Annotated in this window: 42 protein-coding genes and 2 tRNA genes (2 of these 44 only partly in view); 21 read left to right on the top strand and 23 right to left on the bottom strand. The window is 57.9% G+C overall.

Going from position 1 to position 57,671, the window contains the following annotated elements; genetic code table 11:
- From MJQ68_RS07400 to MJQ68_RS07385, 4 genes are all read right to left on the bottom strand, one after another.
- A protein-coding gene (locus tag MJQ68_RS07400; protein WP_238750392.1) for an acetyl-CoA carboxylase biotin carboxyl carrier protein subunit crosses the window boundary here: on the bottom strand, positions 1–239 show its 5' portion. It extends 235 nt beyond the left edge of the window; only the first 239 of its 474 coding nucleotides appear in the window; its start codon is at positions 237–239; its stop codon lies off the left edge, out of view.
- Between the two features lie 42 nt (positions 240–281).
- Complete coding sequence (locus MJQ68_RS07395; RefSeq protein ID WP_238750391.1) at positions 282–1,055, bottom strand: SDR family NAD(P)-dependent oxidoreductase; 774 nt, start codon at positions 1,053–1,055, stop codon at positions 282–284.
- Positions 1,056–1,368: 313 nt separating this feature from the next.
- The gene (locus tag MJQ68_RS07390; RefSeq protein ID WP_238750390.1) at positions 1,369–2,193 is read right to left on the bottom strand and encodes a ZIP family metal transporter; all 825 of its coding nucleotides are present in this window, start codon (positions 2,191–2,193) and stop codon (positions 1,369–1,371) included.
- A 570-nt stretch (positions 2,194–2,763) separates the two neighbouring features.
- The gene (locus tag MJQ68_RS07385; protein ID WP_238750389.1) at positions 2,764–5,478 is read right to left on the bottom strand and encodes an ATP-binding protein; all 2,715 of its coding nucleotides are present in this window, start codon (positions 5,476–5,478) and stop codon (positions 2,764–2,766) included.
- An 80-nt stretch (positions 5,479–5,558) separates the two neighbouring features.
- Between MJQ68_RS07385 and MJQ68_RS07380 the strand changes: the two genes are divergently transcribed.
- The 8 genes from MJQ68_RS07380 to MJQ68_RS07345 all read left to right on the top strand — a co-directional run bounded on the left by MJQ68_RS07380 (position 5,559) and on the right by MJQ68_RS07345 (position 21,340).
- Positions 5,559–6,440, top strand: a complete 882-nt coding sequence (locus tag MJQ68_RS07380; protein WP_238750388.1) for a 3-keto-disaccharide hydrolase — start codon at positions 5,559–5,561, stop codon at positions 6,438–6,440.
- A 15-nt stretch (positions 6,441–6,455) separates the two neighbouring features.
- Entirely contained in the window at positions 6,456–7,952 is a 1,497-nt protein-coding gene (locus MJQ68_RS07375) for a M14 family zinc carboxypeptidase (RefSeq protein WP_238750387.1), read from the top strand.
- A gap of 150 nt (positions 7,953–8,102) precedes the next feature.
- The gene (locus tag MJQ68_RS07370) at positions 8,103–11,288 is read left to right on the top strand and encodes a SusC/RagA family TonB-linked outer membrane protein (RefSeq protein ID WP_238750386.1); all 3,186 of its coding nucleotides are present in this window, start codon (positions 8,103–8,105) and stop codon (positions 11,286–11,288) included.
- Positions 11,289–11,299: 11 nt separating this feature from the next.
- Positions 11,300–13,192 (top strand): RagB/SusD family nutrient uptake outer membrane protein, encoded by a 1,893-nt coding sequence (locus MJQ68_RS07365; protein WP_238750385.1) that lies wholly within the window; start codon positions 11,300–11,302, stop codon positions 13,190–13,192.
- Positions 13,193–13,224: 32 nt separating this feature from the next.
- On the top strand, positions 13,225–16,578 hold the full coding sequence (locus MJQ68_RS07360; RefSeq protein ID WP_238750384.1) for a VCBS repeat-containing protein: 3,354 nt from the start codon (positions 13,225–13,227) through the stop codon (positions 16,576–16,578).
- Entirely contained in the window at positions 16,568–17,929 is a 1,362-nt protein-coding gene (locus MJQ68_RS07355) for a vanadium-dependent haloperoxidase (protein WP_238750383.1), read from the top strand. The genes MJQ68_RS07360 and MJQ68_RS07355 overlap by 11 nt, the downstream gene beginning before the upstream one ends.
- Positions 17,929–19,599: a CRTAC1 family protein gene (locus tag MJQ68_RS07350; RefSeq protein WP_238750382.1), complete on the top strand. Its 1,671-nt coding sequence runs from the start codon at positions 17,929–17,931 to the stop codon at positions 19,597–19,599. Before MJQ68_RS07355 ends, MJQ68_RS07350 begins: the two co-directional genes overlap by 1 nt.
- A gap of 22 nt (positions 19,600–19,621) precedes the next feature.
- Positions 19,622–21,340 carry an RluA family pseudouridine synthase gene (locus tag MJQ68_RS07345; protein WP_238750381.1) on the top strand — a complete coding sequence of 573 codons (1,719 nt, stop codon included), beginning with the start codon at positions 19,622–19,624 and terminating at the stop codon, positions 21,338–21,340.
- 1 nt (position 21,341) lies between these two features.
- Here MJQ68_RS07345 and MJQ68_RS07340 read toward each other — a convergent pair whose 3' ends face one another.
- From MJQ68_RS07340 to MJQ68_RS07320, 5 genes are all read right to left on the bottom strand, one after another.
- Positions 21,342–22,391 (bottom strand): mandelate racemase/muconate lactonizing enzyme family protein, encoded by a 1,050-nt coding sequence (locus tag MJQ68_RS07340; RefSeq protein WP_238750380.1) that lies wholly within the window; start codon positions 22,389–22,391, stop codon positions 21,342–21,344.
- A gap of 27 nt (positions 22,392–22,418) precedes the next feature.
- Positions 22,419–23,477: a DUF1611 domain-containing protein gene (locus MJQ68_RS07335; RefSeq protein WP_238750379.1), complete on the bottom strand. Its 1,059-nt coding sequence runs from the start codon at positions 23,475–23,477 to the stop codon at positions 22,419–22,421.
- 3 nt (positions 23,478–23,480) lie between these two features.
- Positions 23,481–24,533 (bottom strand): pyridoxal-phosphate dependent enzyme, encoded by a 1,053-nt coding sequence (locus MJQ68_RS07330; RefSeq protein WP_238750378.1) that lies wholly within the window; start codon positions 24,531–24,533, stop codon positions 23,481–23,483.
- A gap of 49 nt (positions 24,534–24,582) precedes the next feature.
- Positions 24,583–25,374 (bottom strand): hypothetical protein, encoded by a 792-nt coding sequence (locus tag MJQ68_RS07325; protein ID WP_238750377.1) that lies wholly within the window; start codon positions 25,372–25,374, stop codon positions 24,583–24,585.
- Between the two features lie 101 nt (positions 25,375–25,475).
- Complete coding sequence (locus tag MJQ68_RS07320; protein WP_238750376.1) at positions 25,476–25,937, bottom strand: sporulation protein; 462 nt, start codon at positions 25,935–25,937, stop codon at positions 25,476–25,478.
- 76 nt (positions 25,938–26,013) lie between these two features.
- On the opposite strand from MJQ68_RS07320, the gene MJQ68_RS07315 reads away from it, so the two are divergent.
- Positions 26,014–26,943, top strand: coding sequence for a DUF58 domain-containing protein (locus MJQ68_RS07315; RefSeq protein WP_238750375.1), 930 nt, complete (start codon positions 26,014–26,016; stop codon positions 26,941–26,943).
- A gap of 1 nt (position 26,944) precedes the next feature.
- Here MJQ68_RS07315 and MJQ68_RS07310 read toward each other — a convergent pair whose 3' ends face one another.
- Positions 26,945–31,645, bottom strand: a complete 4,701-nt coding sequence (locus MJQ68_RS07310) for a hypothetical protein (protein WP_238750374.1) — start codon at positions 31,643–31,645, stop codon at positions 26,945–26,947.
- A 14-nt stretch (positions 31,646–31,659) separates the two neighbouring features.
- Positions 31,660–32,499, bottom strand: coding sequence for a 50S ribosomal protein L11 methyltransferase (gene prmA / locus MJQ68_RS07305; protein ID WP_238750373.1), 840 nt, complete (start codon positions 32,497–32,499; stop codon positions 31,660–31,662).
- A 76-nt stretch (positions 32,500–32,575) separates the two neighbouring features.
- On the opposite strand from prmA, the gene MJQ68_RS07300 reads away from it, so the two are divergent.
- Together MJQ68_RS07300 and tilS are read left to right on the top strand one after the other, a co-directional pair.
- Positions 32,576–33,049: a 23S rRNA (pseudouridine(1915)-N(3))-methyltransferase RlmH gene (locus MJQ68_RS07300; protein WP_238750372.1), complete on the top strand. Its 474-nt coding sequence runs from the start codon at positions 32,576–32,578 to the stop codon at positions 33,047–33,049.
- Entirely contained in the window at positions 33,046–34,395 is a 1,350-nt protein-coding gene (gene tilS, locus MJQ68_RS07295; RefSeq protein ID WP_238750371.1) for a tRNA lysidine(34) synthetase TilS, read from the top strand. The genes MJQ68_RS07300 and tilS overlap by 4 nt, the downstream gene beginning before the upstream one ends.
- 37 nt (positions 34,396–34,432) lie before the next feature.
- Here the strand turns inward: tilS and MJQ68_RS07290 are convergent, their stop codons facing one another.
- The 3 genes from MJQ68_RS07290 to MJQ68_RS07280 all read right to left on the bottom strand — a co-directional run bounded on the left by MJQ68_RS07290 (position 34,433) and on the right by MJQ68_RS07280 (position 38,167).
- Complete coding sequence (locus MJQ68_RS07290; protein ID WP_238750370.1) at positions 34,433–35,329, bottom strand: OmpA/MotB family protein; 897 nt, start codon at positions 35,327–35,329, stop codon at positions 34,433–34,435.
- A gap of 104 nt (positions 35,330–35,433) precedes the next feature.
- Positions 35,434–37,008 carry a S8 family serine peptidase gene (locus tag MJQ68_RS07285; RefSeq protein ID WP_238750369.1) on the bottom strand — a complete coding sequence of 525 codons (1,575 nt, stop codon included), beginning with the start codon at positions 37,006–37,008 and terminating at the stop codon, positions 35,434–35,436.
- A 1-nt stretch (position 37,009) separates the two neighbouring features.
- Positions 37,010–38,167, bottom strand: a complete 1,158-nt coding sequence (locus tag MJQ68_RS07280; protein WP_238750368.1) for a cytochrome c biogenesis protein — start codon at positions 38,165–38,167, stop codon at positions 37,010–37,012.
- 116 nt (positions 38,168–38,283) lie between these two features.
- Here MJQ68_RS07280 and MJQ68_RS07275 point away from each other — a divergent pair, with 116 nt between their 5' ends.
- The gene (locus tag MJQ68_RS07275) at positions 38,284–38,838 is read left to right on the top strand and encodes a YqgE/AlgH family protein (RefSeq protein ID WP_238750367.1); all 555 of its coding nucleotides are present in this window, start codon (positions 38,284–38,286) and stop codon (positions 38,836–38,838) included.
- Positions 38,839–38,868: 30 nt separating this feature from the next.
- Entirely contained in the window at positions 38,869–39,948 is a 1,080-nt protein-coding gene (locus tag MJQ68_RS07270) for an HU domain-containing protein (RefSeq protein ID WP_238750366.1), read from the top strand.
- A 53-nt stretch (positions 39,949–40,001) separates the two neighbouring features.
- On the opposite strand, the gene MJQ68_RS07265 is transcribed toward MJQ68_RS07270, so the two are convergent.
- The 5 genes from MJQ68_RS07265 to pncA form a co-directional block, all read right to left on the bottom strand.
- Positions 40,002–40,085: transfer RNA gene (locus MJQ68_RS07265), tRNA-Leu, on the bottom strand.
- A gap of 85 nt (positions 40,086–40,170) precedes the next feature.
- Positions 40,171–40,252 (bottom strand) — tRNA-Leu (locus MJQ68_RS07260).
- Positions 40,253–40,294: 42 nt separating this feature from the next.
- Positions 40,295–41,608, bottom strand: coding sequence for a 30S ribosomal protein S12 methylthiotransferase RimO (gene rimO, locus MJQ68_RS07255; protein ID WP_238750365.1), 1,314 nt, complete (start codon positions 41,606–41,608; stop codon positions 40,295–40,297).
- 56 nt (positions 41,609–41,664) lie between these two features.
- Positions 41,665–42,600, bottom strand: a complete 936-nt coding sequence (locus MJQ68_RS07250) for a sugar phosphate isomerase/epimerase family protein (protein ID WP_238750364.1) — start codon at positions 42,598–42,600, stop codon at positions 41,665–41,667.
- 5 nt (positions 42,601–42,605) lie between these two features.
- Positions 42,606–43,232, bottom strand: coding sequence for a bifunctional nicotinamidase/pyrazinamidase (gene pncA, locus MJQ68_RS07245; protein WP_238750363.1), 627 nt, complete (start codon positions 43,230–43,232; stop codon positions 42,606–42,608).
- 115 nt (positions 43,233–43,347) lie between these two features.
- Between pncA and MJQ68_RS07240 the strand changes: the two genes are divergently transcribed.
- Positions 43,348–44,592 (top strand): DEAD/DEAH box helicase, encoded by a 1,245-nt coding sequence (locus MJQ68_RS07240; RefSeq protein ID WP_238750362.1) that lies wholly within the window; start codon positions 43,348–43,350, stop codon positions 44,590–44,592.
- 206 nt (positions 44,593–44,798) lie between these two features.
- Positions 44,799–45,017, top strand: a complete 219-nt coding sequence (locus MJQ68_RS07235; RefSeq protein ID WP_238750361.1) for a hypothetical protein — start codon at positions 44,799–44,801, stop codon at positions 45,015–45,017.
- A gap of 56 nt (positions 45,018–45,073) precedes the next feature.
- Here MJQ68_RS07235 and MJQ68_RS07230 read toward each other — a convergent pair whose 3' ends face one another.
- From MJQ68_RS07230 to gltB, 3 genes are all read right to left on the bottom strand, one after another.
- Complete coding sequence (locus MJQ68_RS07230; protein WP_238750360.1) at positions 45,074–46,060, bottom strand: aldo/keto reductase; 987 nt, start codon at positions 46,058–46,060, stop codon at positions 45,074–45,076.
- A gap of 92 nt (positions 46,061–46,152) precedes the next feature.
- Positions 46,153–47,634: a glutamate synthase subunit beta gene (locus MJQ68_RS07225; RefSeq protein ID WP_238750359.1), complete on the bottom strand. Its 1,482-nt coding sequence runs from the start codon at positions 47,632–47,634 to the stop codon at positions 46,153–46,155.
- Between the two features lie 27 nt (positions 47,635–47,661).
- The gene (gene gltB / locus MJQ68_RS07220; RefSeq protein ID WP_238750358.1) at positions 47,662–52,215 is read right to left on the bottom strand and encodes a glutamate synthase large subunit; all 4,554 of its coding nucleotides are present in this window, start codon (positions 52,213–52,215) and stop codon (positions 47,662–47,664) included.
- 383 nt (positions 52,216–52,598) lie between these two features.
- Between gltB and MJQ68_RS07215 the strand changes: the two genes are divergently transcribed.
- Positions 52,599–53,081, top strand: coding sequence for a nucleoside triphosphate pyrophosphohydrolase family protein (locus tag MJQ68_RS07215; protein ID WP_238750357.1), 483 nt, complete (start codon positions 52,599–52,601; stop codon positions 53,079–53,081).
- Complete coding sequence (locus MJQ68_RS07210) at positions 53,082–53,732, top strand: protein-L-isoaspartate(D-aspartate) O-methyltransferase (protein ID WP_238750356.1); 651 nt, start codon at positions 53,082–53,084, stop codon at positions 53,730–53,732. It begins immediately after the preceding gene.
- 82 nt (positions 53,733–53,814) lie between these two features.
- On the opposite strand, the gene MJQ68_RS07205 is transcribed toward MJQ68_RS07210, so the two are convergent.
- Positions 53,815–54,375, bottom strand: coding sequence for a hypothetical protein (locus MJQ68_RS07205; RefSeq protein ID WP_238750355.1), 561 nt, complete (start codon positions 54,373–54,375; stop codon positions 53,815–53,817).
- 110 nt (positions 54,376–54,485) lie between these two features.
- On the opposite strand from MJQ68_RS07205, the gene rmuC reads away from it, so the two are divergent.
- The 4 genes in view from rmuC to kdsB are tightly spaced (at most 17 nt apart) and all read left to right on the top strand, a layout consistent with a single transcriptional unit that may run on beyond the window.
- Positions 54,486–55,958, top strand: a complete 1,473-nt coding sequence (rmuC, locus tag MJQ68_RS07200) for a DNA recombination protein RmuC (RefSeq protein WP_238750354.1) — start codon at positions 54,486–54,488, stop codon at positions 55,956–55,958.
- A gap of 17 nt (positions 55,959–55,975) precedes the next feature.
- Positions 55,976–56,677, top strand: a complete 702-nt coding sequence (locus tag MJQ68_RS07195; protein ID WP_238750353.1) for a CoA transferase subunit A — start codon at positions 55,976–55,978, stop codon at positions 56,675–56,677.
- A complete protein-coding gene (locus tag MJQ68_RS07190; protein WP_238750352.1) occupies positions 56,667–57,326 on the top strand; it encodes a 3-oxoacid CoA-transferase subunit B in 660 nt (219 codons plus the stop codon). Before MJQ68_RS07195 ends, MJQ68_RS07190 begins: the two co-directional genes overlap by 11 nt.
- Positions 57,326–57,671 carry the 5' end (the start) of a 3-deoxy-manno-octulosonate cytidylyltransferase gene (gene kdsB, locus MJQ68_RS07185; protein ID WP_238750351.1) on the top strand. Its footprint extends 389 nt past the window's final position, so only the first 346 of its 735 coding nucleotides appear in the window; the start codon lies at positions 57,326–57,328; its stop codon lies off the right edge, out of view. Before MJQ68_RS07190 ends, kdsB begins: the two co-directional genes overlap by 1 nt.

Genomic DNA, 57,671 nt, shown 5'->3' with positions numbered 1-57,671 from the left:
AACCCGAGTTGCTCGACCAGTTGCTGCAGGGGGCCATCAAGCTGCACACTGAACTGGCGCCCATTGATCCGGACATCGACCCGTCGGTTGCTGCGGTCCAGGTGCAGTAATTCGCAGCGGTAGCCGCGCCCGTGCTGGAGGAGGTGGTAGATGTTACTGGCCTGACTGACGTCCAGCTGGTCCAGCAGGGTAGGGGTTATCTCGTAGGCGGTCTGGCCGACCTTGGCCGTATAGTGCATGGGGGGTAAGCTAATTAGATAAAGCTATATGGTGGGGTCGCTCTAGCGGGCCTGCATTCGAATACCAGCGTCCATGCGTACGCATTCACCATTCATGTAAGTATTCTCGACGAGGTGCTGCGCCAGGTGGGCGACCTCAGCGGGCTGACCCAACCGAACGGGGAACAGTGGTTGCTTTGCTAGGGAGTCGTACACCTCCTGTGGGAAGGCATCGAACATTGGCGTGTGGATCAGTCCCGGTGCGATGGCGTTTACCCGAATACCATTGCGTGCCAAATCACGGGCCATAGTCAACGTTAGGCTCACAATTCCTCCCTTGGAGGCGCTGTAGGCGGCCTGACCGATCTGGCCTTCGTAGGCAGCGACCGAAGCGGTGTGAATGATGACACCGCGTTCACCATCTTCCGTTAACGTTTCATTTTTAGCCATAGCGAAGGCGGCGGTACGGGCTACGTTGAACGAGCCGATCAGGTTTACCTGGATGACCTTAGAGAACAACTCGAGGTCTCCCGGTCCATCGCGGCCGATGGTTTTTACCACGGGCGCGATTCCGGCGTAATTACAGCAAATGTGGAGGCTGCCAAAACGCTCGATCACCTTGGCTACTGCGGCTTCGACTGCGGGGCCGCTGGTGATATCAACTGCGTAAAAGGCCGCGCGGTCATCACCCAGTTCGGAAACTATTTGCTGGCCACGGTCCGCATTCAGATCGAAAATGGCCACCCGAGCGCCCAGCTGGTGGAAGTGTCGTACCGTGGCCTCGCCGAGACCGGACGCACCGCCGGTAATGAGCGCGGTTTTACCTGAAATTTTCATGCTGCAACCTAGTGCTTTTAGTTCGGACCGCTGCGCCGTTCGGGTACCGGATCGGCACGCGCTATGCCGCAAACCCCAGTGTTTACGCGCAATTGATCGATAATTCACATAAACTGAGCGGATTATACTACGGATGGCAGCGCAGAAGCCGCATCTTTGTAATCGATAGTTGTTGGGGCAATTGAGCTTACTACACGAATATACGAAAAGGTCCTTAACGGGATTGTATTTGTTAGATTGAGACGCTATTTACACACACTTCTGCGCGCAGCACGGACCTCCGTACTGCGCGCCTTTTTTGTGTGTAGGCCACCTAGCCCAGGCCAACGTCGAGCGTCATCATGACGATGAAGCCGAGGACGAAGCCGAGGGTGGCAATGTCGGTGTTACTTTCCAGTTGCGTTTCGGGCACTACCTCCTCGATAACGACAAAGATCATCGCTCCTGCTGCGAAGGCTAGCGCGTAGGGAAGCACGGGGGTGAAGAAGGTCACGGCTACCGCGCCGACTACGGCGGCAATTGGCTCCACGGCTGCGGAGAGCTGTCCGTACCACCAACTCTTAAACGGACTCACGCCGTGGCGGCGCAGCGGCATGGATACGGCCAGCCCCTCGGGGAAGTTTTGGATACCGATACCGATGGCTAGGGCCACTGCCGCACCGATCGAGGCGCCGGGCATTCCCGCGGCCACTCCACCGAACAACACGCCCACCGCCAGTCCCTCCGGAATATTGTGAAGGGTGATGGCGAGCACGAGTAGGGTAGTCCTGCGCCAGGGTGCGTCGATCCCTTCGCGCTCGCTCATATCGTGGTTGATGTGCAGGTGGGGGAGCACCTTATCCAGCGCAAAGATGAACAGCGCGCCACTACCAAAGCCGATGGCAGCCGGGATAACCTTTACGAAGCCTTCGCCCGGACTCATCTCGATCCCCGGCGCAAGCAAACTCCAAAAAGACGCCGCTACCATGACGCCGCCGGTGAAGCCTAGCGCGCCATCCAACAGCGTCCGGTTCATGTTCTTGAAGGGAAAGACCAGGGCAGCACCCAGTGCCGTCAGGATCCAGGTAAACAAAGACGCATAGAATGCAGCCAGGATGGGGTCGATAGACTCCAGATAGGTAATAATCGTATCAAGCATCGTCGGGGACTTAGGGCTGTAATACCCTCCGCGGACCGAATTGTTTGACGCGTCTAACTTTTGGTAAAGGCTGTGGTAAGTGTTGTAGGCTCGCTAGGGTAGGGGTATGAAACGAGCGTGGCTTCGCTACCCCGTGCGTAAAACTTATTCAAAGCAGGCGCAGGTGATGATACATCCCTACATCCAAGCAGATGTGTTTCCGGACTGAGAATCCGAGTAGAAGGTATCACGCCATCTGGTAGCACATGAGGAATCCCAAAGTAGTTTTCAACTCTACTTAACATAATATAAATTATAGGCAATTTTTATTCTATTCATCTATTGGTGAATCGAAAGTAAACCACTACCGAAAGGGTCACGATCTATTTGTTACTCAAGAAATGCTTCACCCTCCCATCGATAGTATAGATGTCGACCAGCGCACTAAGCCGTAAGGGTGAATACTACGGATGTAAGTATTCCTACAGCACCCATTCCCTACCCTGGAGTGATACAGACAAAACTCTACTTAACATAATAACTCCGTGTGCTAGCCTTCGCACCAGCGCTCGCGGCTGTAGGTGCTCCCCATTAAACCCGCAGTGCACTGCCAGGAGTGATGCCGAACTTTTCCCGGTAGGCCTTGACGAAGTATGAGGTGCTGCTGAACCCTGTAGCTGTACCTACTTCCGCTACCGTATATACTTGGGTGTTTAATAAGTCCTGAGCCCGTTGTAGCCGGACCGACTGGATAAACTGGTTCGTAGATACTTCAAGCAGGCTTCGCAGCTTGCGGTTCAGGCTGGCGGGACTCATACTAACTGCCCGTGCCAGGTCGCCTACGCGGAACCGTTCGTTCATCAACTCGCCCTCTACTACATCCAGGCAGCGCTGCAGAAATTCGGCATCTACGGGGGCTGCGGCGACCTCGGTGGGTTTAAGCTCAATGGAGGTCGCATACCGCTGTCGCAATAATTTCCTCGATTCAATCAAATTATGGACCCTAGCACGTAACTCATTGTGCTTAAATGGCTTAGTGATATAATCATCGCCGCCTATACTAAGTCCGGCGATCCGGTCTTCGCTGGCGGCGCGGGCGGTAAGTAGGATGACGGGTATGTGGCTGATCTCCAGGTCTGTTTTTACGGCTTCGGTAAGCGAGTACCCGTCCATGAAGGGCATCATCACATCGCTGATGATGAGACTTGGCTGCTGATCCCTGGCTATTTGTAGAGCCTTTTGACCGTCAGCAGCCTCGATGATTCGGTAATCGGCGTGTAGGGCGGCCGAAACGAGCAGTCGAATCGCTGCATTGTCATCTACGATCAGGACTGTTTGTGCCCCATCAGGAACTGCTGTGTAGCTAGCTTGCTCTACGGAGGATACAGTTTGCTCACCGTCCGTCGATACGGCTTCTGAGGCTATCGCATCCTGTGGTATCTGAACAGTGAACGTGGTCCCCTGCCCTAAGCTACTGCGCACGGCGACATTGCCCTTATGCAGTCGCACCAATTCTCTAACCAACGAAAGTCCCAGACCACTACCCTCCTGCTCGGTATAGGTACTTCCTTCGGCCTGAATGAAGCGGTCGAAGATGCCGGCCAACTGGGAAGCCGGTATTCCAGCACCCGTGTCCGATACCTCTACGACAACGCCATGCTCCCCCTCCCCTACCCCGATGGTGACCGTGCCGCCCCGGGGGGTGAATTTGAGCGCGTTACTCAGCAGATTATGCAGTACATCCTCCATCTTGCGTGCGTCCAACGTACACGGCAAGGCATGGGGACACTGAGCGTACACTATACTGATACCGCGCTGGACCGCCAGGTGGGTAAACGATGCGCCGGCGGAGTGCACTAGCTGCACGAGGTCGACTACGGAAGTATCTAGCTCCGTAGCATTAGCCTCCAGGCGGGATAGCTGCAGGATGCGATTGACCAGTTCAAGCTGTCGGTTGGCATTGGTGTAGGCTAGCGATAGCAGGGCATGCTCGTCATTGGATGATTCCGTCTGCGGGTGTCGGCTGAGAAGCTGCTCCAGCGGACCCATGATGAGCGTCAGGGGGGTACGGAACTCATGGGAGATATTGGCGAAGAAGCGTGACTTCAATTCCGTTTGTTCCGAGAGCCGCTTGGTGGTAGTCTTCATATCCTGGATCTGACGCGTGAGCGCCCGGATAAGGATAGCGGTGGACGATAAACTACCAATCTGCAGCCCGTACTGTAGCTGTCCACCGAGCGAATTGTACCAGATCAGATCTAGCAGATATACTACGCCGGGAGGTGCCAGCATGATGGCGGAAAGCAACAGCTGATGCGCCGCTGGGTTCTTTCGCCTACTCAGTGTAAGAATAGGCAAAGCGACAGTGACCACCCAGATGAGCAGAACGACGTTGGCGACCAGAAACACGGTCACCATCCGCCAGCCCAACTGATACGGTACCACCTGTGTCAGCACGGCCAGTACGGTCACACCCCAGTAGTAGCGACTATAGCGGGGATACGCACTAGCCAGGCGCAGAAATCGGGCAATGAAAAACGATAATGCCAGAACCAGAGACACGATCGAGACCTGCAGCGTGGTAATGCCCGCTAGGCGGGCCGGAGGCAAGCCCAGGATCGCCGTCATGGAGTTAAAGGATATGAAGTAGAGTCCAAAACTCATCGTCACCCAGGCGAATAGGAGCAGGGAGCGATCCTTGAACAGCAGATAGACGAACACACTCAGCAGACTGATCGATACCATGATGCCGGTATAGAAAAACTGCCAGGCGGTGTGGCCCACTTCGCGATTTACGGCCGCCCGTGCGTCAGTCTGTACGGCACGAGTCGCCGCCGCGAGCGGCCAGCCGTCGCGGAAGTACATCCGCGCATAAACCAGCACCGAATCCCGCGCCCGTAATTCTACGGAGTACGCTGCCGGGAAGACGCCTACTTGGGTCGCATCGCTACTGTTCAGGGTACGTAGTCCGCGGTAGGTGAGTACATTATCCTGCTCGGCGTATACCCAGATGGAATCCGCCTCGCGGCTTAGGGACAGCAGCGCGGGGTAGGTATCCGCCATATCGTTGTGCAGGACCAGGCGTGTCCAGAGGTAGCTGTTTGTCTCTACCAGTCCATCTTCAGCTCCGACTACGCGCCAGTCGGCTCCTTCGTCAAGGTCGTCGATCTGAAGTTCCCCCCGCTGATCCAGCAGGTAGCCGCCCCGTAGCACGACCATCTCCGCCGTTAGCGTGTCCTGTGCACATGCAGTTAGTCCCAACAGCACCAAAGAAAGCACGCTTGCACAACGAAAAAGTAACTTCATAAACCGGGGTGTAGCGAGCTAACGTAGTGGCAGCGGTGACAAATCACCTAATTTGGGCAACTGATCCGCCTACCTATACTATGTCAAACGCCCTCGTACCGATTCTCCGTACACTCTTAATATGCCTGTCAGGCTTGCTGTACAACGGCTGCCAGCTTGCTACTGCGCAGTCTGCTACCGATGCCACACCGGCGGAGGACGACCGGGCTAGCTGGCAAAGCTTGTTCAATGGCCGGGATCTGGAGGGCTGGACGCCTAATTTTGCCGGTCAGCCCGTCGGGGTGAATTTTCGCAACACCTTCCGGGTCGAGGACTCTGTGCTGCGCGTAAGCTATGCGGACTATACGTCCTTCGACGACGCCTACGGTCACCTTTACTACCGTAACCCTTATGCCCACTATAAGCTGCGGTTCGAGTACCGCTTCACCGGCGACCAGGTGCCGGGTGGCGCTAGCTGGAACGTACGCAATAGCGGCGTTATGCTGCACGCCCAGTCCGCGGAGAGTAACGAGATCGGTCAGACCTTCCCGGTCTCGATCGAGCTGCAACTCCTGGGCGGATTAAGTGACGGCAAGGAGCGGCCGACCGGCAACGTCTGTACGCCGGGTACCGCAGTGGTGCTGACCGATACCATAGATTACCGCCACTGTATTTCCTCCACCAGCAAAACCTACGACGGCGACAGCTGGATTCGTGCTGAGGCCATCGTACGGGGTGGCGGACAAATGGATTTTCTGATCGAGGGAGATACCGTACTACAATTCACCCGTCCGCAGATCGGTGGGGGCTTCATCTACCGCAGCAGGGAGCAGGCCGACTGGCAGGCCGCCGGGATCCATAGCAGTCGCCAGGAGTGGCTGGACCGGGACGGCGAACTACTCACCAGAGGCTACATTGCGTTGCAGGCCGAGAGTCACGGCATTGACTTTCGCCGCATCGAACTGCTTGACCTTAGTCAGTAAACAGGCACTTTTCCCATGACCTATACCCTACTCGCACTGCTCACCTGCGGCTACCTCATGGGGAGTTGCACCGCCCCGATTGATACCACCCCTGCACCCGCGACCGCGCCCACCCTGGCCTTTCCGGAAGCTGCGGTACGGACGTCTCTGGATACGTACCGGCAGGGCAGCATCACGAGCAGGAGGTTCAAGCAGTCTGATCTACAGCCGCTAGTGGATGCGCTGCCCCCGTCCTTCACGGTAGACACCGCGGGGCGATCGGTAGAGCAGCGCCCGCTGTGGCGCATTGGCTACGGCGAAGGGCCGATCGAAGTACTGCTGTGGTCACAGATGCACGGGGACGAGCCCACCGCCACGGCCGCCCTGATGGACCTGTTCGGCTGGTTGGAGGGCCAGGAACCCGCCCTGGACTCGCTACGCCTACTGCTCCGGCAACGGCTCCACCTCACAGTGCTGCCTATGCTTAATCCCGATGGCGCGCAGCGCTACGAGCGACGTAACGCGCTGGGTATTGACCTGAACCGGGATGCCCTGCACCTCACGACTCCGGAGGCGCGGCTGCTCAAGGCCGAGCGCGATCGGCTGGATGCAGACTGGGGGTTCAATCTGCACGACCAGGGAGTGTACTACGGTGCCGGCTTCCCGGCTGAACGGGGCTGCGCGCTCTCCATCCTGGCCCCTGCCTATGACTGGGACAAATCCATGAGTCCGAAACGGGAAGACGCCGCCCAGCTCATCGCCCTGATGAACGGCTACTGGCAGGATAGTCTGCCCGGGCAGGTAGGCCGCTACAACGACGACTTCGAGCCCCGAGCCTTCGGCGATAACCTGCAGAAGTGGGGTACGCGCACCATTCTGGTCGAGTCAGGCGGACTGCCTGGAGACCCGGAAAAGCAGCGCATTCGGCGGCAGAATCTACTGGGTCTGATCACCGGGCTCCACGGAATCGCTACAGGGGCCTACGAAAGTCATTCGGTAGATGAGTATTTGCAAATACCTGAAAACCAGTCTAATGGGATGCACGAGGTCATACTGGACAATATGGTGATCGAGCGGGAAGATTCGAGCTACTCCCTCTCACTAGGCTTGCGGGTGCGGGAGCAGACACTGGGCCCGGACTACCGGGAGTATACACGCTCGGCTTATATCAGCGACCTGGGTGATCTGCACACCTTTAATGCATTCGATCGCTACGATGCCAGTGGCCTGCGGGCAGAAGCAGGGCGTGTATATCCGGGTACGCTGACCGCACGGCAAGTGGATGTCCTATCGACGGTTGATCTGCTGCGACAGGGCTACACCGCCGTCCGTACAGCGGCTCCCCTACCCTGGCACGCCGGGCGGCAGTTACGGGTATTGGGCCCCAACGAGCGTCTGGCAAAAGAGGTGGGCCTGGGGTTACCCCTTGATCTATTGCTGTACGACAGTGAGGATTCTCTACGGGCCGCGATAGTCAATGGGCGCATCATTCGCATATCACCGGAGGGCGGGGCCGCGGGTGCAGAGAAATAATCGGGTGGTAAACATACCTTAACGATGTGTTAAGTATATTCACGACACCTTAATGGGCGGAATTGGCCTATCTACCCCCCAAATTAGGCCAATTGGGCCGCCGAGTGAAAGCATACGAGTTACGTCGATTAATTCTAACACTCCTAGATTATGCAACACGTTTATTTCCTATGGAAGACCGGCCTATGCGCCGTCTTTCTATTCCTGTCGACCAGCTTATTGGCACAGCAGCGTACTATAACGGGCACCCTGACGGATGAGGGCAGCGGGGAACCGCTCATTGGCGCCAGCATCGCGGTAAAGGGGACCACCCGGGGCACCGTCACCGACCTGGATGGTACGTATTCAATACAGGCTGCTCCCGAAGAAACGCTAGTGATCAGCTACACCGGCTACGCTACTCAGGAAGTTCCGGTGGGGGATAACGAGACTATTAGTCTGGGACTATCCAGCGGCGAAGTCCTCGACGAAGTCGTGGTGGTCGCCTACGGACAACAACGCAAAGCCACCGTAACCGGTGCCGTGGTGGGCGTCGAGGGCACCGAACTGCTGCAGTCGCCGTCGGTCAACCTGGGCGTTTCCCTGGCCGGTCGGCTACCGGGCGTGGTCATTATCCAGCCCAGTGGCGAGCCGGGTAACGACAACGTACAGATCAATATCCGGGGTACGAACACCCTGGGCAATAGCAGTCCGCTGGTCGTCATCGACGGAGTACCGGATCGCGAAGGGGGACTGGCCCGCCTCAGTCCACAGGATATCGCCTCGATCTCCGTGCTGAAGGATGCCTCGGCGGCCATCTACGGAGCCAGAGCGGCCAACGGCGCCCTGCTGGTGACCACCAAACGGGGTAAAACGGGAAAGCTCACGGTGGGCTATGACTTTAATCAGGGTTGGGCTCAGCCCACGGTGCTACCCAAAATGTCTAGCGCGGTAGAATACGCTAACATCATGAACGAGCTGCCGATCTACCAGTCCATCCCGGTGGATGAGTGGGACGAGGCATGGGATGCGATCCAGACTACGGGCACCTACGATTCCCCAACCGAGGACGTGGGTACCCTGAACGCGAACTACAGTCCGGAGGCAGTCCGGCTGCATGGCGAGGGATCCGACCCCTGGGGATACCCCGATACGGACTGGTTCGGCGATGCGTTCGAGACCTGGGCACCGCAGACGCGCCATGCGCTGCAAATTCAGGGGGGTAGCGAAACCTTCCGGTATTTCACCTCTCTGGGCTACCTCAACCAGGAGGCGTTCTATAAGAACACAGCCACGAAGTACAAGCAGTACAACTTCCGGGTAAATCTGGATGCTGACATCAGTCAGTATGTGACCACTTCGCTGGGTGTCTCGGTACGGCGGGAGGACCGCCGCTACCCTACTCAGGATGCCAGTGCGATCTTCCGGATGCTGATGCGGGGCCGGCCGACGGAACCCGAGGTCTGGCCGAACGGACTGCCGGGGCCGGACATCGAGAACGGACAGAACCCCTACGTCATTACAACCAACGCCACGGGCTACCAGGACGAGCCTACGGATTACTTTCAGTCCAACGGATCCATCCAGTTCACGAATCCCTGGGTAGATGGTCTGGCCCTCACGCTTTCCGGAGCGGTCGACTACACAAACAGCCAGATCAAGCGGTGGGAAACCCCCTGGCAGCTCTACTACTGGGATCGGGTATCGTACGAAGCGGACGGAGAGACGCCGCTGTTGGAGGCGGCTACCCGCAGCAACTTTACTGATCCACGGCTGCGTCAGACGACCAGTAACGTACTGAATACCAACCTGTCTGCCCGACTGAACTACGATACCGAGTTAGGTAGCGGACACAGCATCGGGCTGATGGCCGGCGTAACCCGGGAGACCTTTACGGGAGACAACTACTTTGCTTTCCGCCGCAACTACATTTCGCCGGCGGTTGATCAGTTGTTTGCCGGTGGCTCCCAGCAGCAAGAGACGGGTGGTTCGGGCTACGAGCGGGCCCGCCTGGGCTACTACGGACGGGTACAGTATGACTACCAGGACAAGTACCTGCTGGAGTTCATCTTTCGCTACGATGGCTCGTACATCTTTCCGGAGGATGACCGCTTCGGCTTCTTTCCCGGGGTACTGGCGGGTTGGAACATCGCCAACGAGGACTTCTTTGACGTAGGTGCGGTGGACTACCTGAAGTTACGGGCCAGCTACGGGCAGATGGGCAACGATCAGGTGTTCTTCAATAACCAGCTGCAGGAGTATGCCTTCCTATCCCTGTACAGCTTCGGTACCTACCCCATCAATAGCGTAGTACAGACCACCCTGGAGGAGCAGCTACTGGCTAACCCCAGCTTCACCTGGGAGCGGGCCAATAACCTGAACTTCGGTATCGATGCCATCCTGTTCAATAACCGGGTGGACCTGACGCTGGAGTACTTCCTGAATAAGCGTTCTCAGATTCTGATTCAGCAGACGGGGTCGACCCCAGCCAGCTCCGGTATCAATAGCCTGCTGCCTCCCGTCAATGCCGGTGAGGTAGAGAACAAGGGCTTCGAGTGGAACGTCGGCTATAATGGCGCGGCCGGTAAACCCTTCCAGTGGCGCTTCGGCGTCAACGGCGGCTACGCGAAGAACAAGGTGATCTTCATGGATGAAATTCCCGGCGCGCCAGATTACCAGCTTATGGAAGGAAGCCCCATCGGTGCGTACCTCGTGTACGAGTCCGACGGCGTATTTCGCGACCAGGCCGAGATCGACAACAACGAACTGGACTACAGCGCAGTCACCGGCCGTTTGATTCCCGGCGATATGAAGTTCCGCGACGTCAACGGAGATGGCGTGATCAACGGAGACGACCGTATTCGGATCGACGATAACGGTACCCCTACCCTCAACTTCGGCGCCAATCTTACGGCTAGCTACGGCGGCTTCGACCTGAGCGTGCTCTTTCAGGGGGCACGGGGAGCTTCGCTGCGGGTGCAGACCGAGTCGGGTGACATCGGTAACTACCTACAGTACAGCTACCAGAACCGCTGGAGCATCGACAACCCCAGCAGCGAACATCCCCGCCTGGCCAGTCGCGGTGACACCTACTATACGGGTGGTAACTACGGCAACAACACGTACTGGCTGTTCAGTAAGAACTACGTGCGCCTGAAGAATGCGGAGATCGGCTACACCCTGCCCGCCCGGCTCACCGACCGGTTCCGCATCGGTAACCTGCGTGCTTACGTCAACGGCCTCAACCTGATCACCTTCGACAAGCTGGACTTCTTCGACCCGGAGACCACCAGCGGCACCGGAGTCTATTACCCCCAGAGCCGTGTCATCAACATGGGCCTTAACCTGAATTTCTAATCCGCTCGATCATGAACTATCTACATCACCGTGCTTCGCGGGTCCTTTCCGGAATCGCCTTTCTTACGGTTCTGCTAATCTCTGCCTGCGACACCGACTTCCTGAATACGGAGCCGTTGGACAGCATTTCAAGCGAGGCTACCTGGGCGGATGCCGCCCTGTCCGAAGCCTTCATTTTCAATGTGTATTCCTTCCTGGGCTACGGTGGGTTCGAGGAGCAGATGCTGGCCTCCATCACGGACGAGGCGATGTTCACCCACGCCGGCCGTAACATCAATACCTTCACGGAAGGCACGGAGGACCCTACCAATACCGGCTGGATGAGTCCTACCTACCAGTGGGATAATATGTATCTGGCCATCCGGCAGGCGAACACTGCCCTACAGGAACTACCTGAATCCACCTTCGATAATCCCGAACTGCGGGACCGGCTGCTGGGGGAGGCACATTTCCTACGCGCCTACTATTACCACCAGCTCGCTCGCTTCTACGGTGGTGTACCCCTGGTGGACCGGCCGTACGGGCTGAACGAGGATTATTCCGTACCCCGCGCTACGTGGGAAGAGACGGTGAATTTCATCGTTGCGGATCTGGATGAGGCTACCCGCCTCCTGGAGGGTAAGGGGGAAACACCCGGGCGCGCCTCGCAGCTCAGTGCATTGGCCCTGAAGAGCCGTATCCTGCTGTACGCCGCCAGCGATCTACACCATGGCCCCACGGCCGCGGCGGCTTCGTCTACGCTGGCCAATTACCCCCACCTCGACGTTATTGCCTACCCCGGGGGCGATCGTACGGCCCGCTGGCAGGCTGCCCGGGATGCAGCTCGGGCCGGTCTGGACGCCGGCACCGGCTACAAAATGGGACTGACCGAACCCGTATCCGCGGAGCAGGGCAGACAGAACTACCTGTCCATTGCTATGGGAGGTGGAAGCAGTGTGGGGGATGCGGCCGCCGCGGTCGAACTGATCCTGCAGCGTACGGCTACACCCCTGTACACGGAAGAGAGCAACTGGCCCCTCGGGCCCATTCACTTCGGTATCAATAATGGTCCGAATGGCTACCATAACTGGGCGGGCAATACACCCATTCAGCAGTTAGTCGACGACTACGAAATGATGGACGGCTCTAGCTTCGACTGGAGTAATAATGAGTTGGCCGCCTCCCCCTACGAAGACCGCGATCCGCGCTTCTATGTCAGCGTCATGTACGATGGCTCCGGCTGGAAACCCCGGCCCAGCGATGTGGAGGGTATCGAACCCTACGACGAGATCCAGACCGGCTACTACGATGATGGCAGCGGCGGTACTATCCCCGGAGTCGATACGCGGGAGAGTCCCGTAGAGAACTGGAACGGCAGCCGTACGCACTACTACGTGCGTAAGTTTATCGATCCCGATCCTGCACTGAAGGACAATCAGTCCAGTGCCCAGGTCATTCCCTGGCCCTTCATTCGCTACACCGAGCTGGTACTGAACTATGTAGAAGCCAGTATCGAACTCGGCGAGGAAGAGGAGGCCCGCGCTTGGCTAAATCAGATCCGCTACCGGGTGGGTATGCCGGCGATCACCGATTCCGGTGATGCATTACGTGACCGCTACCGCAACGAGCGCCGGATCGAGATGGCCTACGAGGAGCAGCGCTACCACGACGTGCGCCGCTGGCTCATCGCCGAGGAAACACAGGGAGAGCTGATCGAGACCATCGATATTCGGGCTAACCTCAAGCCCGGTCAGCAACCCCACGTACCCTACAAATACGATCCCGCGGTATATGACTATACGTATACCGTAGCGGAGAACACCGAGAATGAAAGCCGCACCTGGGTAGATAAAATGTACTTCCGTGCAATCACCCGTGACGAGATCAACCGGAACGAAGCACTGGTACAAAATCCAGGCTTTTAATCGGCAGACGTAGGGGTAGCCACCGAGGGTATATGGGCAACTGGGGTATCGCAGCAGCAGTACTGATCGCGCTCACCGCGTGTGGATCGGAGCCACTGGACTCGAAGCGTCCGGGGCCCACCGCTACGTCAGAAGTTCAGCAGCTGCGGCAAGCACGCTTTGTGGAATTAGACGGTACCACCACGGGTATCGACTTCGCTAACGTGCTTACCGAAGGTCCAAACACCAATATCCTGGTGTACGAGTACTTCTACAACGGTGGTGGTGTAGCCACGGCTGACTTTAATGGGGACGGTCTGGCAGATCTGTACTTCACGGCGAATATGAGTGCAAACGCGCTCTACCTCAATCGTGGGGATTGGCGCTTCGAGGAGGTCACCGAGAGAAGTGGTGTTTCCGGTCGGCCGGGCCCCTGGCAGACCGGGGTGAGTATTGTCGACATCAATACGGACGGGCGGCCCGATATCTACCTGTCGTATTCCGGCATGCTGCCTCCCGACAAACGGCGTAACCAATTATTCATCAATGAGGGCTCGGACGCGGAAGGCGTACCTCACTTTAGCGAGCAGGCGGCTACTTACGGGCTCGACAGCCCGGCGTTCACCAACCAGGCGTACTTCTTTGATTTCGACGGTGATACGGACCTGGATGCGCTGTTACTTAACCATAACCCAAAGTCGCTCCCCATCCTCAACGTCGAGAAGACGCGGCAGTTACTGGCCCAGCCCGATGTCGATCGCGGACTACGACTCTACCGGAACGACGAGCAGGTTTTCACCGACGTGACGGAACAGACGGGCATCAATGGGTCCGCGCTCAGCTACGGACTTGGCATAGCCCTAGAGGATTTCAATCAGGACGGGCTTCCCGATATCTATGTGTCCAACGACTACGAAGTACCCGACTATCTGTACATCAACCAGGGGGACGGCACGTTCCGCGATGAACTGGTGGATCGCCTGGGCCAGAGCAGTCACTTCTCGATGGGTAGCGACGCCGCGGATATTAATAATGATGGGCTAGTCGATCTGTATACCCTGGATATGCTACCGGCTGACAACCAGCGACGCAAACTTCTGATGGCGGATGATAACAGGCCCCGTCACGCGCTCAATGCCGCCAGCGGCTTTGCTCCCCAGACGATGCGCAATATGCTACACCTCAATCGGGGGGAAGGCGCTTACGCAGAGATCGGTCAACACCTGGGGATTGCTACGACGGACTGGAGCTGGTCTGCTCTGCTGGCAGATTTCGACAACGACGGCTGGAAAGACCTACACGTAACCAACGGCTACCTGAGAGACTACACCAACCAGGACTTCATAAAGTACATGAACGATTTTGTCGCCGACAAGGGCCGTCTACAGCGCAGCGATGTACTCGAACTACTTCACGAAATGCCCTCGTCCGACCTCAGTAACCGGATGTATAAGAATCTGACCGGTAGCAAATTTGAGGATGTCACGGCGGAATGGGGACTGGACCGCCCCTCCAATAGCAATGGAGCCGTAGCGGTAGACCTGGATAACGATGGTGACCTCGACCTGGTGACTAACACTGTAAACGCCCCCGCCCTGCTGTATCGCAATACGAGTTCGGGTACGTCTTACGTACAGATCGACCTTGCCGGTCCACCCGCTAACCCTTCTAGTATCGGTACACATGTGACGGTGCTAACGGCTGATACACAACAGGTACAGGTCCTTTACCCTAACCGGGGGTACCTGTCTTCCGGTCCTACTACCCTACACTTTGGTCTGGGAACGGATGGTCAAACTAATGAGAACAGAATAGTGCAAAAGATCACGGTCCGCTGGCCGGATGGCAGCACGCAAGAAATAACGGACGTCCCAGTTGATCAACGCTTCACGCTGAATTACCGGGATGCGCGGACCCCTAATGGCAAGGCAGACAGACCCGCTGACCCGCTATTCAAAGCTAGTCCAGCCACGTTGAGCTACGTACATCGCATGCCTGCGGTAGACGATCTAGACCGGCAGGCCCTGCTGCCCCGACAGCTTTCGCGTATTGGGCCGGTGACCGTAGTGGCGGATCTCGATGGAGACGGCCGCTTGGATTACGTCGTAGGAAGTGACGGACAGCAGCCTTCTCAGTGGTTCGCTCAACTACCGGCGGGCACCATGTCTACCTCCCAACTGCTCGGCGACCGATCCATGGGTGTTGTCACCAGTCTGCTAGCGCTGGATGTAGATGGCGACGGAGACCAGGACATCTACGAAGCTCACGGCGGATACCACACCTACGAACGTACCGACTCATCGTTTCAAGACGTAATATGGCTAAACAATGGGCAAGGAGTGTTTACCGCGGCCGCCGACCTGCTGCCCCAGCGACTCACTCCAGGCAGTACGGTTGCAGGCTTTGTAGCCGCTGATGGCAGGAACACCATATTCGTAGGCGGTGGCGTGGTGCCCGGAGCTTACCCACAGACGGCCGATAGTTACCTGCTGCAACAGCAGGCGGACGGTACGTTTAGCGAAGTCTTATTACCCGATAACCTACTGGGGCAGGGGATCGTCCGTGACGCGATCTGGGCGGATCTCGATAGTGACGAGCAGCCGGAATTGATCGTATGCGGGGAGTGGATGCCCATTACTGTCCTTAGTGTTCTGGGAGACGACGTACAACAGGTCACTTCGACGTATTTCACCGAAGCGGCCAACGGCTGGTGGTACACCCTTCACCTGGCTGACCTGACCGGAGATGGAAGGCTAGACCTGATCGCTGGAAACGAGGGGACGAATACCCTTTACCAGGCCAGTCCAACTGCCCCGCTGGAGCTATTTGCTGAGGACCTGGACGGAAATGGCGCGGTCGATCCCCTACTGTTTGCCTACACGGACGGGGTCAGTTATCCAGACGCTACCCGCGAGGAACTGCTGGGGCAGCTAAGTGGGTTGCGCCGTGAATACCCGAATTACGCTTCCTACGCCACCGCTACACAGGCGGACGTCATGGACCGAGTCGGCAATCAGTCTACACCCTTCCGTACTACCGAGCTTCGCAGTAGCTTGTTTCTGCGTCAGGCCGATGCTACGTTCCGCTCCGCTCCCTTACCCCCGGAAGTACAGTATGCACCTGTGCACGCTATCGCATCAGCGGACGTGAATCGGGATGGACTAATAGATCTTGTACTCGCCGGTAATGAGTCCGGCACCAAACTTCGCAGCGGTCCGAGTCAGTCCAATGCTGGCACGCTGCTGCTTGGACGAGGAGATGGCGTATTCGACTATGTACCGCAGGAGGCTGCCGGTCTGCACCTGCGGGGAGATGTACGAAGTATCGACTTTATCGGGACACAATGGCTGTTCGGGCGGACCGGTGAGTCCACAGTAAGCTATACATTACCTAGTGATGCTCTATGACTTCACTCCGCGCTTCCTGACGTACTACCGGCACACCGTACTGCTGATAGTGCTGCCAATCGCGCTCCTCACCCAGGCGTGTGATCGACCGCGCTACACCGATAGCGAAGTGGCCCTGGCCTGGGCGAAGCTAAGTCTGGACATTACGAAGGATACCCCGGCCAACTCACCGACCTACGCATCGCGCTGCTTTGGCTACCTGGGACTGACGATGTATGAATCGGTGGTACACAGCGATTCCAGTCGCAACTCACTGGTCGGTCAGCTGAGCGGTCTGACCTACCTACCGCTGCCGGACGCTACGGTAGACTACGATTGGCCCGTGGTGTTGAGTGCCGGGCAGGCCGAAATACTGCGTAAGCTCTACCAGCAGACTGCGCCGGATAATATGCTGCGCATCGACAGCCTAGAAGAGCGGGTATACCGCGCCCGTAGTGGAGCGCGCACTATACCATCGACCGATCCTTCAGTGGCCTACGGACGGCAGATCGCCCGGCTTATTTACGAATGGTCCAAAAGCGACGGAGGGCACCGCGCCTACCTCCGCAATTTTGATAAAGAACTACAGCTACCCGACCGACCCGGTGGGTGGCAACCTCCGCTGTACGCCCAGTCATTCTCTCACCACCCCCTGCATCCCGACTGGGGGACGAACCGTCCGTTCGTGCCGGCCAATTACGGGCTGCCGGCTCCGGACTTTATTCCCTACGATACCGTACCGGGCTCGCCCTACTACGAGGAGTTCCTGGCGGTATACGAGAAGGAACGCAGCCTGACTCAGGCTGAGAAGGAAGCCGCGCTCTGGTGGGGGGATGATCCCGACGACACCTTCACGCCCCCCGGGCATTCGTACTATATCGCTACGGTACTGCTACAACAGGAGGAAGCCGCTATGCTGGACTGCGCCGAGACACTAGCGCGAACCGGTATGGCCGTTGCGGACGCCTTCATCAACTGCTGGAAGTGGAAGTTCGAGGTGTTCTCTGAGCGGCCCAATACATTCATTCCCACCTACATTGATCCGGACTGGGAATCGTTCTGGCCGGATCCCCCCTTCCCTGCTTTCCCCTCTGGCCACGCTGTGCAAGCTGCTGCGGCCGCTGAGGTGCTACTGGACCTACACGGCGACGAGCACGTGCTCGCGGATGAAGCTCACTTGGGACGGGAGCCCGATAAATTACGTAAGGTGGACTTCCGCATCCGAACCTACACCCGGTTCAGCGAGCTAGCGCAGGAAGTAGCCGACTCCCGCTTTTACGGTGGTATTCATACCCCGCAGGATAACCAACGCGGACTGGAGGAAGGCGCGCGTATCGGTCAGCACGTCAATGCATTACGGTGGCGAAATTAATGCTAGTGATCGGTGGGCTACTTCTCTCGGTACAGGTCCTCACGCAGTCACAGTTTACCGATATCACCGACACGGCAGGCTTAGTACACCAGTACCGGGTCCACGAGGGTCTGTTTGGTGGTGGGGCCTGCGTGCTGGACTACAATAACGACGGCTACGAGGATGTGTACGTCACCGGCGGACTTAATGACGACCAACTGCTACGCAACAACGGGGACGGCACCCTGACCGATGTATCCGCTACGGCCGGTCTGGAGATCACCCGGCACTTCGTCACCCAGGGCGTTGTGAGTGCCGATGTAAACCGCGACGGGCTGCAGGATCTGTTTATCACCACGATCACCTCGCGGGATAGCCTGCAGATCATTCCCCGGGCGCGTAATCTTCTGCTGCTGGGGCGAGAGAATGGCACCTTTGAGGATGCTACCGACGCTTGGGGTTTGCGACCGCTCTACTCCTTCAGCACTGGTGCTAGCTTCGGCGATTTCAATAACGATGGCTGGCCGGACGTATACGTAGGCAACTACTTCGTAGGCTACGCCGAGACGCTGGACCACATTAGTGACGCCACCATCGTAGGAGCTACCCAGACCGCTAAGGGATATCTTTTGCTGAACGACGGTGGCAAACGCTTCATCGATGTTTACGACGATTACGGACTATCGCACCGGGGATTTGGCTTCGGGGGCCTGTTCACCGATTACGACAACGACGGAGACCAGGATCTGCTGGTCAACCACGACTTCGGCTACAAAGCTACGCCCGATCTGCTGCTACGAAATGACTACCCCAGGCAGCACTTCACTGATGTGGCTGAAGCAGAAGGCATGGACTTACGCATCAACGCCATGGGATCCGCACGGGGAGACGTGAACGGCGACGGCCTGCTCGACTACTACGTCACGAATATCAAACTCAACCGGCTCATGGTAGCCCAGGGGCCGGAGCAGGGCTTCATCGATGAAGCTAAGGAGCGGGGAATGCACTACGTAAGCATCAGCTGGGGCGCCAACTTCGCCGATTTCGATCACGATGGTGACGAAGATTTATTTGTCTCCAATGGGGATCTGAATCCCAACTGCGTACCCATGGCCAACTTTTACTTCGAGAATCAGGGCGGACAGTTTCAGGAGCGGGCGCGCGCCGCCGGTGTTGGGGACTACGGCATCGGGCGCGGTTCGGTTGTCTTCGATCTGGAGAATGATGGCGATCTAGATGTCCTGGCCGTTTGTCAGGGCGCGGTGAAGGATTATCCGGTGCCCTCCATCACCAGACTCTGGCGCAACGACGCCACCAAAGGTAACTGGCTAAAGGTGCGTCTACAGGGTACTCAGGCTGAAGCAAGCGGAATTGGCTCCCGCGTCACACTATTTTCGCGCGGCCGCCGGATGCTGAGGGAAGTGGACGGCGGCGGAAGTAGTCACGTATCCCAAAACTCTCGCATCCTGCACTTCGGACTTGGCGACGTCGACCGGGTCGACTCCGTGCTAGTGAGCTGGAATGGTGGCCACGAGCAGCTACTAGTTAATCAGGCCGTCAACCAAGTACTAACTATCACCGAGGAGGTTCGCGCTGCGGAGTCCGCAAACACGTGGCGCTCGCCGGTGGTACTGATCATTCTGGCGTGTTGCGTCCTAGCAGCTATCGTCTACTACCAGCGGATAGCCTAACGGGCAACTTACCTTTGCGGCAATGTCTAGCCCCCTTAGTCCTTACCTGCATACGCTGCCGGCTGATGCAGTCGGACTCACTCCCCCACCCCGTTTCACCTATCCGTTCTACTACCGGCCGGACCCACTGGCGCTGGCCGCTGCTGCGGATCTTCAGAACCACCTCGAGGTACAGACGGAATGGAAGCATGACTTCGGGACGCCCGGCGGGAAGTCCTCCGGTGGCCGGGGAAAGATGTTTGGCGTACTGGTCGTCCGCACAGATGGCGGGGAACTGGGCTACCTGGCTGCCTACTCGGGTAAACTCGCGGACAGCAACCACCTACCGGGATTCGTACCCCCGGTCTTCGACCTGCTAGATCCGGAGGGCTTTTACCGGGCGGGGGAAGTTAGTGTCCATGAACTCACCCTAGAGATTGAAGCCCTGCGTAGCTCGGAGGACTTTCAGGCCGCCGAGCGCGACTATACAGAAACAGTCACGCGACTAACTGCCGAACTGGCCGAGGAACGGCAGCGCGTCAAGGATGGTAAACAGCGTCGGAAGGCACAACGGGTAGCGGCTTCCGCATGGCCACTAGTAGATCAACATGAACTCGCTATACGCCTAAAGGAAGAGAGTATTGGTGAGAGTTATGGCTTGAAGCGCATGAAGAAAGCCGTGGATATCCATGTTGATCGAAAACAGAAAACTCTGGATGAGTACCGTACCAAATTAACACATTTGATCGCACATCGTGCTGACCGTTCTGCCACGCTACAGGCGCGCATTTTCGATCAGTATACCTTCCTCGACGCCGCAGGCGCTACCCGTTCTTTGGGGAGTATTTTTAAGGAGACAATATTTGGCACCCCTCCCGCCGGTGCGGGCGAATGCGCTGCCCCTAAGTTGCTACAGTACGCATACCGCAACGACCTACACCCCGTCGCACTGGCGGAGTTTTGGTGGGGCGAATCGCCTGGGTCCGCCATCCGCAAGCACGGCCTCTTCTACCCTGCGTGCCGGGGCAAATGTGAACCCATATTAGGACATATGCTGCAGGGTCTACCCACCGATCCCAATCCACTTCTGGAAAATCCTGGACAGCACAAAGTGATAACTACCATTTATGAAGACGACACGGTTCTCGTCATCAACAAACCCGCCGAACTCCTGAGTGTCCCCGGTAAACGCATCGAGGACTCGGTCTACAGCCGCGTACGTAGTGCTTATCCGGATGCCACCGGCCCGCTGATCGTCCATCGGTTGGATATGTCGACGAGTGGCCTATTGTTATTAGCTAAAACGAAAGAAGCTCATAAAAAGCTACAGCAACAGTTCTTCAAGCGATCGATCAAGAAACGCTACGTAGCCCTACTATCCGGTACCGTGGCGGGTGACAGCGGCACCATCGATCTGCCCCTCCGCGGCGACCTGGAGGACCGGCCACGTCAGATCGTCTGCACCACGCATGGCAAGGCCGCGCGCTCACACTGGGAGGTAATCGCACGCAACGCAGCGACCACGCTAGTGCACTTTCGGCCGGTCACCGGACGTACCCACCAGCTGCGCGTTCACGCTGCACACCCGGACGGACTCAACGCTTCCATCGTTGGGGACGATCTGTACGGACAAGCCGCTGACCGTCTGTACCTGCACGCCGCTTACCTGGAGTTTCTCCACCCCACTTCGCGGGAAGCCATACGCTGCAGTAGCCCAGCCCCCTTCGCACCTGCGGCCGCGCCCACTGAATACGGCCAGTAGGCTAAACCCTGCCGAGTCCGGGAAGGCCATTGGGGGTGAGTATACCACCCTTCAGCGTGAAGAGGTCTTTAAATGGATCGTCCACAAAGTCAAGGTGACCGTCCAGATCCGCGTAGACGATATTGGAGCGGCTGAGGGCGAAGTGGAGGCCACCGGCGATGCCCAGGCTGCACTCATCCAGACAGCCGATCATTACCTCGTTGGCCGCGGCTTTGGCGACGGAGTTGATGTGCATGGCCGCCCAGATACCCCCTACTTTCTGGATCTTGATGTTGATCATGTCCGTCAGCTCGTGCTGCGTGAGCCGGAAGGCATCGGCCAGTGTTTTCAGGCTTTCGTCGGCCATCACGGCAATGGGTGAGTGCAGACTTAGGGTGCCCATCAGCGCCTCTTCGTTGATACTCGTCGGCTGCTCAAGTATCTCAATGCCGATGGGCTGTGCCAGGCTCACGAACTGCAGCGCCTGGAGCAGAGAGTACCCCTGGTTGCCATCGAAACGCAGCGTCAGTTGCGGGTAAGTCTTACGGATCAGACGGAGGCGGGCAATGTCTTCGTCCAGGTCCAATCCACCCTTCACCTTGATGATGCCGAAGCCCTCCCCAACGTAGCGCTTGGCGCGTTCCAGGGTTTCAGCTACGGGCAGAATACCGATCGTGATGCTGGTGGCGATACTGGACCGGTAGCCCCCCAGAAACTCATAGAGCGGTACGCCGGCGGCCTTGGCGATCAGATCATATAGTGCGGCGTCGACCATCGCCAGGGCCGAGCTTTTCAGCACTGGCTTCAGCTCCTCCAGCAGGCGGGCGTAATGAAACGGTCGCTGGGCGACGAGCGCTGGTGCGATGATCTGATCGATGGCCTGCGCTACTTCGTCAGCCTGCTCTCCGGTGACGACCAGGTCGGGCGCCGCGCAGCCGTATCCTACGTGACCGCTGTCCGTATGTAGTTTGAGTACAAAATTAGTAGCCGCGCTAATGGTCTGGTAGGCAATCGTATAGGGCTCGGTAAGCTCCAGCTCGTACCGATCGTACGCCACGTGGGTGATCTTCATCGGGCGAAGGTAGCTGAGCCGGTCGCCCTACCTCAGTTTGCGTCCAATTAGTTCGATTAATTCTTCTGCCCCGTGGGCCAGTACGTCATAGCACGGCAGTCCGGTCTGCCGGGTAACTTCCGCACAGGCCGCGGGTATTTCCTCCTTGGTCAGTCCCTCGTGGTTCAGCGTAACGGCTAGTACCTCTCTACCCGAAACAACTCGAATAGCTTCAATTTGCTCCGGTAGCGGGTGCAGGGGGTAGCCGGGGAAGCCGTCATACTCCACCCGCGTGGGGGCATGTTGCAGAATTACGTAGTCCGGCCGACCGGCCGCCAGGATCTCGAATCCCCCCGGATAGGCGGGGTTCATCAGCGAGCCCTGCCCCTCGATGACAATAACGTCAGGCTGCTCGTCGCGGTACGCACTTACCACAGCGTGCTCGATCTCGCCAGACACAAAGTCATTGATACAACTGTCCATGATCATGGAGTATTTAGCGCCCTGCATCCAACCGGTCTGACCGGTACCGATCATCTGAGCTTTACGCCCGGCCTGCTGTAGCCCCTGCACGATCAGCCAGGCTGTGGTACGCTTGCCGATGGCCGAATCCGTACCAAGCACGGCTAACTTAAGACAATCGACCTCCTCGATATCACCGGTGAAGAAGTGCAGCTTATCCCGGTCGGGCGTCATACGGATATCCCGTACTTGTACGCCCTGCTCGCGGGCCGCAGCCATCAGGGTTTCATCCTTATGGATGAAGTCATGTAACCCGCTGTCGATATGGAGTCCAGCTTCGATCGCTTCCCCCACCGCTCTGCGGCCGGCATCGGGCAGTCGGCCACCATCCGGTGCCAGTCCGACGACGAAATACTGGGGCTTAAGGTCAAGTGCTTCACTCAGGCTGGCTACCAGCGGGATACCGTTGGCTTTGCCGTCGAGCACTTCGCCGCTGTCTTGCCCGGCGTACCGGCTATCGATAATGGCGAGCACCTTGTAGCGGTAGGTAAAGCGAGCCAGACCGTGGGCGGTCTTGCCATTGGGGGTATTGAAGGCTCCCTCGCAGTAGACTACTGCAGGGCCATCGAGGGGAGAAGCGGACATGGGTTAGCGTTTGGCGGTTAGTACGGCTACCCGCAGTCCTTGTTCGGCGGCGGGTGCTTCGAGGAGCGCGATAAGACCAGCGGTAGAGGCCGGTAAGACCTGTAGTGCCTCCTTCTGACTGAGGTAGGTAGATAGTTTGCGCATCTTGGCATCCGATACGTGCCGGGCCCCTCCCCCACTGGCGTGTAGGGCGTCCAGTGCTTCCTGACCGTCGAAACTGTGCCAGTTGATGAGTGGCTCGTTGACGTCCGACTCAGTAATCTTTACGGGATCTAAATCCACGCAAGTCCGGCTGCCCGCCAGAAATGAGCTGACGATGGGATTCTTGTGCGTGGAAGAGGCGGCAATCATACGGGGCAATTGCCTGATGGTACCGGCATCCCGTAGGCGAACAAATCCGTGAAAAATCCCGGCCATCAGGGTACCGTTGCTGACCGGTACGGCTACCGTAGCGGGTACTTCGCCCAGCTGCCGCAGCAATTCATCTGCAATATGGGAGTAGGCGCGGAGCTGCAGGGCGGAGTTTGCTTGGCCTGGGTTCGCGTCGTACCAGCCGTTGCGGGATGCCTCTTGACTACTGTAGTCCACGACTTCCTCGTAGCTACCCGGTGGCCGCAGGATGATCCCCCCCTGTGCCTCCATTTCTACGAGCCGCTTGGTATGGTAGCCGGCAGGTACGTAAATTCGGCAGGGTATGCCTACCAGCCGTGCGGCCAGGGCTACTGCGACCCCGTAATTGCCACAGGTGGCAAAACTGATGGTAGTCGCGCCCTTTTCCAGTGCATCCTCGGCGTGGGCAAAGGCGATGCGGTCTTTCTGCGTTCCGGTCGGGTTTTCTCCCTCAAACTTGAGGTACAGATTGGACTGATCGAAGTCGCGCTCCAGGCCGCGGGATCGGCGGAGCCAGGTGTCACCCACATCGTGGGCAGCTATTTTTCGCAGCGCAGTCAGCCGCTCGGCTAGCGGTAGGCTGCTGTCCTGACTAATTAGGGCGAGGTCGCGGGATGCTTTGGAAACGCTATTGCTGGCCGTACGAACGGCATCTCTCAGGGTCATGGGCGGGGGATCACGCAGCGTAACGGTCCGCTCCGGACAATGTTTGCCCCTACCGCAGCGAACGCACTACCTCCTGGCTCGACCGATTGGGTCCCGGGCGGTAGAGGCGCTGGGTGAACGGAAAAGTAAACGATCGATCTTCCACCCACACCTCCAAGCGTAGCGCGGTCACGTCATCGGAACGGGGAAAAACGAGCTTACCCACCGCGCGCTCCCCCGGCCGGATGGTCGTCCGTCTAAAGCTATGGTCGAGCCAAAAGAAACGACTCGACGGATCCGGACTATCGAAGTCGTAGCCGCTGCGCTCGGAAAGACTGGAGGTTTGGACCGCAAACCAGTACGCATCAGACAGTGCCAGCGTCAGATCAGTCACCGTATTGGCCGTCGTATTAGGTGTGGTAGCGGCATCGGCTGCATTACTACCGTCCACCAGCAGGTAGACCGTACTGGCCGCAAGCAGGGTTCCGCCGACCCAGTTCAGGGTTCGTCGATTCTTTTCCTGATGCAGCACATCCATGTCGAGGGTGAACACCTGTACCTCGGGATCGATAGCGTGCATACCGTTCTGCGCACTGGTGTACAGCATACTGGCGACGGGATCGAACAGCACGTCACCGTCGCTCTCATTCAGTATGCTGACATCAAAGATCAGGTACTCGGGCGATGCGTCGTAAAAGTTTGTCTCCACCGTGAGGCCGGCCTGCTGTTCTTGCTGAATGGCGTTGCCGTAGAAGTAGCGATCTACCGTAGCCGGGTCAGCCGGTTCCACGCGGACCAGTTGTAGCGGTCGGCCGCACCCCGAAAGTAGCAGCGAGAGTACAAGGCAGTAGAGGTAGTGCATGGGTAGCTGACTTAGTCTACCTAATTTACTGACTGGCGGTCTATAAATCGGGCTCAGCGAGCAATTAAGCAAACATTAACGCGCCCGTAGCTAGCGCATACTCAGCTCAGCACCTGCTTGTCGAACGGGTTGAGCCCTACACCCTGTACCTGCGCTTCAGCCTCCAGGCGGTACTCACTGTGCACCCGGCGCAGTTTTTTAGCCGCCCAGGCGAGTCCTCCGTAAAGGGGGTTGCGTGCCCCAAAGTCGTCTACGGCAGAACTGGCAACCGAGAACTTGAGGTAAAAGGGCACGTCGATGGGTACCCCCTCTCCCGGTACTTCGATCAGGTCAGTGAGCAACAGCCGGCCCAGTTCGTATTCGTCGACCAGCTGCTCATCCTGCTTCCCGCGGGCATACTTCTCTACCAGTACTACTTTGATCGCGGACACCCGCTGGGCGTGCTTACTGGTCAGGCGTACCGTACCGCTGATGCTTCCCTGGGCCGGGCTGAATGCCGGCGGGAGAATGAGTTCCAATTTGACTCCTTCGATACCGAGCCACTGCTTCATTTTACCTAACATGCGCTGAACTTACTGCGTTACCTTGCTACCCACACGATCTAATCGACCAACACCCCACGGGGCCATAAGTTAGCGCATGCAACTGCTCACCAACAATCAGGTCCGCGACCTGGGCAATCTGGACCTCCTTGCCAAACAGGTCGTCGAGGGTTTTATCATCGGTCTGCATAAGAGTCCCTTCCACGGCTTTAGTGTAGAGTTCGCCGAGCACCGCATCTACAACCAGGGTGAGCCCACCCGCAACATCGACTGGAAGGTCTTCGCCCGCACCGATAAGATGTACACGAAGCGCTATGAGGAGGAGACCAATCTGCGCTGTCAGATCGTGGTGGATTCCAGCAGTAGCATGTACTTTCCGGAGATCGATAAGCAGTCTGAAGACCACATCAATAAGATCCGCTTCTCCGCACTAGCCGCCGCCAGCCTGATGAATCTGCTGAAAAAACAGCGCGATGCATTCGGTCTCAGCTTCTTTAATGAGGGCGTCGACCTCCATACGCGACCCAAGTCTAGTACCACCCATTACCGCTTGCTGCTCACCCACCTGCAGCGACTCATCGATGCACCTACCCACGATGTAAAGACCGCGGCAGCGACCGCGCTGCACCAGATCGCAGATAGTATTCACCGACGGTCGCTGGTCATCGTGTTCAGTGATATGTTCGACGGACCCGGCGAACGGGAAGAAGACCTGTTTGCCGCCCTCCAGCACCTCAAGCACGCCAAGCACGAGGTGGTGCTATTTCACACCGTGGATAAGGCCAGAGAACTAGACTTCACCTTCGAGAACCGGCCCTACGAATTCATCGACATGGAGTCCGGTGAGCGGGTCAAACTTCAACCCCACCAGGTGAAGGAGTACTACGTGGACCAGATCGGTGCGTACCAGGAACGCCTGCGGCTGAAGTGTCTGCAGTATAAAATCGACTACGTCGAAGCCGACATTCAGGCGGGTTTTCGCCCCATCCTCCAGCAGTACCTCGTAAAGCGAACCCGCATGCGCTAGCTTACTGGAAGGCCTCCTCTACCCGACGAAGGAAAGTTGCAGCGGTTCCGGGCGTAACCTCCAGAATTTCATACGTCTGACCGTCGTCCATTTCCAGGACCAATTCTTTTGCCTTCATTTCGCGCAGGGTATTCATGAAGGTGTTGTTGTTACTCACCACGTTCAGGATGCCGTCCTTGAAGCCAAAGAAGTAGTAGGTCTCACTGGGTGACTTAATGTACAGGTACAGGCGATCTTCACCCCCCGTCGTCATTTTTACTTCGAGGTAGGATTGGATCCTGCGACTGACGGCCTGTCCAGCCACCGAGGCTAGCCCATTGCTTACCTGCGTACTCACCCAGCTCTGGTAGTCGGAGTTCCACCGCATCGCCACGTCGGTGAATAGGAAGGTATGTTGGTTGATAGACGGCGGTAGGTCTACCGCATCGGCCTGCAGTCCGGCGATCGCGGCCTCCCGCTGCGGGCCGGCGGGAAATAGTGCTTCCAGTCCGGAAGTAGCAAATGGAATCTTGGTGTTGATGGCCAACTGCGGTGCGCTGTATCCACCGGACACGATGTCCGTAGCCATGATCTGAGTCAACCGCGTAGGTAAGATCAGGTCGATGGCTGTCATCGCCTCTACTTCGGTGGGGGGGTAGCGATTGATAGCCTGTAGGCGGGCTAGTTCGGCGGCATCAGCTTGCGCATCTTCCGTGTCGGCCGTAGGCGCTGGCTCCGTCTCCTCTTCCAGTAAAAACATGTTGTCGGTGAGGGTCTCACCCTCCGTGGACTCAGCAGTAGTATCATCGTCGTCTGCAACCTCATCGGCGTCTTCTACTTCGGCGACCTCTATTTCCGGAGGTGCGAACTGCTCCGGTAGTTCCATAGCAATGGTACCGTAGCTCTTCATACTGATGTACTTGAGCCGTCCGCCGATCCCGAGCAGGCCGTCGCCGGTGACCTTACCGCTGGTCTGGTCGTACACCATGAGGTTGCCCGCTGTCGCGCTAGGATCTTGCACCCGCGTACTGTCGCCAAACCGAAATGCATCGTTGTCCTCGTCGTACATGAACACGCCGCTGGCATTGAGAATAGGGTGGTCCACCCGGCGTTGCAGGCTCTGCACCAGACTAGGGTAGATCTGCCGTTCCGGCTTGCTGAGGTAGAAGCCGGTGTGGAGCGGCTTTGCATCGCGCCCGACCGCGCCTTCGGTATTGAGCACCAGATTAGTCTTGTCTCCCTCGCTCTGTACCGCGAACCACTCGGCCGAGGGTAGATTATCGGATTCGATCCGCGCGTACCCGTCGAAGCCCAGTACGGGACTCCCGGCGTCAAGACTGATCGTGCCGAAGAAGCGCGTCTTGTCGTCGATGTAGAAGGTCGTTTCCTCAGCGATCTCGCCTTCGGCACGGGTAGCGGTCGCTTTTTCCGACCTCGATCCCTTGCCGATACGCGTGCCTACTATGTTCTGCAGCTCGAACTCCTGGGTATGCGGACCTACGTTGTACTCATAGAAACCGGAGGCGGTATACTCCTTGCGCCCGGCGATGTCCACGGTGGCGCGGTTGATGACGTGGTACTCGCTCAGCGTATCGGCTACGATTTGTGCGTTGGTGAGTTGCGCTACCCGTCCGCCGGGTTGCACGACCAGCTGTCCGTCGCCCGGAATGATCTTTGCATCCGCGCTGATCACGAAGGGCACGCCGCCCACTTCCAGCTGACTCGCCAGATTATCGTACACCGCTGTTTGGGCGGTGAAGGTCAGGGAGTCCTGATCGACGTTGCTGCTGGTAAAACGGTCCTTCCCGTCCTGGGTACTGAACACAATGTTCCCCTCCTTAAGGTCCCACTCGAACTCATTGGCGCTGGTCAAAAACTCGATGTAGGGTAATTCAGTAGCCAGCTCATTCCCGTTGTTGCTGAAGGTCGCCTTTCCTGTAGCGAAGTCAATGGTACTGTTGACGTTAGTGGTCCGTAGCGCGATATTGGCCGTATCCTGTACGCTCTTGATGCGGACCGTGGACGTATCGGCCATAACTTGATCAGCTCCAAAGCTGAGGGCCTCGCTACTGATGCTGGCCTTCGACCAGTCGAGTGTACCGGTTCCCTGCAGCGCCGTGGGGGTCAGGACCAGCGTACCCCTAAATACGTGATCGTTCTCCTCGAAGAGCTGAAACGGAAAGCCCTCCACGGGGGATACGATGAGGGAATCTCCGTAGGGCCGAAAGGTCACATTGACCCGCTCGCCGACTACGGTAGGTACTTCGCGCTGCGCGGTGACCGAGCGCTTGAGCCGAAAGGTTTCCGTAGTGGTTGTGGTGCTGTCCACGCCGAAGGTGATCTCGGAGCTTTCGATCTCTGCTTCCAGGTAGTTTAGTTTACCGCTGCCGCTCAGTCCTTCATTCGTGAGACTCAGCTGTCCGGAGTAGGTACCGCGGTCTCCGTAGGCGGCCTGACCGGTACTATCCGTATCGCCTACGAAACCCAGACTACCGTCTTCCTGCACGCGCAGTGTCTGTTTGATCCGTCCGAAGATGCCGCCGCTGACCAGCTCCCCCTCCAGGGCCAGATTATTCTCGGTTAGGGAGTCCAGGTTATTGATGCTCAGGTTGGCGAGCTCGAAGTAGAAACTGTCGCGGGAGTAGAGTGAACTGGTATCCCCCTGGTCATAGTAGACGTAACTAGGCCCCCGGGTCTGGATGGAGGGGAAATACCCGATATCCTCGGCCCCGCTCTTGTTTTTGGGCGCATCGAGCAGAATGTACCCGCGGACGTCCTCGATCCGACTAGCCGTAGATAGCAGCTGTACATCCTTGTCCACCTTACCTCCCTCGGGAAGGAACACATCGATATCGGCCGAGTCGAAGGTGATGTAGTACGGGGCATATTTGAGGTGAAAGCTATCTGCGGTCACGATCGTATTGCCGGCATAGACCGTGCCCCCGAAGTCCAGGTTGCGATCTCCTACGATATTGATGATCTCGTTGCTGGGCCGTATGGCGATCTTCTTTTTGCGGTTGAGCTGGATGGGCTGGGCGGCCATGACGCGGATGGTACCCTTCTGTAGATCGATGAAAGCGTTTTCCGCGGGTGTGCTCGATACGATCCGCAGGTTGTCGTAGTCCTTGGCCTGTCGCTGTGAGAGCACGAAGTGATTTAGCTTGTGCTTAACGGCGATCTTACCCGTCTCGGGCTCGTAAGTGAGAAATCCACGGTCCTGTAGATCGTAGATGACCGATTCGATATCCCGTCCGGTGAGGTCTGCCCTAAAGTTCTGCGCCAAGCCCTCTATACCGATCGTATCCGAAGGTGGGTAGAGTGCCGTGCGGTAGCGGTAGATCACCTCGAGCGGATGGAAACCAGCCAGCGCCTTGATCCGCGCGTACTCCTGCGTGCTGAAGTAGTCTTCACTTTCAAAGACCACGTCGCCCTTTTCCTGGAATGAGGCTGTACGGCGTCCCACTACGGCACTATCCTGCGCCAGGTACACGGTGATGTTAGTGGCGTCAATATTGAAGTGATTTCCGCTGTGGTAGAAGGGCGCAGCGGCGGCACTGCTCTTACTGCGGTTGAGCTCCACGCTGCGCTCCGGCACGTTGACGTCTACGCTGATGCTGGGATGGTATAGACTGTCCTGACCGAAGAACACGGTCATGTCGATCTTCTGTCCCGTGATGCGGCTGCCCGGCTGCACGACGAACTGGTCGCCGAGGCCGCGCACCTTGCGTTCATCCCGCGCGTCATTGATGTTCAGGGTGACCACTGCCTTACGCCCCTCGCCGTTAAGCACGTAGACCCGGGCGGCGCGCAATTCGAACTGCCCCTCCAGGCTCATCCCCTCCCCTACCTGATCTACCAGTACCCGTCCGTTGGTAGATACGAACTCAGGTATATCCCCCGCGGGGCGGGGGCCGCCCGACTGCAGACGATCCTTGAAGGAACCGTACAGAATCCGGTCACCGAAGTAGGCGGGATACTGGAACTGCGCACTGTCCGAGGTGATGAGCTGACGGTCGACGTCGAAATGATAGTCAACCAGCCGCACGAAAATATCGCTCGGCAGACCTACCCGCTGCCAGTCCGTGCGCCCCCCCTTACCGGTCACTTTACCCGTCCCCAGGTCCACGATCAATTTGGTTTCCTGGATGATGATCGAATCCCCCGTAGTACTGGCCAGAAGCTGCTGTACGGTATCGATACGCAGGATCGGCGCAGCGTCGTATACGAAGTGAGGCTTCCCACCGGCTACCTTCCAGCCGTGTACCCCCTCCCGCTGATCCAGCCGCGCGGTACGCAGGTAGCTTTCGGCGGTGAGGAGTGCTTTGTTAATGGCTGCGGCAGACACTTCCGGAGCTGCTAGTGCCTGCTCCAGCATCGTATGAAACTCAGCGAAGAGCTTCGTTTTTTCTTCCTCCGTGCCGGCAAGCTGGCTGTGTAGATCGAGGTAGTTGGCCATCCCTTTGTCCGCCAGGAGCTTCAGATTGGCCAGACCGATGGCTGAGGTGAGTACGCGCCGCTGCTGTACGGTATCCAAGCCGCCGCCGTAGAACACCCCCGTGAAATTGGCGTAGGCGTCCTTTGCCCGCGTGTTGCGTGAGGCGGTCATGTACTCCTCTAGCTGAAGCTCAAAGTCGGCGATCGGTGCATCCGGAGATAGCGTAGCCAACTGGCCGGTAGCTAGACCGGACCACAGCGAGAGGAGCAGAAAAAATAGACACCGCATACGCAGGGGGTTGTTCAATCGCGTTCAAAAGCAAAGCAGCGCCACGCATCGCGCGCGTAGGTCTGCACGTGCCGAAATCCAAGCAGTTGCATACGCTCGGTCAGCAGCTCGGCATCCTGATCGAGTATACCACTGAGGTAGGCCGTGCCGCCCGCCCGCAGCCGTTCGTACAACGCCCCGCCCGTAGCGAGTAGTACGTTGCGGTTGATGTTAGCCACCACCAGGTCGTAGGGCTTGCCGACGGGCACATCGTCCAGCTGACCGTGAACTACGTGGCCCAGGGTGACACCGTTTCGCTCCGCATTTTCCAGGGTGCTTTCATAAGCCGGTCGCTCGATATCCACCGCATCTACGCGCCCCGCCCCGACTTGTTTGGCCAGGATCGCCAGCACCCCGGTACCCGAGCCATAATCGAGTACGGACGCTCCCCCTTGCTTGCCGTCGGCGAAGTAGTCCAGTATCCGCTCGCACATCATGTAGGTAGTGGCGTGGTGCCCCGTACCGAAGGCCATCTTGGGATCGATGACCAGCTCGCGTTCTATGCCCGGCTGTGTGGGGTGGAAGCTGGCCCGGATGAGCAAGCGTTGACCGATCTGAATGGGCTGAAACTGGCTCTCCCATTCCGCGTTCCAGTTCTTGTCCGCCAGGGCAGATACTTCGTAGGTGAAGGCTACCGTTTCCCGTAATTCATTCAGCACAGTAGCCCAGTCTACCCCGCCGTCACTGCGCGCGTAGGCCAGCAGGCCGTGGTCCGTCTCTTCGAAGGAATCCATACCCGCATCCGCCAGTAGGGCCAGCAGGATATCGCGCTGATTGTCCGCACAGGTGATGGTATAAACGGAGTAGGCAGACATACGGCAACAGAAGTGATAGGGCCAGGGGCGGGAACGCCGGTGCAAGGTAGGTAGCGGACAGCGTACCTTGAGCCCCGTGAAGGTCAGCGTACTCTACATAGGTAAAACGGGCGAGAAGTACCTCCAACAGGGCGAGGCGGTGTACCAGAAGCGACTCGGCCACTACCTGCCGATCACCTTCCAGGTAGTTCCCGATATCAAAGGGGCCGGCAAGCTACCCACCGATCTACTGCGTCAGCGGGAAGCCGAGGCGGTGCTCAGTCGCCTGCAGTCTACCGACCGACTCATCCTACTCGACGAAGGAGGCAAGCAGTACAGCAGCGTAGACTTCGCCCAGTGGCTGGACAAGGAGCTGCAGCGACCGGCCCGCCGCTTAGTGTTTCTGGTGGGGGGTGCCTTTGGCTTTGATGCGGCACTCTATGAGCGGGCGGACGGAAAGCTTAGTCTCAGCAAGATGACCTTCAGCCACCAGATGGTCCGCTTGTTTTTGACGGAGCAGCTGTACCGGGCCATGACTATTCTACGCAACGAAAAGTACCACAACGAGTGAGTGCCCGCGATCTGATCGATTCCTTTACCGCCTTTGTAACGCAGCACGATCTGCTGCGTAGCGATGACCACCTACTCGTGGCCATTAGTGGGGGGAAAGACAGTACCGTACTTACTCATGTATTGCTAGAACTGGGGTACCGTATCGCACTGGTTCACTGCAACTTTCAATTGAGAGGTACAGATTCGACTGAGGATGAAGCATTCGTGCGAGGGCTAGCAGAACGATTCAGTCTCGACGTGCACGTCAAGCGGGTAGATACTGGTAAGCTTGCTGAGGGAACGGGAGACAGCACTCAGATGGTCGCTCGCCAGGTCCGTTATAATTATTTTCAGAAAATTCTGGATGAGTATAAATACGATCGTCTTCTCACAGCGCATCAGCTAGAAGATTCTTTCGAGACCAGTCTCATCAATTTTATTCGGGGTACGGGTTTAGCGGGCCTGCGGGGTATCCGTCCTGCGCATGGGCGTATTGTTCGTCCTTTGCTAGGCAGCTCCCGTGCTGAGATCGATGCATACGCCCGGGAGCGGGGTATTACTCACCGGGAAGACCGTACCAACGCTACCGATAAGTACCTCCGCAATCGTATTCGTCACCATCTACTACCCGTCTTTGCCGATCTGGGGCTTACCCCCACTACCCTGGCCCGCAACTTCCAGACCCTGCGCGGGGAGGAGCAATTGATGGCGTACGGCTACAGCTGCTGGGAGGATAAGGTGGTTACCCGGCAGGGGGCTACTATTCTGGTGGATCGGACCCTAGGTAGTCTCGATCCGAATACCATCGGCCCGCTACTGCTCAAAAAGTGCACTCCAAATGCCGGCTTCACGTCCGAGCAGTACCGGCAGATGCTAGCGGTTGCGGGGAGTCGGACGATCATCGGGAAGCATATGATCGCCTTCATCAGTCCCACTACCATCCGATTCTCACCCATCGGCTCGCCGGCTACCGTCGAGACGGCCACCTATCCTTCCCTACCTTTTGTGCATCATACGGCGGGCGGACACTATGTATTCGAGGAGGTAGACCGTCCGGATAGTCTTGACACCGCAAGCTGCCAGTATCTTCGTATTCCAGACTTTCCACTGCACCTGCGACCGCGGCAAACTGGAGATCGTTTTGCACCTATCGGGATGGAAGGCAAACGGAAGAAGCTAAAAAAAGTCTATCAGGATCTTCAGTTGACGGGTCCTGAGCGGGCAGCGCAAAGCCTGCTTACTGGGCCCGACGGTACCATACTGGCCATCCTGGGCCGCGCCGTATCGTACCACGGTGCGGTGGGGCCTGGTGACGAGCGGGTGCTTCGGATCAGCTACATACAAAAAAGCACCGAAGAACGCTGAGGTCCTTCGGTGCTTGGTGAAGTTCGGGGAGTAGAGCCTACTCCGGTACCTGCTTGGGATCGAGCAGGTCGTAGAACTGGTTCAGGCGGGGCAGCAGAATGATGCGCGTGCGCCGGTTGGTGGACCGGTTTTCGGGCGTATCGTTTGCTACCAGCTGATTGTACTCGCCGCGGCCGCTAGCGATCAGGCGGTTGGGGTCGATGTCGTACTTGTTCTGCAGGGCTTTCACTACGGCCGTGGAACGGAGGACGGAGAGGTCCCAGTTGTCCTTTACACAGGCGGAGGTGATGGGCACATTGTCGGTGTAGCCTTCCACCATCAGGTCGAGGTTAGGACGGCTCTTGGCGATCTGGGCGATCTTCTCGAGCACTTCGCCGGCCCGGTCGGTGATCTGGTAGCTGCCGCTCTTGTAGAGCATCTTGTCGGACAGGTTTATGTACACCACGGTCTTGTCGACCTTGATGTCTACATCCTGATCCTCGATACCGTCCCGTAGAACACTCTTGAGGTTTACGGCAAGGGCTAGGTTGATGGAGTCGGCCTTGGACTTGGCGGCCTGCAGGAGGCGGATGTACTTGTCCTTGCCCTCCAACTGCTGAAGCGTATTGGAGATGTTAGCGTTAGCACCCTGGCTGAGGACCGTCAGGTCACCGACCTGCTGAAGCTGAGCGTCGCGCTGCTTACGCAGGTCTTCGATCTGCTCCTGACGGAGGTTGGCCTGGCTCTCGGCGCTCTTGACCTGGTTTTCCAGTTGAAGTTCCTTGCGCTCGCACTCGGCGAGTTGCTGGGCGTAGCGGTTGATTTCCTGGTCGCGCTGCGCGAGAAGCTCATCGCGGCTGGCCACGTCGGCCTGCGCGGCTTCGAGTTGTTTCTTGCTCACACAGGACGACAGCCCGATGGTAAGCGCTAGGAGAAGTAAAGTGATCTTTTGCATAGTAAGCAGTTGAGAGTAAAAAGGGACTGACGGAGTAGTCGAAAACACGCCATGAAACAGCTAGATCCCGATCGTGTTCGTGCGTCAGTTGACAGTCGTAAACGCTAATGTACAACTACTGCGGCCTGTGCGTACTGTGCGCGGTTGCGAATCTTAACAGTGTAATAGCCGGTGGGCAGGCCACGTAGATCCAGCCGTATACCCGCCGTCCCGTTGAATACTACGCTGGGCACTGGCCTGGCAACCAGCCGACCCAGGGCATCGTAGACGGTTACATCCAGCTCGTCCGACAGAGCGAGTAACGACGTCTGTACCGTGATGAACCGCTGCGTGGGATTAGGCCACACGGAAGTTACCCGCAGCGGAATATCGTCCACTTCAGGGCAGCGCGTATCGAGTACTGTCTGTGCCGCATGTACGTCTAGCATACCTCCCGTCACCGTCACCCCCGATAGTGCGGTACGCGGGGCTACGCCATCTAGTAGCGCCCCCCGCACAAGTCGTGCAGCCTCGGCCGGACGGTCGAGTATATACCGGATCATGGTAGGACACGCCCCAGCGTAAAGCAAACTGATGGCCCCGGTGACGTAGGGCGCCGCCGCACTGCTACTGCCGAAGGGACCGTAGCGATCCCCTGGCCGGGTCGAGTAACTCCCCTGCCCCGCCGCGGCCAGATCAACGCTTACCGAACCGTAACCAACTTCGGGGTGAAGCGCATCATCCGTGTCTACATTAGTAACACTGAGCAGGTAGTCACTCGGACAGTCCGTAGGCATGTCGCCGCTCTCGTCGACATTAACGGGAGCGTTGACCACACTGGCTGCAGTCAGAATGCCTACCTCACCGAGCCGATCGTACATCGCACCCCAGACCGGGAAATCCGTACAGCTCGCCCCCTCGACACCGAAACTAGCGTTAGTTGCTACGATCAGGGCACCGCGCGTGCCTCCGCTGCTATTGAATTGCCGTCGCTGGGCGATGATGTAGTCGTAGGCTTGAATGATATCGGCTACGGTACGGATGGAAAACAGCATCAGCCGCGCATCCCAGTTCGTGCCGCTCACCCCTACCCCATTGTTACCGACTGCGCCCAGCAGTCCGGCTACCTGGGTACCGTGCGCATCGCTGTTGTATTCGCCCAGACTGTCGATAAAGTTAAAGCCGTGTACATCGTCCACGTAGCCATTACCGTCATTGTCTAGCTGATCTCCGGCCAACTCACCGGGATTGATCCATAGGTTGGGGTACAGGTCCTCGTGGTCGGCATCGAAGCCGGCATCCAGTACTGCGGTTACGATCGGTATGCCATTCGGCAGCGCCCCCCCGGTAGTCAAATCCCACGCTTCCTCGAAGCCCTGCCGGGCAAAATTATCCTGTCGGACGTAGTCCGGATCATTAGGCTGTGCGCGTGGCTGTACCGTATAGTTATACTGCACGGTGACCCGTTCGGGATGAAAACGCAGATGCTCGTAGGCCCGCCGGGCTGCTGTGACATCGCGGAAGCGAAGTAGCGTGTGGCTGCCTGATAACTGGCTTACCTGTCCGTCCGTCCACACCGTACGCAGCGGCGCCGACGCACCCTGCCAGGCGCAGATCAGTTCGGTCTCAATACGCTGTGCGTCGAGCGGCACCGGTGCCGCGAGGCCGATACAGGCTATTAACAGTAGTGCCCTGCGCACCTTAAAACCCACTACGGCGCAGCAGGCGTTCGCCCACGATTCGGCTGCGATAGGCAACACCGGCCATCCAACCGCCGAAGAGCGTCCAGCCGATGATGGTAGGATAAAACACCATGCGCATGGTATTATCGAGGTCCTCACCACCCATGGCCGGATTACCGTCCGCCCCGGGGTGCAGGCTGGTCGAAGACATCCGCGGCAAGATGTAGATCAGAGGAATGAGACAGGCAAAGGCAAAAATATTGTAGACCGCCCCGAGTCGGCCCCGCTGCTCCGGATCGGGAAAAGCGGCCCGCAGTACGAAGTACCCTGCATAAATGAGGAGTGCGATCAGCGTAGTGAACTGCTTGATGTCCCAATTCCACCAACTGCCCCAGGTATACTTGGCCCAGACCGCGCCGGTCAGAAGCCCGAGGATACCGAATAGCATCCCTACGCCGGTGAAGACTACGGACCAGTGGTCCGTGCGTTCCATTCGTGTCAGATCGGAGAGAGCCGCTACGTCGGGCAGCCCTCCGGCTTCCATCCGATTTTTGGCGCGGAGGTGCTTGATGGCGTACACTACGGCGGCAATAAATAGGAACATCATCGCAAACCACAGACTGACGTGGAAGTAGGTATTGCGGATCGTCTCGCTCAAGAGCCCCCGATACGGAAAGGTAAAGGCGGTATTGGCGGTCAGGTCGTCCGCCTGCAGACTTCCGGCCTTCCAGGCACTGACGTAGGGGGCGGGGTCCGCAGGTGCGGTGGTTTGTCGGACGGTTACGGCAGCCGGTGCTACGAAGGTACCATTGGCCGGTCCGCTTACGATGAGCGACAGCGCCTGGGCTGAGGTGGAGGAGGTTGGCAGGTGAGCGGGTAGCGTAAAGGTGGCCGTGGCGCGCCGATCATCCGCTACGGTGATGGCGTCCGCGGCGATGGCGTAGGATGCTTCGCCCGCCGAAAGGCTGAGCCAGGCTTTGGAATCGCCCTGATCGTCCAGGAAACGCGTGTTGTAACCGACCAGCTCGATCGATTGCGTTTGCCCCAGCTCCGCCGCAGCTGGATACACCCGTACTACATTCGGCTTCAGCGGAACCAGCAGGCCGGCGGTAAGCGCGTACAGTAAGATCACTACGCTGAGTACCTTCCACCACTGCTGCCGCATCAATTTCTCCATGCGGCAAATTTACGCCACCGGGCGCGCTAGCCGGGCAGGCCGGCAGACATATGACACGCGACAAACCAAGCCCCCCACTGAGGGGTTTACACGGTCAACTCCAACGTATTTACACCATGGCGCTCGACCTTCATTCCGGCATTGTTCTGCTAGCCGAACCCTTCATGCTCGACAGTAATTTCCGACGCGCCACGGTTTTACTGGTGGAGCATACCCAGGAGGGCAGCCTAGGCTTTATCCTCAACCGCCGGGTCAATATGCGGGTAGATCAGCTGGTGGATAACTTTCCGGACTTCAACGCGCCGATCTATTACGGCGGTCCCGTAGCTACCGACACGGTCCACTACCTGCACCGCAAGGGTGATCTGATCGAAGGGAGTGAGGAAATTAGCAAGGGGGTCTACTGGGGAGGGAATTACGAAAAGCTCCGCGCGCTGATCGCACAGGGCCTACTCACCCCACGCGACGTTCGCTTCTTTGTCGGCTACAGCGGCTGGTCCCCCCAGCAGCTGCTGGAGGAGTTGCAGCTCGGCAGTTGGGTACCCGCGCCCATGTACCCCAACTACTTGTTCAAGACCCGGCCGGAACGCCTGTGGTCGCAGGTGATGTCCAACAAGGGTAGCACCTTCTCCGTCATTGCCGAGATGGACGAGGAGGTACGCTTCAACTAGGCTTCGCCGGTCAATCTGTACATTTGGAGCATGAGTCAGTCTACGATCGAGGCCGCCCTGCGCACGCTGTTAATGGAGGACGGACGGGTATGCTTGCCTGGTATCGGCACCCTGGTCGTAGAGGCGCAACCCGCGCTGGTCAGCCTGATGGAAGGGACCGCCTCCCCCCCGTCCAAGTACGTCACCTTCAACGCTAACCTGGTCACTGACGATGGCCGACTCCGCAATGAGCTGGGCCCTACGGCCGACCTGGACGCCTACCTGCGCCGACTCCTTGCTACCCTCACGGACGATCAGTCCGTCACGCTTCCCGGGATCGGCAAGCTATACCAACAGCAAAATGAGGTACGCTTCACCCCCGGGGCGGGAAACTTAAGTAAGACCAGCTATGGCTTACCCAGCGTTCCCGTGCGTGCTATTGTACGCAACGAGCGGGCAGCGGCAGCAGGTACATCCACGGGATCTACCAAACGAAGCCGAAAAGCAGATAGCACCGAAGTAGCCACTGGCGCTTCTTCAGTCCGCGTGGCTACCCAGTGGCCCTGGTACCTTGCCGGTATGGTCGGTGTACTGCTCGCCATCTTTCTGGTATTCCGGCTTGCCGGCACGATCGGCGTACTGCTGGAAGACCAGGAAGCTAGTACCACGGCACCCTCCCCCGGTCCGCGAACCATCGATCCGCCTGCTCCCAGCCCACAACAACTGCCGCCCGTACCCGCCCGGGAGGTTAAGCCCGCCCCCCCTCCCCGTCTAAATCAGCCAACTACTGGTACAGCTAGCTCGCCGTCCGTGCCAGCGCCGTCCACTCCTTCCGTAGCGACCACTTCTCCCCCCCGTAGCTCGACCGGAACTGCTGCGACCGATAATGTGGCCGTGATCGCGATCGGACTATTCGGACGTCAGCGCAACGTCCGCAAGCAGACCGGCAGGTTGGAGGCGGCGGGCTATACGCCGTACACCGAAGCGGAAGGCCGCAATACCCGCGTCGGCCTGACGGTGCGCTACGGTACGGACGCCGAGCTACAGCGCGTACTAGCCGATGTCCGCGACCGCTACACCCCGGATGCCTTCGTGATGCGCGTGAACGGAGCCGAGCGGAGACCCCAATAAAAAAGGCCCCGACCCGGTGAAGGATCGAGGCCTGATAGAACTAGGAAGTTCTGTGCCGGAGGGGGGAGTCGAACCCCCACGCTCGTAAAAGCACACGCCTCTGAAACGTGCATGTCTACCAGTTTCATCACTCCGGCAGGAGCGATATACGCTAATGGGCGGCAAAGATAGACCGGCCCACGTGATATGCAAATAAGACGGTAACTTTTTACCAGTCTTGCGTACCGCCAGTGGGAATCGAACCCACACTCCCGAAGGAACTGGATTTTGAATCCAGCGCGTCTACCAATTCCGCCATGGCGGCAGGTACGTCGTTGATGCGGGGCCAAATGTAGGCAACACCCGCCTAGTCCACAATCAGTTCGGCCAATAAATCATATTCGGTGGCGCTCACGATGCGTGCGGTGACCAGGTCCCCCACCCGCAGGTAGGCGGTAGTAGCCGCGATGTGTACCTCGTTGTCGACGTCCGGACTATCGTAGGGCGTACGGCCGACGTAGGTCGCCCCGTCCTTGCGGTCGATGAGGACCGGTACGACCTCGCCTACGCGTTCCTGATTCAGGTCGTAGCTGATCTCCTGCTGAATAGCCATGAGTCGATTGGCGCGGTCGGCCTTAACCTCCGCCGGCACGTCGTCCGCTACCTCGAAGGCCCGGGTGTCTTCTTCGTGACTATACTGGAATACGCCGAGCCGCTCAAACCGCATCTCGCGGACAAAATCACACATCTCCTCAAACTCCTCCTCCGTCTCACCGGGATAGCCTACTAGAAAGGTTGTGCGGATCGCGATACCGGGTACCACCAGTCGGGCGTGCTCGATCAGGTCAGTCGTCTCGGCCCGCGTCACCTGCCGGCGCATACGTTGCAGTACGGCATTCGAGCCGTGCTGCAGGGGAATGTCCAGGTAGTTACACACCTTAGGTTGCTGGGCCATCACGTCGAAGATGTCACGGGGAAACTTGGACGGATAGGCGTAATGCAGCCGGATCCAGGCAATGCCCTCCACCGCAGCCAGCGCCTCGAGCAGGGTGGGCAGCATGCGGCGCTTGTACAGGTCCAGCCCGTAGTAGGTCAGTTCCTGCGCAATGAGGATGAGCTCCTTCACCCCGTTGCGGGCAAAGTTTTCCGCCTGTCGGACCAGTTCTTCAATCGGCCGGCTTACATGATCGCCCCGCATTAACGGAATGGCGCAGAACGAGCAGGTGCGGTTGCAGCCTTCGCTGATCTTCAGATAGGCGTAGTGCTCTGGCGTAGTGATAAACCGCTCACCGATCAGATCGTGTTTGTAATCCGCCTCCAGTCTAGCTAGCAGACCGGGCAGTTCCATGGTACCGAAGTAGGCATCTACCTCGGGAATTTCCGCCTCTAGATTATCCTTATACCGCTGGCTCAAACAGCCGGTAACGTAGAGCCGCTCGATCTCGCCGCGTGACTTCCGGTCGGCATAGTCGAGAATGGTATTGACACTTTCTTCTTTCGCTAGGTCGATGAATCCGCAGGTGTTGACGATGACGATATTAGCCGCATCGTTGCTATCGTGGGCTACGGCGTAGTCATTGGCCTGAAGCTGGGTGATCAGGTTTTCGCTGTCTACCAGGTTCTTGGAACAACCCAGGGTGATCACGTTCACTTTATCCGGCCGTAGGGTCTTGGTCTTCATGCACTGCTGCTTATCGGCCGCAAAGGTACGCCATAGGCCTCCCCTACCCTAACCCACTAGCTGCGCAAGAATTCTATACTACTACGGGCGCTGCCCAGCGCGTCCGGATGCCAGTTGTGGTCCTGCTCGTAGAAGCAGTGCTCGACGCCATACTCCTTACCCATCCGCATCAGTTGCGGAATATCCAGTCTGCCCGTGCCGAGCTCCGTAAAGGTGGCTGACGGCATGGATGCAATGGTTACGTGCTGGGGTACATCGTTGAGGTCCTTGACGTGTAGCAACCTCACCCGGTCACTGACCTGCTCCAGCACGCTCGCGGGATCCTGCCCGGCCAGACTTGCCCAGCCTAGGTCCAACTCGAAAGGGACCAGGGATCCGTCGAGCTCGGCCAGCAGCAGCTCCCAACCGATCGTGCCGTCTACCGGCTCCCACTCGAAGTTGTGGTTGTGGTAGGCCAGCGATAGGCCGGCCTTGCGCGCGGTAAGCCCGGCCTCGTTGATACCTTCAATGTGGCGCTTCCAGTCATCAGCCGATGTACGCTCCTCGGGTCGCAGATAGCCGAACACCACGTGAGATACACCACCTGCGTTCGCCTGCTCGAACACCTCATCCGTAGTGATAGGCGGCGTGTCCGGTACCAGATCCCACCGACCGGTGATAGCCGTCCACTGCATGAAACTGCTGTTAACCGATAGGCCCAGCTCATCGCAAATGGGCTTCAGGCGCGCAATGTCACGTGTATCCATTAGCTCTACCTGTCGGTAGCCCAGATCGGCTAGCGCACGCAGCGTAGTCGCGGGATCCTCCGCCATCTGTTCGCGTACGGTGTACAACTGGATGCCTAATGTATCTAGGTAAGGAATGGTATTGGATTCGCTCATTGCGGTAACGGGTGATGATTTGCCCTGCTCCCCGGCAGCACATCCGAGTAAACCAAGGCTGGCCGTAACGCAGACGGAGCGATAGATGAAGGAGCGGCGTGACTGTACCATTGGTCTTAATTTTTCACTAAGCTAAGGTCCTGCGACTGCACGATCCGGGCACCCGCCGTGCGCATTTCCGCGATGGCCCGTGCTACATCACCCGGAGCAAGTTCCACACCCCGCGTGGCATCTTCAATCAGAACGGTATCGAAGCCCTCCCGTAGCGCGTCCAAGACAGTATACTTCACGCAGTAGTCTGCAGCTAGACCCAGGACGTGAACTTCCGTCACCCCGCGCCCGCGCAGCCACTCGGCCAGACCGGTCGATTTACGGTGCCCGTTGTCGTAAAAGCCGGAGTAGCTGTCGATCGTCGGATCCGTACCCTTCCAGAATACTTTAGATACCCGGTCGGTGTCCAGCTGGTCTACAAACTCTGCACCCCAGCTGCCCTGCACGCAGTGAATAGGCCAGAGGACCTGCGACAGGCCGTGCAGATCGATGGTCTGCCCCGGTTTACGCCAGGGGTGGTTGGCGGCAAACGACCCGTGGTCAGCGGGATGCCAATCCTGAGTAGCGACCACCGTAGTATAGTGCGGCATAAGCCGATTCGCCAGTGGCACCACCCGATCGCCCTCCGGTACGGGGAGCATACCGGTAGGCATGAAGTCTACTTGAAGGTCTACTACGATCAGTGCAGTCATGGGAGGTGGATGGCTTGTGGCAAAGATAGCTTATATAATAAACTAAGCCAAGCAGATTACGTATTTCCCATGCATTGCATCCTGCGGCCCCGCCCCTACGGCTTACCTTGCGGGTGTGAAATTCAGCGACTATCCCCTCTCTCCTGCGCTCAAGCAGAGTATCGACCGGCAGGGCTGGCGCAGACCCACCGATATTCAGTACCGCGCTATCCGTCCGATCCTGGAGGATGAGGATATTCTGGCCATTGCGCAGACGGGTACGGGTAAGACGGCGGCCTTTGCGATCCCGATCCTGCAGAAGCTGCAGGAGCGCAAGGAAACGCAGTGGCGGGAAACTGGACTGGGGTGCCTGGTTATGGTGCCTACGCGAGAGCTAGCCCTGCAGCTGACCGAGGTGTTTACCGCGCTCGCCGATGGCACCGGCGTGAAGGTACTGGGACTAACCGGCGGTGTAGAGATCGAGCCACAGATCGCTCAACTTACGCGCGAGCTGGACGTGCTCATCACCACTCCCGGTAGGATGTACGACCTGCTGGGTCGCAAGGTGCTGCGGCTGGAACGGGTGGATATCCTGGTCCTCGACGAGGCGGATCTGATGCTAGACCTGGGCTTCATCGACGATATTCGTGGCGTGATCGGTCACCTGAAGCGCAAGCACCAAACCCTGTTCTTCTCGGCTACCATCGATGAGAAGATCAAAAAGCTGGCGTATTCACTAGTCCGCAATCCGATCCGCATTCAGATCTCTCCCAAAGATCCGGTGAGCAAGCAGGTCGATCATGCGGTGGTATTCATCGCTATGGACGATAAGCGCTTCTTTCTCGAGCGCTTTATCAAGGAAAATCCGGAGGCTAAACTGCTGGTCTTCACCCGTACCAGGGTCCGGGCCGAACGGGTGGTCAAGGCACTGCAGCGGGTAGAATTGACCGCTCTACTACTCCACGGGGAACTACAGCAGCGGGAGCGGGAAGACGCCCTGACCGCATTCCGCGCAGGTGACGAACGCGTGATGGTCGCTACGGACGTGAGCGCCCGCGGCATCGATATTGCGGACGTTACCCATGTGATCAACTACGACCTGCCCGAGCAGCCCGACTACTACGTACACCGGGTAGGACGCACCGGACGGGGAAAGCAGCGTGGCGTAGCCTACTCGTTTTGCGCCCCCAACGAAGTACCCCTGCTGCAGGCCATCGAGCAGTATACCGGCACCACCATCCGCATTGTAGACCTGAATCGCAGCCAGTACCGCGAGACCCTCACGCTCACTAAACTAGACCAGTTGGGATTGCAGGATCTGCTGGACGAAACCGAGGAGGTGATGCGTAAGAAAAAAGGCAGGAAGAAGGGAAAACTTTAACACTCCATCTACGAGGTATATAATTGGGCCCGGGTGCTAACAGTGTTAAAGGGAATCGGCACACACTGCGGTGCAGAATATAATTCGTTCGGCTAGGTAGATACATTAGCGATACAGAATACTATTCGTAGTAGCTGTTGCAACTGAGCTAGAATACCCCGACCTTTGCGGGCGATTTCAGACCCCTAGTTACAAACCCCTTTAGTATGACAAATCCACACATCCCCCGCCCTACTGGCAGCACGCTGCAGAATAGCCGGCTGAACCGCGCCATTGCGGCTGCGCAGCTGGGTAAACCCGATGGTCTACGGCTGGCAGCCCGTCGGTCGGCACTGCCCCGCGCGCGGCGTCAGGACGTAGCCACCGCAGTGATCGGTAGCCTACTCATCACGCTACTGGTACTGCTGCTAGCTTACTTATTCTAGCATCAACCGTCGAGACCATACGGGCGCGCTACTCCAGTAGCGTGCCCGTTTTTTATTTACCATAGTTGGTGTACCGCGGGTTTGATCATCTGACGGTAGATCTTATTCATACTCCGCAGCTGCGCTTCCGTGAGCGGCGCACGATCCACTGCCCCCACATTACTGCGGAGGTGCTCAACCTTCGAGGCACCAGGAATGATGCAGCTGACTTCCCCGAAGCTCAGGATCCACTGCAGCGCGATCGGCGCCAGGTTCTCTTCTCCGGGAAACAGCTCCTTCAGCTTTGCTACAGCCTGAAGTCCCAATTCATAATCAACCCCGCTAAAAGTCTCCCCGCGGTCGAAGGCCTCCCCCTCGCGGTTATACTGCCGGTGGTCACCCTCCCCGAAGGTAGACTGGGCAGAGAATTTCCCGGTCAGCAGTCCGCTAGCCAGCGGGACGCGTGCGATGACGCCAATATCGTGCTGTCGGACTAGGTCAAAAAACAGTTCCGAGGGCCGCTGCCGGAACAGGTTGAAAATGATCTGCACGGTAGCTACGTTCTCGTACTCCATCGCTTTGATCGCCTCTTCGACCTTCTCCACGCTTACGCCCAGGTGCTGTACTTTACCCTCCTCCCGCAGCCGCTCGAAGACTCCGAATAGCTCCGGCCGGTAGTATGCATCGGTGGGCATACAGTGTAACTGAATGAGGTCGATGCGTTCGATCTTCATGCGTTGCAGACTGTCCTCTACGTACTTCCGCAGGCCCTTGACGGTGTAGTTATCGGCGGTATGCGGCGCGATCTGCCGGCCGCACTTGGTGGCTACGTAGATATACTCCGAGCGGCTGCGCACCACGCGCCCGACCGCCTGCTCGCTCAGTCCGTCTGAGTACACGTCCGCGGTATCGATAAAATTTATGCCGCTATCGATGGCCTCGTTGAGGATGCGGTCGGCCTCCTTATCGCTAAAGGGGGCACCCCACGTTCCCCCAACCTGCCAGGTGCCGAGGCTCACCTCGCTCACTTTCCAGTCCGTCTTTCCTAATCTTCGGTACTTCATACTATTGTTTACCCCTTCCAACCGGGCGGCGGGGCGCAGGTGCATTGGTACGCCAGAAAAGCGCAAGGTGCAGCTGTCCTACGACGATGCGATCAGGCAAAGTCCAGTTCCAGGCGGCCCTCATCACGGCTTTCGAGCACCGACTCACCACCACGTAGGAAGGCATCCACCGCCCGGGCGCACTCCCGCCCCTCGGCGATAGCCCAGACGACCAGACTCTGACCGCGCCGCATATCACCGGCAGCATACACCTTGGGTACCGATGTCTGGTAGTTGTGCTCCGGATTAGCCGCTACGTTCTTCCGGCCATCCAGACCCACGCCAAGCTTTTGCAGTAACCCCTCGTGCTGCGGATGCATGAACCCGGCCGCGATGAGCAGCAGCTGACAGGGAAGCTCCCGTTCGGTGCCGGGTATTTTGACGAAAGTATTGCGACCGGTATGGTCGCGGCCCCAGCGAATATTGACGGTCCTGACGCCCTTCAGCTTGCCCGCCGCATCCTGCACAAACTCCTCGGTGAGCACCGCCCACTCGCGCTCGCACCCTTCCTCATGGCTGGTAGAGGTACGCAGCATCATGGGCCAATTCGGCCAGCTATCGGCGGAGCGCTCGTTGGGTGGCATCGGCATGATCTCGATCTGAGTGACCGAGCGCGCGCCGTGGCGATTGCTCGTCCCCACGCAGTCGGCACCGGTATCTCCTCCGCCGATTACGATCACATCCAGATCCTTGGCGTGAATTTCATAGGTATCGGAGAGATCGTCCCCGGCTACCCGCTTATTATTCTGCTCCAAGAACTGCATGGCGTAGTAGACACCCTGAGCCTCACGTCCCGGACTGGGGATGTCGCGCGGTACGGTAGACCCCCCGGCCAGTACTACGGCATCGTGGTCGCGCACCAGCTGCTTGGCGTCTACATTCTCACCTACGTTGGCATTGGTCCGAAACTTGATCCCCTCGGCCTCCATCAGATCGATACGCCGGTCGATGATCCACTTCTCCAGCTTGAAGTCCGGAATGCCGTAGCGGAGCAGGCCCCCGATCCGGGAGTTTCGTTCGTAGACCGTGACGGTATGCCCGGCCTTATTTAGTTGAGCAGCCGTGGCCAGTCCTGCGGGACCAGACCCAATGACAGCCACGGTTTTACCCGTCCGGCTTCCGGGCGGATTGGGCCGGGCGTAGCCGCGTTTGAAGGCTTCCTCAGCGATGGATTTCTCGATGTGTTCGATAGCGACCGGCGGGGCATTGATCCCCAGTACGCAGGCCGTCTCACAGGGCGCCGGGCAGATGCGTCCCGTGAACTCCGGAAAGTTGTTCGTACTACTGAGGATGTCGTAGGCTTCGCGCCAGTCTTCTTCGTACACCGCGTCGTTGAACTCCGGGATGATGTTACCCAGGGGGCATCCGCTGTGGCAGAAGGGCACGCCACAGTCCATACAGCGAGCAGCCTGAGTCACGGTGCGTTCCTCCGACATGGGCACGTACAGTTCCTGCCAGTCCGTTTTGCGCACCTCCACTGGGCGCTTCTCGGGAAGCTCCCGGTCATACTTCATAAACCCTTTAGGATCAGCCATGGTGTACTATATTTTACAAAATGGGGGTTAAACCAGGTCGGCAACTTTGACCTGCACATTGGGTTGCTCACCCTTTCGCTCTAGGGCCGCTTTGTAGTCCGTCGGCATCACCTTGACGAAGTGTGCCAGGTGATCCGGCCAGCTATTGAGCATGTCGAGGGCACGCTTCGAACTGGTGTAGGTGAAGTGATTGCGTACCATTTGCTGTAGTAGCTTCTGGTCGAAGTCAGTCAACTGTTCCAACTCCACCATCTCGGTGTTTAGTCGGGCGGCGAACGACTTGTCCGGATCGTATACATAGGCCATGCCACCGCTCATGCCGGCACCAAAGTTCTTGCCCGTTGTACCGAGTACGGTGACGACCCCGCCGGTCATATACTCGCAGCCGTGGTCGCCAAGGCCCTCCACTACGGCCTTGACGCCGGAGTTGCGCACGGCAAAGCGTTCTCCCGCCATCCCCTTGATGTAAGCCTCCCCGCCGGTAGCACCGTAGAAGGCTACGTTGCCGATGATGATGTTCTCGTGGGGATCGAAGGTGGACACCCGATCAGGCACTACGATCAGGCGCGCTCCCGACAGCCCCTTCCCGAAATAATCGTTGGCTTCCCCTTCGAGTAGGAACTCGATGCCCTTGGCGGCAAATGCACCGAAGCTCTGTCCGGCTGATCCCCGGAAGCGGAACTTGATGGCTCCGTCCGGTAGGCCCTCGCCGTGGAAACGCCGACTGATCTCGTTGCTGAGCATAGTACCCGTGCTCCGATCGGTGTTTTTGATGTCGAAAGAGCCGGTGATGGGTTCCATCTCTTCCAGCGCCAGCTTGGCGGTGGTGATAAGCCGGCGGTCGAGCACGTCCCCGATACCGTGATCCTGTTCCACGCGCTTGTATAGGCCTACGGACTCATCGGCTACTTCCTTGTACAGAATGGGACTGAGGTCGAGGCTCCGGTACTTCCAGTGTTCGACCTCGCTGTTCATCTTCAGGTGCTCTACCCGACCGACCATCTCATTGACCGTACGGAAACCCAGCTCGGCCATAATGGAACGCATATCCTCCGCCAGGAAGCGGAAGAAGTTGATGATGTGGTCCGGATCGCTATTGAAGCGCTTGCGCAGTTCGGGGTCCTGGGTAGCGATACCTACCGGACACGTATTGAGATGGCACTTGCGCATCATGATGCAGCCTTCCACGATCAGGGCAGCGGTAGCAACCCCGTACTCTTCCGCACCCAGCAAGGTGGCAATGACCAGGTCGCGACCGGTTCGAATCTGCCCGTCGGTTTGAAGGGTGACCCGGTCGCGCAGCTTATTCTTGACCAGCGTTTGGTGACTCTCGGCCAGACCAAGTTCCCAGGGCAGGCCCGCATGCCGGATCGAACTGAGGGGACTAGCTCCGGTACCCCCATCGTGGCCGCTAATGAGGATAGCATCGGCGTGTGCCTTGGCTACCCCGGAGGCGATGATACCTACACCTGCCTTAGACACCAGTTTGACATTGATGCGCGCCTGGCGGTTAGCGTTCTTGAGATCGAATATCAATTGGGCTAAATCCTCGATGCTATAGATGTCGTGGTGCGGGGGCGGAGAGATCAGTCCTACGCCGGGAGTAGAATTTCGTACCCGTCCGATCCAGTCATCCACTTTGTGTCCCGGCAGTTGACCGCCCTCGCCTGGTTTAGCCCCCTGTGCCATTTTAATTTGTAGCTCGTCGGCATTGGTCAGGTAGTGGCTGGTGACCCCAAAGCGGCCGGAAGCTACCTGTTTGATGGCCGAACGCATGTTGCGCCCCTGATCGTCTAGCTGGAAGCGTACCTCGTCCTCCCCCCCTTCGCCGGAATTGGACCGGGCGCCAATCTTGTTCATGGCGATGGCCAGCGTGGTGTGTGCTTCCCAGCTGATAGAGCCGAAGGACATTGCCCCGGTAGCAAACCGCTTCATGATCTCCTCGGCTGGCTCGACCTCCTCTATAGGTATCGACTCGGTTTTCCGAAACGTGAGTAGTCCACGGAGTGTCAGTGCCTTCTCGGTCTGTTTGTTGATCACGTCGCGGTACTTGCCGTATGCCTCCGCGTCATTCTTACGGGCTGCTACCTGTAGGTAGTGGATACTCTTAGGATTGAAGGTATGTGCCTCCCCCCGGCGCTTCCACTGGTAGATTCCGCCTACTTCCAGCTTAGGATTGGAGACATAACTCTTGGGGTATGCCAGTTGATGGCGTACGAGCGCTTCTTCGGCCAGACCGTCGTACCCTACCCCCTCGATCCGGCTGATGGAGCCACGGAAGCATTCATCGACTACCTTATGGTTGAGTCCCAGAATCTCGAAGATCTGTGCGCCCTGGTACGACTGCAGGGTGGAGATGCCGATTTTCGACATGATTTTTAGCAGGCCCTTACCTACCGCCTTACGATAGATCTTAATCACTTCCTTGAGTTCATAGCCCTCCGCATCAAAGATGTTGCGCGCGTGGAGGTCGGCCAGTGCAGCGTAGGCCATATAGGGATTGAGTGCACTGGCTCCGTAGCCGATCAGGGTAGCGACGTGATGGGTTTCGCGAATGTCGCCTCCCTCTACGACCACGCTGGTATTGGCCCGCAGTCCGTGTTCCACGAGGTGGTGGTGAACCGCCCCCATGGCCAGCAGACTCGGTACGGGTGCGTAGTGGCTGTCCGCATCCCGGTCGCTGAGCAGAAGAATATTGTAGCCACTGCGGACCATACTCTCCGCCTGCGCCTTGATGTGTTCCACGGCAGCGTGCAGACGGCCGGCCTGCCCATCGGCGGGGAACAGCATATTGATCACGCCGGCCCGAAAATCCGGGTGGTGAAGCTCGCGCAGTTTGGCCACCTCGTCATTGGAGAGGATCGGCGAATCGAGGTGGATGTAGGTCGCGTTCTTTGCCGTCGGCTGTAGAACGTTTTCCGAGCTACCCAGCATGGCGTAGAGCGACATCACACTACGCTCCCGAATGGGATCGATGGGCGGATTAGTTACCTGAGCGAACAGCTGCTTGAAGTAGTTAGCGATATGCTGGCTCTGCAGACTCAGTACCGCCAGGGGGGTATCACTACCCATCGACCCGATGGGATCCTTACCCTCTTTGATCATGGGTTCGAGCATCACCGTCAGGTCTTCCTTGGTGTAGCCAAACAGCTGCAGGCGCCGGAAGAGTGTCTTCTGGTCCATACTGATCTCCGGCTTACGCGACAGTGGCAGCTTCTTGATATCCTGTCGGTGGGCATCCAGCCATTCCCGGTACGGCAGCCGCTGGCAGATGACGGATTTAAGCTCTTCGTCTCCGATCACGCGGTGTTCCTGCAGATCTGCAACCAAGATTCGGCCAGGCTGCAACCGTCCTTTCTTGACCACCTTCCGCTGATCTACCTTCAGGGCGCCGGCTTCGGAGGCTACGATGAGCGTATTATCGTCAAGTAGGCAGTAGCGACTGGGTCGTAAGCCGTTGCGATCAAGCGTTGCGCCGACCAAGATGCCGTCGGTAAAGCAAATGGACGCCGGACCATCCCAGGGTTCCATCAGCGCCTTACTGTACTCGTAAAAGGCCTTCTTGTAGTCAGGCATATCCGCATCGTGCTGCCAGGCCTCGGGGATCATCATCATCAGGGCGTGCGGTATGCTGATCCCGTTCATCGTCAGGAACTCGAGCACATTATCGAAGTTGGCTGAGTCCGATAGGCTAGAGCCACAGACGGGGAAGATCATATTGAGCTCCTCCTCACTGAAGTGAGCCGTCTGGCGGATCAGGCTCTCCTTAGACCGCCACCAGTTGACGTTACCCTGTACGGTATTGATCTCTCCGTTATGGGCAATCATGCGGAAGGGCTGAGCCAGCTTCCACTTCGGTACCGTATTGGTAGAAAAGCGACTGTGCACCAGCGCGATGGCCGACGTGTAGTTTAGATCCTGCAGATCACCGTAAAAGCCCGGAAGCTGCCAGGTGGTGAGCTGTCCCTTATATACGATGGTCTTGTAGCTAAAGCTACATAGGTAAAACTGGTCGCGGGTCTCGGGATACGTCGTATGGATTCGGTGCGTGGCGAACTTGCGCAGCACGTAAAGCTTCCGCTCAAGATCCTTTGGGACCAGATCGGCGCGCGGGGCCACGAAGATCTGTTCCATGCGAGGCTGAGCACCTGCGCTTGTCGGCCCTACTTCGTCCGCATCGTTCGGGTTCTTGCGGTAAGTGATCACGTCGAAGCCCAACTCGTCGCAGTAGTCTTCGAACAGGAAGCGGCAACGTTGGCTGAGTTCCTTTTCGGCGGGAAGAAATAACTGCCCCACGCCATACTTACCGAAGGCGGGAAGTTCCTTACCCATCTCGGACAGCTTGCGCCGAAAGAACTCGTCCGGTATTTGCGTAAGGATACCCGCCCCATCTCCGGAGTTGGGTTCACAGCCACAGGCGCCACGGTGCTCCATATTAGCCAGCATCTGCAGCGCATCCGAGACCACCTTGTGGGTTGGAGTACCTTCTAGATTTGCGATGAAGCCAGTCCCACAGGCATCTGACTCCAGGTGAGGCGTGTAGAGTCCCGGGCTACGGGGTGTAGTATGTTGATACTGCATCGGACGATAGATTAACTTCCGGACTAAACCATGGCCTGTCCGGGCCTTCAAGGTAGCACACCGAAGCTGGGCCTCCAATGTTCCACGGCGCTAAAATCTGGTTGTATTGCGCAGTGCGGCGTACGCAACTACAATTGCTACCGTCAATTTCAGAATTATTTATTCTGCAACAGATCAAATTCAACGATTATAATTTTACTAACAATCGTTTACGTAATATTTACGCTGTACGGCATTTTCATGCTACTAAAGTTATCGCAAAAATTATTTGTCTGTACACGGATCATACGGTGTGTTTACCGGCTCCAATACTATGTTCCACGGAGAGATTCCCCCGGTACGTGTAGGGTACACATGTGGTAGCACCTCCTTACCTTTACTGCATGCCCAGTCCGACCTACATCGAGCCCGCTGCCCTGACTGACGTAGCGGAGTTTCACCACACCTTCCGCCTTCCGGTCGTAGATTCTCCTACCCTTCCGCCCGCTGATCGGGCGCGTCTGCGGGTCAATCTGCTACAGGAAGAGCTGGATGAGCTAAAAGCTGCTATTGAAGGCGACGATCTGGTGGAAGCAGCCGATGCCCTGGCCGATCTTCAGTATGTACTTAGTGGAGCCGTCCTCGAATTCGGCCTCGCTGACCGCTTCGCCCGTCTGTTCGGGGAGGTACACCGCTCGAACATGAGTAAGACCTGTGCCACCCGCGAAGAGGCCGAGGCCACCCTAGCGTATTATCGGCAACTAGACCAGGAGGGCCGCGTGGAAGCCACGGGGGAAGGCAGTTACCTGGTGTACCGGGTGAGTGACAATAAGGTGCTCAAGAACGTCCATTATTCACCGGCCGATCTGGCCAGCCAACTCGGATAAATGCAGGATACGTTTCGGCACCGGGGACAACGTAAACGGCTGATCGACCGACTGCGACAGACCAATGAGTTTGACGCGCGCGTACTGACGGTGATGGCTAACCTGCCACGTCACGTCTTTTTAGATAGCAGTTTTGTGGACTGGGCTTACCGCGACGAGGCTTTTCCTATCGACTGTGAGCAAACCATCTCCCAACCATCAACCGTAGCGTGGCAAACTACTGCACTGCAGGTGCTGCCCCGCCAAAAGATCTTGGAGATTGGTACGGGGTCTGGCTATCAGGCGGCGGTACTTTCACTGCTCGGCGGACGTGTGTTTACCGTCGAACGTCACAAGCTGCTATACCAGAAAGCAAAACTGACCCTCAAGAAACTGCGCCTCGATCGGGGCATACGCTTTTACCTCCGCGATGGTGCCCGGGGTGTGCCGGAGATGGCTCCGTTTAGTCGAATTCTGGTCACTGCGGGCGCAGCCCAGGTACCACAAGCGTTGGTCGATCAGCTCGAGGTAGGCGGTATACTGGTCATCCCCATCGGCGGGGAAGAGGAAGTTCAGCAGCTGCTACGCATCACTAAAGTGGCCGTGGGTAAGACCACCGAGGAGGAACTGGGAAGCTGCCGCTTTGTGCCTTTCCGCGAGGGCCTAGCCTAATCGATCTGCCGTAAATGAACCGGGTGCTCTCCCGTAAGTAGCACGGCATCCTGCGGGCGCGCCTACTGGATAGTTTGTCTTTTTATGGCTGCTGCGTACCAGGTAGTACAGGGTCGTTGGTCACGTTGCCCTGAACGATGTCACGGGTATTCCCCGAATTAGCCACCGGAGTGAGCTCACCGAACACGGTCTGGACAACACTAGCCACCGCTGGTGCGCTATTGGCCGCACGGATGACGGTCCAAGAAGCCGGCACTCCCCCGATGTGGTCGGCCCCACCCAGGTAAAGCATAATCACGCTTTCCTGAGTGTACAGCGCGCGGTACCAGGCGGAAGCGGACCTGGGGGCATCACCATCCACCACAAGCAGGGTCGGACGTGCGGATGCAGCCGCGAGCGCAGGTACGATGCGGTGATCGTAGGCGATGGGCTGAACCTGACCGTAGCGACCGGCGATCTCGATCAGGCGTACCGGCCTACGGTCGGGATGGTGGATGATGCGAATCTGGGTTTGCCGTACCTCGGCGGCGGTGTCGATGGGCGGAGGTACCGGAGTATCCCTATGATCGGTAGCTGCGGACAGGGGGAAGGCTGCAACAGTGCATAAATAGAGGATAATCCCAAGTGTACTACATCGGCTCATGCAGTGAAAACGGTGGAGTGTGTCCTGCATTATGTCAGCCGATAACGGTAACACTACCTTACGCCGGCAGCGGCCGTGTGTGCCCAACCTACCACCCGAAGAACGAACAAATGGATACTGCCTGGACACTTCTGCCCCCCCTACTACTCGGGCTCGCTATTGGTGCGCTAGTCATCTGGATGTATTTGCGGGCGGCGCAGGAGCAGCAACTGGCGGCGGTCAACGAGCGGAACGCCGTCCTCGCCGCGTCGGAGGAACACCTACGATCAGAGGTAGTAAAACTTCAATCTCACCTAGAGCAAGCACGGCAGGAGCACGCTGCCATGTCCCAGACCGAACAAGCCATACGGGTAGAATTAGGGGGTGGGAAGGCTAGCCTTGCCGCGCAAGCTGATCTAATTAGGGATCTCCGTAGTGCGCTAGCGGGCAGTCAGGATACCGTGGAACAACTACGCCACGACCTAGCCGACGTGCGGGTGGCGCTGCACCGGAGTACGGCGGTAAACGATGCACTCCGCGAACGTCTGGACCGTGAGGCCACCGAGATCAAACGGCTACAGCAGGTATCCGAGGCGCACTTCGAGCGCACGGCCGAACGCTTACTGGACGAGAAGGGCAAGCGGATGACGGAGCAAAACTCGGCGCAGCTTACTACGCTGATCACTCCGCTCCGCGAGCGTATACAGCTGTTCGAGCAGCAAATTGGCGAGCGGTTCACCGAACAGACCCGCGACGCGGTGAGCCTGCGGCAGGAGATCGTAGGTCTTAGCAAACTGAACACCCAGCTCAGTGCGGATGCTAATAACCTGGCCGGAGCCCTGCGGGGTAATACCAAGATGCAGGGGGATTGGGGTGAATGGCAACTTCAACGCTTACTCGAAGCCAGCGGACTACAGGACGGTATTCACTTTAGCACGCAGGTCAGTTACGGGGACGAAGACGGACGGCAAAAGCGGCCTGACTGTATCATTAATCTTCCCGAGAATAAGCACTTGGTGGTGGACAGCAAGGTATCGCTAGTAGCCTACGAACGCTACTGTGCCTGTGATGATAATGACCTTAACTCGCGTCGTGGACACGCGGCCGACCACATCCGGAGTCTGCGTCAACACGTTTCAGACCTGGCGGGTAAAAACTATACGCGACTGCACCAACTGAACACCCCGGACTTTCTCTTTCTGTTCGTCCCACTAGAGCCCGCGTACGGACTAGCGTTGAGTACCGACCAGTCGCTATTCAACGAAGCGCTCAATCGGAACGTGGTCATCGTGACCCCCACTACCCTACTGTCCACCTTACGCACGGTCAGCTACCTCTGGAAGCAGGACGACCAGAAGCGCAACGTGCGTCACATTGCCCGGCAGAGTGGTCTGCTCTACGACTCGCTGGTTGGCTTCGTACGCGACCTCGAGGGTATCGGTACGCGACTGGATCAGGCACAGCAGTCATATCGCGATGCCTTCAGAAAGTTATCGACGGGTGGCAAACCAGGGGCTACAATCCTGGGCCGTGCCGAAAAAATTCGCAAACTTGGCGCCAGCGCGAAGAAGCGCCTCGATCCCAGCTTACTGGAGGAAGAGTAACACAACTCAAGCAGATCATGCAAAAACAAGTAGCGGACGCCCGCGCCGCCCTGGAGGGTTTACGGAGCGGAATGACCCTGATGCTGGGCGGCTTCGGCCTCTGCGGTATTCCCGAAAACTGTATCACAGCGCTCGCTGAGAGCGATATCAATGCGCTCACCTGCATATCCAACAATGCTGGCGTAGACGACTTCGGTCTCGGCCTTCTCCTACACAGCCGGCAGATCCGCAAGATGATCGCCAGCTACGTAGGGGAAAACGCGGAGTTTGAGCGTCAGATGCTGGACGGCTCGCTGGAGGTGGACCTGATCCCACAGGGCAGTCTGGCCGAACGCTGTCGTGCTGGTGGTGCCGGAATCCCAGCCTTCTTCACCCCCGCCGGCTACGGCACGGAGGTAGGTGAAGGAAAGGAGGTCCGCTCGTTCGATGGCAAGCCGCACATCTTAGAGCATGCGCTGACGGCGGACTTCGCCCTGGTCAAGGCATGGCGTGGGGATACTGACGGTAACCTGATCTATAAGGGTACAGCCCGCAATTTTAACCCCGTCATGGCCATGGCCGGCCGCATCACGGTGGCCGAAGTAGAGGAGCTCGTGCCTGCCGGCACCTTAGATCCAAATATGATTCATACTCCGGGAGTATTCGTGCAGCGGATCTTCCAGGGCAGCCGGTATGAGAAACGCATTGAACAACGTACAACCCGCCCCCATGCTAGATAAAACAGGTATTGCACGCCGTATCTCACAGGAACTCGAGGACGGCTGGTACGTCAACTTAGGTATCGGCATCCCAACGCTGGTGGCCAACTTCGTCCCCCAGGGCATCGAGGTAACCTTCCAGTCCGAGAATGGTATATTGGGGATGGGCCCCTTCCCCTTCGAGGGCGAAGAGGATGCCGACCTGATCAATGCCGGTAAGCAGACGATCACTGCCCTACCGGGAGCGTCGATCTTTGACAGTGCGACCAGCTTTGCGATGATCCGTGGACAGCACGTACAGCTCACTGTACTGGGCGCGATGGAGGTTTCCGATACCGGCGACATCGCCAACTGGAAGATTCCTGGCAAGCTGGTCAAGGGGATGGGCGGAGCAATGGACTTGGTCGCTTCGGCCGAGAACATCATCGTAGCAATGATGCACACCAACCGGGCGGGCGAGTCTAAGCTGCTGTCACAGTGCAGTCTGCCGCTGACCGGTGTGAACTGCGTCAAGAAAATCGTGACCAATCTAGCCGTATTGGAGGTGACTCCCGATGCTGGTTTTCGCCTATTGGAGCGGGCTCCTGGTGTACGTGTTGCCGATATTCAGGCAGCAACGGCCGGTCGCCTCATTATTCCCGATCACGTACCCGAAATGCAGCTCGGCTAGTGCGGCTTGCAGTCATACCAGCACGCTACGCCAGTAGCCGCTTTCCCGGTAAGCCACTGGCTGATCTCGGAGGGTGCAGCCTGATCGAGCGGGTGTACACGGCAGTGACATCCACCGGACTGTTCGATACCGTAGTAGTTGCCACCGATGATGAGCGTATTGTAGACGTCGTGGAGCAGTTCGGCGGTTCGGTAGTCATGACGTCCCCCTCCCATCCCTCCGGGACGGATCGGGTAGCTGAGGCTAGCCGCTTCTACCCTGCTGCACGCATCGTGGTCAACGTACAGGGTGACGAGCCCTTCGTACGCAAAGAAGAGCTGCAGCAGTTATTGGCTGCATTCGATG

Source organism: Neolewinella maritima (assembly GCF_923081025.1).
Taxonomy (GTDB): domain Bacteria; phylum Bacteroidota; class Bacteroidia; order Chitinophagales; family Saprospiraceae; genus Neolewinella; species Neolewinella maritima.
Note: the sequence above shows the minus strand (reverse complement) of the source record. Positions and strands in the feature narration are given on the sequence as shown.

Excerpts from the sequence above, each read along its gene's own strand:
- MJQ68_RS07375 (WP_238750387.1), top strand. The coding sequence starts at position 6,456 with ATGACCTATACCCTACTCGCACTGCTCACCTGCGGCTACCTCATGGGG.
- MJQ68_RS07215 (WP_238750357.1), top strand. The coding sequence starts at position 52,599 with ATGCCCAGTCCGACCTACATCGAGCCCGCTGCCCTGACTGACGTAGCG.
- MJQ68_RS07280 (WP_238750368.1), bottom strand. The coding sequence starts at position 38,167 with ATGGAGAAATTGATGCGGCAGCAGTGGTGGAAGGTACTCAGCGTAGTG.
- MJQ68_RS07225 (WP_238750359.1), bottom strand. The coding sequence starts at position 47,634 with ATGGCTGATCCTAAAGGGTTTATGAAGTATGACCGGGAGCTTCCCGAG.
- MJQ68_RS07390 (WP_238750390.1), bottom strand. The coding sequence starts at position 2,193 with ATGCTTGATACGATTATTACCTATCTGGAGTCTATCGACCCCATCCTG.
- rmuC (WP_238750354.1), top strand. The coding sequence starts at position 54,486 with ATGGATACTGCCTGGACACTTCTGCCCCCCCTACTACTCGGGCTCGCT.
- MJQ68_RS07205 (WP_238750355.1), bottom strand. The coding sequence starts at position 54,375 with ATGAGCCGATGTAGTACACTTGGGATTATCCTCTATTTATGCACTGTT.
- MJQ68_RS07355 (WP_238750383.1), top strand. The coding sequence starts at position 16,568 with ATGCTCTATGACTTCACTCCGCGCTTCCTGACGTACTACCGGCACACC.
- MJQ68_RS07335 (WP_238750379.1), bottom strand. The coding sequence starts at position 23,477 with ATGTCCGCTTCTCCCCTCGATGGCCCTGCAGTAGTCTACTGCGAGGGA.
- MJQ68_RS07315 (WP_238750375.1), top strand. The coding sequence starts at position 26,014 with ATGCAACTGCTCACCAACAATCAGGTCCGCGACCTGGGCAATCTGGAC.
- MJQ68_RS07195 (WP_238750353.1), top strand. The coding sequence starts at position 55,976 with ATGCAAAAACAAGTAGCGGACGCCCGCGCCGCCCTGGAGGGTTTACGG.
- MJQ68_RS07370 (WP_238750386.1), top strand. The coding sequence starts at position 8,103 with ATGCAACACGTTTATTTCCTATGGAAGACCGGCCTATGCGCCGTCTTT.
- gltB (WP_238750358.1), bottom strand. The coding sequence starts at position 52,215 with ATGCAGTATCAACATACTACACCCCGTAGCCCGGGACTCTACACGCCT.
- MJQ68_RS07270 (WP_238750366.1), top strand. The coding sequence starts at position 38,869 with ATGAGTCAGTCTACGATCGAGGCCGCCCTGCGCACGCTGTTAATGGAG.
- MJQ68_RS07365 (WP_238750385.1), top strand. The coding sequence starts at position 11,300 with ATGAACTATCTACATCACCGTGCTTCGCGGGTCCTTTCCGGAATCGCC.
- MJQ68_RS07210 (WP_238750356.1), top strand. The coding sequence starts at position 53,082 with ATGCAGGATACGTTTCGGCACCGGGGACAACGTAAACGGCTGATCGAC.
- rimO (WP_238750365.1), bottom strand. The coding sequence starts at position 41,608 with ATGAAGACCAAGACCCTACGGCCGGATAAAGTGAACGTGATCACCCTG.
- MJQ68_RS07320 (WP_238750376.1), bottom strand. The coding sequence starts at position 25,937 with ATGTTAGGTAAAATGAAGCAGTGGCTCGGTATCGAAGGAGTCAAATTG.
- MJQ68_RS07340 (WP_238750380.1), bottom strand. The coding sequence starts at position 22,391 with ATGAAGATCACCCACGTGGCGTACGATCGGTACGAGCTGGAGCTTACC.
- MJQ68_RS07360 (WP_238750384.1), top strand. The coding sequence starts at position 13,225 with ATGGGCAACTGGGGTATCGCAGCAGCAGTACTGATCGCGCTCACCGCG.
- MJQ68_RS07330 (WP_238750378.1), bottom strand. The coding sequence starts at position 24,533 with ATGACCCTGAGAGATGCCGTTCGTACGGCCAGCAATAGCGTTTCCAAA.
- MJQ68_RS07190 (WP_238750352.1), top strand. The coding sequence starts at position 56,667 with ATGCTAGATAAAACAGGTATTGCACGCCGTATCTCACAGGAACTCGAG.
- MJQ68_RS07380 (WP_238750388.1), top strand. The coding sequence starts at position 5,559 with ATGTCAAACGCCCTCGTACCGATTCTCCGTACACTCTTAATATGCCTG.
- MJQ68_RS07350 (WP_238750382.1), top strand. The coding sequence starts at position 17,929 with ATGCTAGTGATCGGTGGGCTACTTCTCTCGGTACAGGTCCTCACGCAG.
- MJQ68_RS07325 (WP_238750377.1), bottom strand. The coding sequence starts at position 25,374 with ATGCACTACCTCTACTGCCTTGTACTCTCGCTGCTACTTTCGGGGTGC.
- MJQ68_RS07385 (WP_238750389.1), bottom strand. The coding sequence starts at position 5,478 with ATGAAGTTACTTTTTCGTTGTGCAAGCGTGCTTTCTTTGGTGCTGTTG.
- MJQ68_RS07275 (WP_238750367.1), top strand. The coding sequence starts at position 38,284 with ATGGCGCTCGACCTTCATTCCGGCATTGTTCTGCTAGCCGAACCCTTC.
- prmA (WP_238750373.1), bottom strand. The coding sequence starts at position 32,499 with ATGTCTGCCTACTCCGTTTATACCATCACCTGTGCGGACAATCAGCGC.
- MJQ68_RS07250 (WP_238750364.1), bottom strand. The coding sequence starts at position 42,600 with ATGGTACAGTCACGCCGCTCCTTCATCTATCGCTCCGTCTGCGTTACG.
- MJQ68_RS07290 (WP_238750370.1), bottom strand. The coding sequence starts at position 35,329 with ATGCAAAAGATCACTTTACTTCTCCTAGCGCTTACCATCGGGCTGTCG.
- MJQ68_RS07230 (WP_238750360.1), bottom strand. The coding sequence starts at position 46,060 with ATGAAGTACCGAAGATTAGGAAAGACGGACTGGAAAGTGAGCGAGGTG.
- MJQ68_RS07345 (WP_238750381.1), top strand. The coding sequence starts at position 19,622 with ATGTCTAGCCCCCTTAGTCCTTACCTGCATACGCTGCCGGCTGATGCA.
- pncA (WP_238750363.1), bottom strand. The coding sequence starts at position 43,232 with ATGACTGCACTGATCGTAGTAGACCTTCAAGTAGACTTCATGCCTACC.
- MJQ68_RS07235 (WP_238750361.1), top strand. The coding sequence starts at position 44,799 with ATGACAAATCCACACATCCCCCGCCCTACTGGCAGCACGCTGCAGAAT.
- MJQ68_RS07395 (WP_238750391.1), bottom strand. The coding sequence starts at position 1,055 with ATGAAAATTTCAGGTAAAACCGCGCTCATTACCGGCGGTGCGTCCGGT.
- MJQ68_RS07310 (WP_238750374.1), bottom strand. The coding sequence starts at position 31,645 with ATGCGGTGTCTATTTTTTCTGCTCCTCTCGCTGTGGTCCGGTCTAGCT.